General features: G+C 48.3%; 50 protein-coding genes (2 of these 50 running past the window's edge). 29 read left to right on the top strand and 21 right to left on the bottom strand.

All coding sequences use genetic code 11. The annotated features are described in order from the left end of the window. The 6 genes from ABWH99_RS07765 to ABWH99_RS07740 all read right to left on the bottom strand — a co-directional run. Positions 1–2267, bottom strand: partial view of an ATP-binding protein gene (locus tag ABWH99_RS07765; protein ID WP_375585719.1) — the 5' portion only. The gene continues 313 nt to the left of window position 1, outside the view; the window shows 2267 of its 2580 coding nt (coding positions 1–2267); it begins with the start codon at positions 2265–2267; the stop codon falls past the left edge of the window. A 145-nt stretch (positions 2268–2412) separates the two neighbouring features. After that, positions 2413–3072, bottom strand: a complete 660-nt coding sequence (locus ABWH99_RS07760; RefSeq protein ID WP_375585718.1) for a hypothetical protein — start codon at positions 3070–3072, stop codon at positions 2413–2415. 34 nt (positions 3073–3106) lie between these two features. Beyond that, positions 3107–4474, bottom strand: a complete 1368-nt coding sequence (locus tag ABWH99_RS07755) for a cystathionine beta-synthase (protein WP_375585717.1) — start codon at positions 4472–4474, stop codon at positions 3107–3109. Positions 4475–4562: 88 nt separating this feature from the next. Beyond that, entirely contained in the window at positions 4563–5486 is a 924-nt protein-coding gene (locus ABWH99_RS07750) for an aspartate carbamoyltransferase catalytic subunit (protein ID WP_375585716.1), read from the bottom strand. A gap of 5 nt (positions 5487–5491) precedes the next feature. Next, positions 5492–6040, bottom strand: coding sequence for a bifunctional pyr operon transcriptional regulator/uracil phosphoribosyltransferase PyrR (gene pyrR / locus ABWH99_RS07745; protein ID WP_375585715.1), 549 nt, complete (start codon positions 6038–6040; stop codon positions 5492–5494). 50 nt (positions 6041–6090) lie between these two features. Further along, positions 6091–7686: a transcriptional regulator gene (locus ABWH99_RS07740; RefSeq protein ID WP_375585714.1), complete on the bottom strand. Its 1596-nt coding sequence runs from the start codon at positions 7684–7686 to the stop codon at positions 6091–6093. A 258-nt stretch (positions 7687–7944) separates the two neighbouring features. On the opposite strand from ABWH99_RS07740, the gene ABWH99_RS07735 reads away from it, so the two are divergent. From ABWH99_RS07735 to ABWH99_RS07725, 3 genes are all read left to right on the top strand, one after another. Further along, positions 7945–9648, top strand: coding sequence for a helix-hairpin-helix domain-containing protein (locus ABWH99_RS07735; protein WP_375585713.1), 1704 nt, complete (start codon positions 7945–7947; stop codon positions 9646–9648). Next, positions 9645–9932 carry a hypothetical protein gene (locus tag ABWH99_RS07730; RefSeq protein WP_375585712.1) on the top strand — a complete coding sequence of 96 codons (288 nt, stop codon included), beginning with the start codon at positions 9645–9647 and terminating at the stop codon, positions 9930–9932. Before ABWH99_RS07735 ends, ABWH99_RS07730 begins: the two co-directional genes overlap by 4 nt. Before the next feature lie 183 nt (positions 9933–10115). Beyond that, positions 10116–11060, top strand: coding sequence for a sugar phosphate isomerase/epimerase family protein (locus tag ABWH99_RS07725; protein WP_375585711.1), 945 nt, complete (start codon positions 10116–10118; stop codon positions 11058–11060). 11 nt (positions 11061–11071) lie between these two features. Here the strand turns inward: ABWH99_RS07725 and ABWH99_RS07720 are convergent, their stop codons facing one another. Together ABWH99_RS07720 and ABWH99_RS07715 are read right to left on the bottom strand one after the other, a co-directional pair. Then, complete coding sequence (locus ABWH99_RS07720) at positions 11072–11677, bottom strand: DUF4202 domain-containing protein (protein WP_375585710.1); 606 nt, start codon at positions 11675–11677, stop codon at positions 11072–11074. 91 nt (positions 11678–11768) lie between these two features. Beyond that, the gene (locus ABWH99_RS07715) at positions 11769–11918 is read right to left on the bottom strand and encodes a hypothetical protein (protein WP_375585709.1); all 150 of its coding nucleotides are present in this window, start codon (positions 11916–11918) and stop codon (positions 11769–11771) included. A gap of 162 nt (positions 11919–12080) precedes the next feature. On the opposite strand from ABWH99_RS07715, the gene carB reads away from it, so the two are divergent. Together carB and ABWH99_RS07705 are read left to right on the top strand one after the other, a co-directional pair. Continuing rightward, positions 12081–14900: a carbamoyl-phosphate synthase large subunit gene (gene carB / locus ABWH99_RS07710; protein ID WP_375585708.1), complete on the top strand. Its 2820-nt coding sequence runs from the start codon at positions 12081–12083 to the stop codon at positions 14898–14900. Positions 14901–15097: 197 nt separating this feature from the next. Beyond that, on the top strand, positions 15098–15352 hold the full coding sequence (locus tag ABWH99_RS07705; RefSeq protein WP_375585707.1) for a DUF4834 domain-containing protein: 255 nt from the start codon (positions 15098–15100) through the stop codon (positions 15350–15352). Positions 15353–15525: 173 nt separating this feature from the next. Here ABWH99_RS07705 and ABWH99_RS07700 read toward each other — a convergent pair whose 3' ends face one another. Continuing rightward, positions 15526–16290 carry a hypothetical protein gene (locus ABWH99_RS07700; RefSeq protein ID WP_375585706.1) on the bottom strand — a complete coding sequence of 255 codons (765 nt, stop codon included), beginning with the start codon at positions 16288–16290 and terminating at the stop codon, positions 15526–15528. A 318-nt stretch (positions 16291–16608) separates the two neighbouring features. Here ABWH99_RS07700 and ABWH99_RS07695 point away from each other — a divergent pair, with 318 nt between their 5' ends. After that, positions 16609–17190 carry a porin family protein gene (locus ABWH99_RS07695; RefSeq protein ID WP_375585705.1) on the top strand — a complete coding sequence of 194 codons (582 nt, stop codon included), beginning with the start codon at positions 16609–16611 and terminating at the stop codon, positions 17188–17190. Between the two features lie 51 nt (positions 17191–17241). On the opposite strand, the gene ABWH99_RS07690 is transcribed toward ABWH99_RS07695, so the two are convergent. Next, a complete protein-coding gene (locus tag ABWH99_RS07690) occupies positions 17242–18873 on the bottom strand; it encodes a carbon starvation protein A (protein ID WP_375585704.1) in 1632 nt (543 codons plus the stop codon). A 165-nt stretch (positions 18874–19038) separates the two neighbouring features. Between ABWH99_RS07690 and ABWH99_RS07685 the strand changes: the two genes are divergently transcribed. From ABWH99_RS07685 to murQ, 7 genes are all read left to right on the top strand, one after another. Continuing rightward, positions 19039–20091 (top strand): mechanosensitive ion channel family protein, encoded by a 1053-nt coding sequence (locus tag ABWH99_RS07685; protein ID WP_375585703.1) that lies wholly within the window; start codon positions 19039–19041, stop codon positions 20089–20091. 103 nt (positions 20092–20194) lie between these two features. Then, positions 20195–21037, top strand: a complete 843-nt coding sequence (gene accD / locus ABWH99_RS07680) for an acetyl-CoA carboxylase, carboxyltransferase subunit beta (RefSeq protein ID WP_375585702.1) — start codon at positions 20195–20197, stop codon at positions 21035–21037. 126 nt (positions 21038–21163) lie between these two features. Further along, entirely contained in the window at positions 21164–22468 is a 1305-nt protein-coding gene (gene nqrF, locus ABWH99_RS07675; protein ID WP_375585701.1) for an NADH:ubiquinone reductase (Na(+)-transporting) subunit F, read from the top strand. A gap of 85 nt (positions 22469–22553) precedes the next feature. Beyond that, the gene (locus tag ABWH99_RS07670; RefSeq protein ID WP_375585700.1) at positions 22554–23711 is read left to right on the top strand and encodes a formimidoylglutamase; all 1158 of its coding nucleotides are present in this window, start codon (positions 22554–22556) and stop codon (positions 23709–23711) included. Between the two features lie 51 nt (positions 23712–23762). After that, complete coding sequence (locus tag ABWH99_RS07665; protein WP_375585699.1) at positions 23763–23990, top strand: cytochrome b5 domain-containing protein; 228 nt, start codon at positions 23763–23765, stop codon at positions 23988–23990. Further along, a complete protein-coding gene (locus ABWH99_RS07660) occupies positions 23991–24833 on the top strand; it encodes an N-acetylglucosamine kinase (protein ID WP_375585698.1) in 843 nt (280 codons plus the stop codon). Continuing rightward, a complete protein-coding gene (murQ, locus tag ABWH99_RS07655) occupies positions 24830–25645 on the top strand; it encodes an N-acetylmuramic acid 6-phosphate etherase (protein WP_375585697.1) in 816 nt (271 codons plus the stop codon). The genes ABWH99_RS07660 and murQ overlap by 4 nt, the downstream gene beginning before the upstream one ends. Before the next feature lie 34 nt (positions 25646–25679). Here murQ and ABWH99_RS07650 read toward each other — a convergent pair whose 3' ends face one another. Continuing rightward, positions 25680–26756, bottom strand: a complete 1077-nt coding sequence (locus ABWH99_RS07650; RefSeq protein ID WP_375585696.1) for a mannose-1-phosphate guanylyltransferase — start codon at positions 26754–26756, stop codon at positions 25680–25682. 2 nt (positions 26757–26758) lie between these two features. Then, positions 26759–27727 (bottom strand): SIS domain-containing protein, encoded by a 969-nt coding sequence (locus ABWH99_RS07645; RefSeq protein WP_375585695.1) that lies wholly within the window; start codon positions 27725–27727, stop codon positions 26759–26761. 98 nt (positions 27728–27825) lie between these two features. Between ABWH99_RS07645 and recQ the strand changes: the two genes are divergently transcribed. The 4 genes from recQ to ABWH99_RS07625 are packed head-to-tail and all read left to right on the top strand — an operon-like array spanning position 27826 to position 33201. Further along, positions 27826–30003 (top strand): DNA helicase RecQ, encoded by a 2178-nt coding sequence (gene recQ / locus ABWH99_RS07640; RefSeq protein ID WP_375585694.1) that lies wholly within the window; start codon positions 27826–27828, stop codon positions 30001–30003. An 11-nt stretch (positions 30004–30014) separates the two neighbouring features. Continuing rightward, complete coding sequence (gene purD, locus ABWH99_RS07635) at positions 30015–31310, top strand: phosphoribosylamine--glycine ligase (protein ID WP_375585693.1); 1296 nt, start codon at positions 30015–30017, stop codon at positions 31308–31310. Between the two features lie 51 nt (positions 31311–31361). Further along, positions 31362–32729, top strand: coding sequence for a stage 0 sporulation family protein (locus tag ABWH99_RS07630; RefSeq protein WP_375585692.1), 1368 nt, complete (start codon positions 31362–31364; stop codon positions 32727–32729). Beyond that, complete coding sequence (locus tag ABWH99_RS07625) at positions 32719–33201, top strand: gliding motility lipoprotein GldH (RefSeq protein WP_375585691.1); 483 nt, start codon at positions 32719–32721, stop codon at positions 33199–33201. The genes ABWH99_RS07630 and ABWH99_RS07625 overlap by 11 nt, the downstream gene beginning before the upstream one ends. 61 nt (positions 33202–33262) lie before the next feature. Here the strand turns inward: ABWH99_RS07625 and ABWH99_RS07620 are convergent, their stop codons facing one another. After that, positions 33263–37258: an AAA domain-containing protein gene (locus tag ABWH99_RS07620; RefSeq protein WP_375585690.1), complete on the bottom strand. Its 3996-nt coding sequence runs from the start codon at positions 37256–37258 to the stop codon at positions 33263–33265. Between the two features lie 4 nt (positions 37259–37262). Then, positions 37263–38075, bottom strand: coding sequence for an SDR family oxidoreductase (locus ABWH99_RS07615; RefSeq protein WP_375585689.1), 813 nt, complete (start codon positions 38073–38075; stop codon positions 37263–37265). 88 nt (positions 38076–38163) lie between these two features. Between ABWH99_RS07615 and rlmD the strand changes: the two genes are divergently transcribed. Both rlmD and ABWH99_RS07605 read left to right on the top strand, forming a co-directional pair. After that, positions 38164–39582 carry a 23S rRNA (uracil(1939)-C(5))-methyltransferase RlmD gene (gene rlmD / locus ABWH99_RS07610; RefSeq protein ID WP_375585688.1) on the top strand — a complete coding sequence of 473 codons (1419 nt, stop codon included), beginning with the start codon at positions 38164–38166 and terminating at the stop codon, positions 39580–39582. Beyond that, on the top strand, positions 39572–39949 hold the full coding sequence (locus tag ABWH99_RS07605; RefSeq protein ID WP_375586556.1) for a hypothetical protein: 378 nt from the start codon (positions 39572–39574) through the stop codon (positions 39947–39949). The genes rlmD and ABWH99_RS07605 overlap by 11 nt, the downstream gene beginning before the upstream one ends. Before the next feature lie 24 nt (positions 39950–39973). Here ABWH99_RS07605 and thiL read toward each other — a convergent pair whose 3' ends face one another. Then, a complete protein-coding gene (gene thiL, locus ABWH99_RS07600) occupies positions 39974–41005 on the bottom strand; it encodes a thiamine-phosphate kinase (RefSeq protein WP_375585687.1) in 1032 nt (343 codons plus the stop codon). Positions 41006–41328: 323 nt separating this feature from the next. Here thiL and ABWH99_RS07595 point away from each other — a divergent pair, with 323 nt between their 5' ends. From ABWH99_RS07595 to ABWH99_RS07555, 9 genes are all read left to right on the top strand, one after another. Then, on the top strand, positions 41329–41655 hold the full coding sequence (locus ABWH99_RS07595; RefSeq protein ID WP_375585686.1) for a HesB/IscA family protein: 327 nt from the start codon (positions 41329–41331) through the stop codon (positions 41653–41655). A gap of 140 nt (positions 41656–41795) precedes the next feature. Next, positions 41796–42479 carry a response regulator transcription factor gene (locus tag ABWH99_RS07590; RefSeq protein ID WP_375585685.1) on the top strand — a complete coding sequence of 228 codons (684 nt, stop codon included), beginning with the start codon at positions 41796–41798 and terminating at the stop codon, positions 42477–42479. Continuing rightward, a complete protein-coding gene (locus tag ABWH99_RS07585; RefSeq protein WP_375585684.1) occupies positions 42476–43744 on the top strand; it encodes a sensor histidine kinase in 1269 nt (422 codons plus the stop codon). Before ABWH99_RS07590 ends, ABWH99_RS07585 begins: the two co-directional genes overlap by 4 nt. A 30-nt stretch (positions 43745–43774) precedes the next feature. Next, positions 43775–44671: a carboxypeptidase-like regulatory domain-containing protein gene (locus ABWH99_RS07580; RefSeq protein WP_375585683.1), complete on the top strand. Its 897-nt coding sequence runs from the start codon at positions 43775–43777 to the stop codon at positions 44669–44671. After that, positions 44643–46118: an outer membrane beta-barrel family protein gene (locus tag ABWH99_RS07575; protein WP_375585682.1), complete on the top strand. Its 1476-nt coding sequence runs from the start codon at positions 44643–44645 to the stop codon at positions 46116–46118. The genes ABWH99_RS07580 and ABWH99_RS07575 overlap by 29 nt, the downstream gene beginning before the upstream one ends. Positions 46119–46406: 288 nt before the next feature. Next, complete coding sequence (locus tag ABWH99_RS07570; RefSeq protein WP_375585681.1) at positions 46407–49475, top strand: SusC/RagA family TonB-linked outer membrane protein; 3069 nt, start codon at positions 46407–46409, stop codon at positions 49473–49475. Positions 49476–49487: 12 nt separating this feature from the next. Beyond that, positions 49488–50867 (top strand): RagB/SusD family nutrient uptake outer membrane protein, encoded by a 1380-nt coding sequence (locus tag ABWH99_RS07565; RefSeq protein ID WP_375585680.1) that lies wholly within the window; start codon positions 49488–49490, stop codon positions 50865–50867. A 169-nt stretch (positions 50868–51036) separates the two neighbouring features. Next, positions 51037–52131: a glycine cleavage system aminomethyltransferase GcvT gene (gcvT, locus tag ABWH99_RS07560; RefSeq protein WP_375585679.1), complete on the top strand. Its 1095-nt coding sequence runs from the start codon at positions 51037–51039 to the stop codon at positions 52129–52131. Beyond that, positions 52128–52883, top strand: coding sequence for a 2-phosphosulfolactate phosphatase (locus ABWH99_RS07555; protein ID WP_375585678.1), 756 nt, complete (start codon positions 52128–52130; stop codon positions 52881–52883). Before gcvT ends, ABWH99_RS07555 begins: the two co-directional genes overlap by 4 nt. 12 nt (positions 52884–52895) lie before the next feature. Here the strand turns inward: ABWH99_RS07555 and ABWH99_RS07550 are convergent, their stop codons facing one another. The 6 genes from ABWH99_RS07550 to hisH form a co-directional block, all read right to left on the bottom strand. Continuing rightward, positions 52896–53408, bottom strand: coding sequence for a fasciclin domain-containing protein (locus ABWH99_RS07550; RefSeq protein ID WP_375585677.1), 513 nt, complete (start codon positions 53406–53408; stop codon positions 52896–52898). Positions 53409–53842: 434 nt separating this feature from the next. Then, positions 53843–54253: a gamma-glutamylcyclotransferase gene (locus ABWH99_RS07545; RefSeq protein ID WP_375585676.1), complete on the bottom strand. Its 411-nt coding sequence runs from the start codon at positions 54251–54253 to the stop codon at positions 53843–53845. A 5-nt stretch (positions 54254–54258) separates the two neighbouring features. Beyond that, the gene (gene hisIE / locus ABWH99_RS07540; protein WP_375586555.1) at positions 54259–54873 is read right to left on the bottom strand and encodes a bifunctional phosphoribosyl-AMP cyclohydrolase/phosphoribosyl-ATP diphosphatase HisIE; all 615 of its coding nucleotides are present in this window, start codon (positions 54871–54873) and stop codon (positions 54259–54261) included. A gap of 45 nt (positions 54874–54918) precedes the next feature. Continuing rightward, positions 54919–55674: an imidazole glycerol phosphate synthase subunit HisF gene (gene hisF, locus ABWH99_RS07535; protein ID WP_375585675.1), complete on the bottom strand. Its 756-nt coding sequence runs from the start codon at positions 55672–55674 to the stop codon at positions 54919–54921. Between the two features lies 1 nt (position 55675). Beyond that, on the bottom strand, positions 55676–56398 hold the full coding sequence (gene hisA, locus ABWH99_RS07530; RefSeq protein ID WP_375585674.1) for a 1-(5-phosphoribosyl)-5-[(5-phosphoribosylamino)methylideneamino]imidazole-4-carboxamide isomerase: 723 nt from the start codon (positions 56396–56398) through the stop codon (positions 55676–55678). Next, positions 56398–56982 carry an imidazole glycerol phosphate synthase subunit HisH gene (hisH, locus tag ABWH99_RS07525; protein WP_375585673.1) on the bottom strand — a complete coding sequence of 195 codons (585 nt, stop codon included), beginning with the start codon at positions 56980–56982 and terminating at the stop codon, positions 56398–56400. The genes hisA and hisH overlap by 1 nt, the downstream gene beginning before the upstream one ends. A gap of 209 nt (positions 56983–57191) precedes the next feature. Between hisH and ABWH99_RS07520 the strand changes: the two genes are divergently transcribed. Beyond that, positions 57192–57671, top strand: the 5' portion of a protein-coding gene (locus ABWH99_RS07520) for a hypothetical protein (RefSeq protein ID WP_375585672.1). 96 nt of this gene lie beyond the right edge of the window; 480 of the gene's 576 nt are visible here — the first part of the coding sequence; its start codon is at positions 57192–57194; its stop codon lies off the right edge, out of view.

Here is a 57671-nt window from a genome sequence, read left to right as displayed (position 1 = left end):
AACTTTTTGATATCCGAAAGGTCGTACCCGGTCCCTTCGTCGTTTCCTGCAATTGGCCGGGGGGCTGGCAAGCCCACTGCCGCTTGCTGAACCCGACCTTCCTGAACAGGCTCCGCCGGCCGCAGAGCGGTGACCTGCCGCAAACAGGCCGTGATTTTCTCAATTAGCTGGGACTCGTTAAAAGGTTTCAACAAAATACCTTCGAACCCCTCTTTTGCGAGGCTTTCCCTTTCCCTGGCAAACACATTCGCCGTCATGGCCAACACGGGCGTCGCCCGGTACTTCGCCATACTTCTGATCCGGGAAAGCACCTGAAAACCGTCCACTTCGGGCATTTGAATGTCTACAAGGGCCAGGTCAAAGTCCTCCTGAGCAAAGTTTTTTTCAAAATCCAACCCGCCGCTGTAAGCAATAACCTCCGCCCCGCGATTACGCAGCATCAAACCGGCAAATTTCAATCCCATCTCGTCGTCGTCCACTACCAGAATACGAAGTCCCTCCATCCGGTCTAATTGAATCCTTGGTATCTCGGTTTCTTCCTTTTTATCCAGCAAGGTGGTCGGTAACGAAACGACGAATTGGCTTCCTTCTCCAGGCTTACTGGCGACGTCGATTTTCCCTTCCTGCAAATCCACAAGTCTTTTCACGATTGCCAGACCCAGACCGGTCCCTCCGTACCTACGGGATACACTTCCATCCCCCTGATTGAATTCTTTGAACAGGTTTCGCTGCAACTGCGCAGACATGCCGGTGCCTGTATCGCAAACCTGTATCACCAGGCGGCTGCCATTTTCTTGAAAATACACGCGAAGCAGCACCTTTCCTGCATCGGTAAATTTAATGGCGTTGGACAGAAGATTGGTTAGCACCTGATTGATACGCAGTTCGTCTCCAAGAAAAAAGGTGCCTCTGGGGAGCAAGATGGAAAAATCCAAAGCAATTCCTTTTTCCAGCGCTTTCTGCCGGAAAAAGGAATGTTGGTTTTTAAAGAAGGGTACAGGATCAATGATTCCTTTTTCGATTTTGATCTTTCCTGCTTCAAGCTTGGAAAAATCCAGGATGTCATTCACTATACCGAGCAGCGTACCCGAGGCGAAGCGAATCATTTTTACAAACTCCTGCTGATCGGCGTCCAGCGGTGTCTTTGACAGGGCGTCGTTGTACCCCTGTATCACGTGGAGGGGATTGCGTATTTCATGGCTCATGCTGGCCAGAAAATCCTGCTTGGTCCGGGCCAGGTTATCCGATCTTCGTTTGGCTTCCGCCAGTTTTTCCTGATACGTCTCCGACTTCTCGATCTCCCGCACGATGCTGAAAATAAAGCCGGAGGAGCCGATGACGCCTACGACTATGAGTAAGCCTAACAGGAAAGAAAGCTTGTAGGTAAGCGCATAAGCCGATTCGTTTTCGGCCTTCGACTGGAGCAGGGCCTCGTCCTGAAGGGACGTTACGATACGCTGAATATTGATGATCAGTCCCCGATTTTTCTCGTTGAGCTCCTGCTCCAATTCCCGCAACCGAGATCGGAGAAATTGCTCTTCCGTGTTGATATCAAGTACCATTTGACGGACGGCGCAGATGATGGAATCCGAACCAGAGAGGGGTTGGGCGCTCTCCGGATTGACCCGGTTTAGATTCAGGCGAAGCATGGCCAATATTTTTTCCATGTCCTGCTTGCCTCCGGCAGCAAGTAATCCGCTTGAAACCTGTTCCTTGCTGGTTCTTCCGGGTTTGTCTTCGATCTCCTTGCTTTCCGAGGCGGTTCCGGAATTGATTCCTATCCGGATTTTACCCAAACTCTGTAGCCTGCTCAATTCTTCTTTGCGCTTAATTTTACGCTCGATATTGTTGAGGGCCTCCTTGCTGAAATTCCGGGTATACAAGCTTTTCTTGACGTCTTCCAGCCCTTTGTACACCACCATCAGTTCGTTAACACTGTAGTTGATCCGCTTAATCTGAGTCAGTTCGGCAGAATCGGCAGCCATGGCTTCCAATCCATGTATTTCTTCCTGGATCTGCTCGTAATAATTGACATGTTCAGACGTATCGCTTTCGGTCTGCGAAAAAACGCTCCTGGACTTATCCAATTGATAAATATCTGCCAGTAGCTTATTGAGGTTCCGCAGCTTTTCGTTGGGTTCGGCGAGGGATTCTACCGATGCCAACAGTTGCTTGACACTGTAGATGGTCAGCACACCCGCCCCTACGATCAGGCAAATGGCCAAAAAAAATCCCAGGATTACTTTTATTCTTGCATTGAATCTCATAAGAGTGGTTCATTTTACAGGTATCAGTGACTTTAGTCGTACTACCGCGCATAAATGTAACCATAAATTGGAGAATTATATACTTAACCAGCTGAAAGCGAACCTGCTTTTGCGACAGGAATGGGTCCTTCCAAGCGCTCAGGAATTAATCGGAAACCGAAACACCCTCCGTCGGCGGATCGACATCGGCTCGCTGGGTAATGGATTCGAATACGTGGTAGATAGCGTAGTAGGTGACAGGTACGGAGACGACCAATCCCAGGCCAAAAAGCAAAGCGCCCGCGATATTCAGTACCGCAAGCAACAATCCAAAAACAAAGAATTTTAACCATTGTTTATGGACAATCCGCCGGCTGTATTCCAGGGAATTCCAGAAATCCAAACCTGCGAAGATACTGATCAACACTCCAAACATGTAGGCGACCATCAGGTAAATTCCGGGCAGCACCAGGGCCAAAATACCCAGTACGGTCAAAAACTGACCCACTATCCAGACCAATATTACGGGAATATAATACCCAAATCCCTTAAAGAAATCCGGGTAGATTACCGGCTCGTTGATGCTTATTTTGTTGGCTACCAGGTAAAACCCGGCAAACAAGGGGCCCGCCAGAAACAAGGAAAAGACAAACAGAAAATCCTGGGCATACGCCATGAAAAAAAACTGAATCGCCAGGATAAGCAGGGTAAAGGAAATGGAATAGATTTTGACTTTCTTGAAGGTTTCCCAACTTTTTATGAATGCTTCTCTGATATCAAAGTCAAAGGTATCCGCGATGATTACCTCCAGGTGGTTTTTATCCATTTTTCTAAATAGTAGCGTTAGACCTATTTCTTTTTTATCGGGTGATTGCTTCGAGTATATCGTGCTTGGTAATGATGTGTACGCGATGAGCTTCATCCCGTACTAAAACCGCTTTTTCTTTTTCTACCATGGAAGATAGTACGTCTAAGGTACTGTCCAGAGCCACAAAATGCATGGAATCCTCCATCACGTTTTCCACGGTAGCGTCCTTGAGCCCGGGGTTCTCGATTATCTTTAGGAGCAACTTATTATCCGTGAGGCTACCTACCACCTGCCCTTCTTCCATGACCGGAATTTGGGAAACACTCTTCTCGTTCATCAGGGCAATGGCATCCTTTATTTTATCGGTCTTGTGCACCACCACCAGTTGGTACGTATCGCTTCTGCCAAGCACGATATCCCGGGCTGTACCATAGGTCTTGTCTTCCAAAAACCCGTGATTCCGCATCCAATCGTCGTTGTACACCTTTCCCAGGTAGCGGGTGCCATGGTCCGGTAGCAAAATTACCATGACATCTCCCTCCACCAGATTTTCCCGGGCGTATTCCAGGGCGCCGTGTACGGCGGAACCGCAGGACCAGCCCACGAATAATCCCTCTTCCCGGGAAAGCCGTCGGGTCATTACCGCCGCGTCCTTGTCGGTGACTTTTATAAACTGATCGATGACGGAAAAATCGACGTTTTTGGGCAAAATATCTTCCCCGATCCCTTCCGTCAGATAGGGATACACCTCGTTTTGGTCAAATTCTCCCGTCTCTTTGAATTTCTTGAATACGGAGCCATAGGTATCGATACCGATGGACAGGATCCTTTCGTTTTGTTCTTTCAAAAACCGGGATGTCCCGGACATGGAGCCACCGGTACCCACCCCGGCGGCAAAGTGTGTGATGCTCCCTTCGGTGTCCCTCCAGATTTCAGGCCCGGTAGTCTCGTAATGCGCCTTCCAATTGGAAAGGTTATCGTATTGGTTGGGATAAAACGAGTTAGGGATATCTTCATTTAGCTTTTTCGCTACGGAATAATACGAGCGCGGGTCGTCCGGGGCGACATTCGTAGGACAAACAATCACTTCTGCCCCTACTGCCTTCAGAATATCAATCTTTTCGCGGGATTGTTTGTCGGCCATGGTAAAGATGCATTTGTAACCCTTTGCGATCGCTGCCAATGCAAGCCCCATTCCGGTATTGCCACTGGTACCTTCAATGATGGTGCCTCCCGGCTTGAGAATCCCCTCTTTCTCGGCATCTTCCACCATTTTTACAGCCATACGGTCTTTCATGGAATTTCCGGGATTAAAATACTCGACCTTCACCAGTATTTCCCCCGCGATTCCCTTATTCAAGGTGTTTAGCCGAATGAGCGGGGTGTTTCCGATGGTTTCGATGATAGAGTTGTAAATCATGCCCCTGTGATTTTTTTTTATCAATTTACGAAAAATAGCGAAAGAACGAAGGCGCTGTGGGAATAGGTCCTTCCCTGCAAAACCCTTGTTATCGTTGCGCCGCCAATAAGTACAAAACAGCCATGCGGATGGCAACGCCGTTTTCCACTTGCTGCAGAATAATGGAGTGCTCAGAGTCCGCTACGTCAGAGTTTAGTTCTACTCCCCGATTAATGGGTCCGGGATGCATAATGACAATTTCCTTATCCAGTCGGTTGAGGAGTTTTTTACTAATCCCGTAGTACAGGGAATATTCCCTCAGGGAAGGAAAATACTTGATTTGCTGTCGCTCCAATTGAATCCGCAGCACGTTGGCTACATCGCACCACTGGAGGGCACGGAAAACATCCTGCTCCACCTGCACGCCTAGCTCCCGGATGTACCTGGGCAGCAGGGTGGCGGGCCCGCAGACCATTACCTCTGCCCCTAATTTTTGCAGGCAGAAGATATTTGAAAGGGCTACCCGCGAGTGCAGTATATCGCCGATGATGGCCACTTTCTTTCCGGCCACTTCTCCCAGTTTCTCCCGGATTGAAAAAGCATCCAGAAGCCCCTGGGTAGGGTGTTCGTGGGTGCCGTCGCCAGCATTTATGATATTGGCCTGGATGTGTCGCGAAAGAAAATGGGGGGCGCCAGGACTGGAATGGCGCATTACCACCATGTCCACTTTCATGGCCAGAATGTTGTTTACCGTGTCGATCAGGGTCTCCCCCTTTTTTACAGAACTACTGCCCGATGCGAAATTCACCACATCGGCAGAAAGCCTCTTCTCGGCCAACTCAAAAGACAATTTGGTCCGTGTGGAATTTTCAAAAAACACGTTGGCGATGGTAATGTCGCGCAGCGAGGGCACTTTCTTGATGGGTCGGTTAAGTACGGCTTTAAAGTTGTCTGCAGTTTCAAAAATCAATTCAATATCCCCGGGACTGAGGTTTTCTATGCCTAATAAATGTCTGGTGCTGAGCTGCTGCATGGGTACTAGTTATGTTCCTTTTCCGTGATCCAGATGGCGTCTTCGGGAAATCCTTGCGATTGCCATTCCACACTAACGTACTGACTTTCGAGTGTATTGACCTGCCGCCCAAAATAATCTGGCTGAATGGGGAAATCTCGGGTATACTTCCTGTCTATCAATACCATCAACTCTACCTTTTGAGGCCTACCAAAAGCGATCATCGCATCCATTGCTGCCCGGGCCGATCTCCCTTTGTAAAGCACGTCGTCAACTAAAATGACTTTCCTGTTTTCAATCAAAAAATCAATCTTTGTCTCGTTTGCTCGGAGCGGCAGATCCCTTCTCCTAAAATCATCCCGATGAAACGTTGCGTCCAGGTAGCCATAACGAAGACGGAGCTGGCGAATTTCCTGCATGCGTTGAATGATCCTGTCCAGCACCAAGGCACCCCTGGGCTGCAGACCCAGCAACACCGTGTTTTCAAAATCGTCGTGATTTTCTATCAATTGATGACAAAACCGGCTGATGGTGATGGAAATCTGCTTTTGGTCAAGAACGAGTCGCTTTTGCATGATTGAAATTTGAGGCAAATATAGAAATTATTTGCGGGAGGCGCTCCGGCCTATAAGAAATCATCCACTTTAATTTTGGTGAAAAAGTTTACGTCGCGGCTTTGTACGCGTCCGTCTTCGTCTTGGTACCGGATCCGTTGTTTACCACTTAGCAAGTAATAGTCGGCATACCACCATTGCAGCTGCAAGGTGTTTTCCTTTGTACTGGCGATCCGTTCATTTTCCCGGATTAGCTCGATTTCAAACGATTCGTTTTCCATGACCAGCTCCCCGTCATTGATCTGACTTAAGATCAGGCTGGTTTCATCCAGGTACATATAAAAAAGGGTTCGTCCGTTAAAACTCACTTCTCCATACTTGATCGGTTCCGCCTTGCTGTCGCTGTTTAAATTCACGGTGTTGTCCCAGATGATCTTGCCTTCGGCATCCAAAAGGATAAACTGGGCCGCCAGGTATTTGTATTGGTTACTTACCTGTGTATTGCGAAACCGGGGATCCATCCACAGTGGATTGAACAAGCCCCCGTACCCGCCCATCATGGGGTTAAGCCGGTAAAAATTACTGGCATACATACCGTCTCTGGGGATCGCTCTGGAGGAAGAGGAAATAAACAGGTCGTTGTACACCAGATAGTAGCCATCGGCCGCATTGATTTCCCGGGTTACGATCACGTTTCGAATCGGAATATTTTTGTCCCGATTGAGGCTTCTTTCCACCTTTTTAAGCTTTCGTTCCCTGGCTTTCTCGGGTAAATAGTTGTAAAAATTTTCGAAATCAGGTACGGTATAAAACGTGTTTTCGTATTCGCCGAATTCGTTGATTCGGGTGAAATAAAGCCCCTGGTAGGCCTCCTTTCGTCGCAGACCGTACGGACCGATAAGTGCTTGCTTGTAGTTGTGAGAGGAGGTCAGCAAGCCTTCCACGATCTCCATGGAAGGATCTCCCAGATCGTCAATTTTAACCTCCCGAAGCTTATTTCCGTTAGTGTCAAAGGTAAGCACCGATACGATCTTCTTCTTGTAAAAATCACGCCGGCTCATGACCACGTCGAAGATGTTCAGGTCCGGATCTTTTCTCATTTGCAAGATTCGCGCGTCTTTTTCAAACAGCCCTGGCACCGTAATTACCTCCTGGCTTACGATGTCAAAAATCTGTATTACGGGGCGGAAATCGTATTTGCCCAGAAATACTGCCTGCTTGTTAAACACCAGAAAATCCTGCAGTTCCATTTCTAAAATGCTGTTCAGCTCCAACTCACGAAGCTGCTGATTTTCCAGATTGATTTCAAAAATGGCCATCTCCGAATCGTATTGAGAGCCTTTATTAAAAAGCACGTATAAAAACTCTTTGTCCAGATCGAAGCCCACCAATTCGTAATAGCCATCCAGGCTGACCAGACGGGAAAATTCCGACCGTAGTTGAAAGTCAGACACCAGGTATTGAAATTTATCTTTTCTACCATAGGGTGTTTCCGACTTCATGCGGAAGGCGACCATCCCCCCTTCTCTGGGCAATACGAAAAAATCATCGTCCCCCCAGTCCGTTTCTACTTCCAACCGTTGGGTAAATTGAACCTGGGCCTCAACCCTGGTGAGCAAAAAAAACAGCAACCCGACAAAGGCTATATGTAAGGGTATTTTATTCATAATTGGTGATATTTTGCTGGGTAAACGCACCCTGATTTTTTTGGTAGCGGTGCGCTTGCGGTGCAATCCGGTTCTACTTGGTACATACACCCATTGCCTCAAATTTGTTCAATCGTCGGGAGCAATTTCCAATTCCGTTGTCACAGGTCGTTGGGGCAGTGCCGGTTTTTCATTTCTGGCTTAAGTTAAGACTATTGATTTTATTTTAAAACAAATATTACGGACATTTGCAGGGAAGCCATCTGAAACGAATACACCTTGGATAACAAAGAAATTGTCTCCATCCTGCAATTAACCGTACAGCTGATGGAGCTGCACGAGGAAAACCCCTTTAAAATCAGAGGGTACCAATCTGCCGTTTCCAGCATCGAACGGGAGGGAAAGCCCCTGGGCGACCTCAGCATTAGCGAACTACGAGAGTTTCCCGGGATTGGAAAAAGCCTGGCAGAAACCATATCCCATATTCGGGAATCCGGGTCCCACCCCCTACTCGATACCTTGCTGGAAAAAACTCCGGATGGCATCCGTGACTTGCTAAAGATAAAAGGATTGGGGCCCAAAAAAATCAAAACCCTATGGAAGGAGCTTGAAATCACGTCCACCCACGAGCTCATGGAAGCCTGTCAGTCGGGGCAGGTGGCCAAAATCAAAGGTTTTGGGGAAAAAACCCAGAATAGCATCGTGCAAAAACTGGAGTTTATCGCCGCAAACCGGGGAAAGTGGTTGTATGCGGACATCGATGAGGTAGGAAAAGCCATTCAAGCGTCCCTGGAAAAGGCCCTCGACCAGGAACTACTGGCACCGGTGGGTGCGTATGGCAGAATGTCCGAAATCGTGGAAAACCTGACTTTTCTTTTGGGAACAAGCGCCCCCGGGGAAAGCTTAAAGAAAATAGACACCATCAAGGAACTGCATCGCGAAGAGCGTTATTGCAGTCCCTTCCGCTGGCAGGGAGCATGGGAACCCCTGGGCCTGCAGGTGGTGATTTTGCTACGGGACAAAACAGACTTTATTCGGCAAAGACTCCTTAAAACTTCCAGCCACTCGCATTTGATGCATCCCCTATCAGGTGAGGGTACCCTAGGCGAACATTTCCATAAGGCAGCCTTCGTTTCTGAAGAAGAGGCTTACGCTTCGGCCGGGCTTCCGTACATTCCCGCAGCGCTCCGGGAAGGAAACGGTGAATTGGAATGGGCACAACAGCATTCTCTGGAGGAACTGCTTACCGTGGATGACTTAAAGGGACCGCTGCACAATCATTCCACCTACAGCGACGGAAAAAACAGCCTGCGGGAGTTGGCCGAATACTGTAAAAATGCGGGATACGAGTACCTGGGAATGGCCGATCACAGTCGTTCCGCCTTTTATGCAAATGGCCTGGACGAGGACCGCATTCGCCGGCAACACGAAGAAATCGATCGGCTAAATGAGGAACTGGCCCCCTTCCGCATATTTAAAGGCATCGAAAGCGATATTCTGATGGATGGAAGCCTGGATTACGAAGCGGAGGTGTTGGCTGGCTTTGACTACATCGTGGCATCCATTCACTCCGGCCTGAGTATGGACGTCAAAAAGGCAACGACACGCCTTATCCGCGCCATTCAAAACCCCTACACCACCATTCTGGGCCACCCGACCGGCCGCTTGTTGCTTCGCAGGGAAGGCTACCCGATTGATCACCGGGCGGTCATTGAGGCCTGTGCCGCGCATCAGGTGGTGATTGAAATCAATGCCAATCCCTGGCGCCTGGACCTGGATTGGCGCTGGGTCCGCTATGCCATGGAGCAGGGAGTAATCCTCAGCATCAACCCGGATGCCCATGCTAACGAAGGCATCTGGCACATGAAATACGGCGTGATCGCCGGAAGAAAAGGGGGACTTACCAAAGACATGACACTCAATACAAAATCCGCAGACGAGCTGTCCGACTACTTCGAAAACCGCAAAAAAAACAAGGCATGAAGGAGACATCAAATGCTGTGGAACAACTGCTTTCCCGGTCATTTCTTGCCGGTTTGGCGGGCATTTTGAGTTGCGTGACTCCCCTGGTGCTGTTTGCCATGCAGTGGCCCGGACAATCCTGGGGAAATTACCTCACCGGTCTGGGACTTGCTTTGCAACTGCTCGGACTGAGCCTGGCCGTACTGGCCTTGCGTAAAAAAAACCTTACGCCTACCCAAAAAGAAAAAGCAAAGAAAATGGTCCTGGTTTTAGGCGTTTCCTTGCTATTCTTCATGTTGGTTTGACCTGTAGTCCTTTACTCGGTGCAGCCCTGGCTTCCGATGCCTTTGTATCCTTCCAGGCTATTACAGGACCTTCCTTGGTGCTACCTGGCTGCAATTCGTTCGAATTTGTGACAAAACACTTGCGCTATTTCCCTCAAAAGCCTACCTTACTGTATTGTTTGTTTCCCAGGAAAATAACCTCCCATGCACAGAAGGACCTCCCTTAAAAAAATGCTTTTGGCCGCCGGTTCCGGCGCACTCCTGCCTGGCATGACGGCCAGCGCTTCTCAAAAAACACGGCCAGGAACGTCCGCTCCGGGTCCCCTTTACCTGTTCACCAAGGTCCTTCAGTGGCTCCCCCTGGAGGAAGTTCCCCAGACGGTTAAATCCATGGGCTTTGAAGGAATCGACCTTCCGGTGCGGAAGAATGGTTTTTTTGACAGGGATGAACTGCTGACCAAGTTGCCTCCGCTGGTCCGTGCAAGCGAACGCCTGGGCTTGAGCCGACCCGTTCTCACCACGGACATGAACGTGCATCAGCTAGATCAAATGGATGAATTTCTTAGAACACTGGCCGGAGAGGGCATCAACGATTACAGAATGGGGTACCTGTCCTTTAATTCTAAGGATATTGTAGGGGAACTCAAAACGCTGAATGGATCCATGCGAAAACTCGCCACGCTTCACGAAAAACACGGGGTCAACGGACACTACCAAAACCATGCAGGGCGGAGAATAGGGGGATCGATCTGGGAAATATACCACCTGCTGGAGGGCATCGATCCCGAACACATTGGAGTACAATTTGATCTGCGGCACGCGCAGGTGGAAGGCTACCAATCCTACGAAAACGTGTATCATTTGATAAAGGATAAAATCCGGAGTTTTGACCTGAAAGATTTCGTTTGGGGAAACCCCAACGAACAGGGAAACCGACCCCTGAATGTGCCCCTGGGAAAAGGCGAGGTGAATTTCAAGTTGCTTCTCGAACACGAAGGCTTTACCGGCCCCTTGCCCAAAATACTGCACGTTGAATACGATCTGGGAGGGGCCGAACACGGCAATTCCAACCCCAGCATGGAAGGAAAAAAAATTCTGGCCGCCATAGAGGAAGATGTACACACGTACCGAAAACAAATGGGAACTTGAATGGGGGATCCCTAGGTCTCCCCAAGTGCCGCTGCCAACAATCGTTTGACTGGCTCGGGGTGGGACATCGCCAGCGCTTTTTGTTGCCCCTTTTCCGACATCTTATTCCAGGTTTTCTGGAGGATACCTATCAGTTTATGCGTTTCGTCCAGATGCTTTTGAATAAAATCCTGGAAATAGTATTTCAGGAAAACCAGACAGACCACATCTTCGAGCGCCTGCACCTCAGGATCCGTTTTTAATCGCCGCTTGTTCAGCAAATCCTCCACCTTTCGGATTTCCAGCTCCGAATACCCGTTGTCTTTCATGATGTTTCCGGCCAGCTCTCCGTGAAACTGCTTGAGCCTTGTTCGCCAACGCAAATAGCCCTTTCGGTCCATCGGGTAGTCAGTCCTGGGGATGGTCCACCGCTGGATGTGCTGTGCCCGGGCCGCGAGCCTCAGGCATTCCTGCGCATCCGGATAGGTTTCGATTAACATTTCCGACATGCGGATACCGTAGATCAGTTCTTTGGGAATTGGCTTCCCGTTTACCAGCTCCTGATGGGGATCCTGTTCGTTCGCTGCGTCCATCTCACTGATGGTTTTTCTAAATCGGGCTTCACTGATTTCACTCATAGCTGGGTCTTCTTGGTAGGCGAAAGCTACAAAATTTACCCGGGATTCCCCAGGCCAAATTTGCTCCCTGCCGAACAGTAGCGGGCACCGCTCATTTCCCTGCCAGGCGTACCAGCCGACTACAGGCAAGGAGCAGCATGCCTTGTCTGCCCGTGATCCTCGAACGATTGAACCGGTATATAAGCCCCCGGTAGGCATGGCTTTTTGAGCTAATGATGGAGGACAGGTTCGGTCCCCTCATTTTTTTATGGGTAGGACAATATCCGAAAAGAACCGGGCGATCCGGTCCTCCGCTGCGCGAAACCCGTTGGGGTAAAAAAAGGCTTTTCCGTGTATCTTTAATAAATTTGTTTAATTTTGCACCAATTTAGCCAAAAGTAACGCCATCAAAAAACCATCAAGCATGCCAAAAGACAGTAGCATCAAACATGTTCTCATCATCGGAAGCGGCCCCATCATCATTGGTCAGGCCTGTGAATTTGATTATGCCGGATCCCAGGCAGCCCGATCGCTGCGGGAGGAAGGAATCAAAGTAACCTTAATCAATTCTAATCCGGCCACCATCATGACCGACCCGGTAACAGCGGACAACGTGTACTTGTTGCCATTGGAAAAAAAATCCATTGTACAGATCTTAAAAGAGCACCCAGACATTGATTGCGTACTGCCGACCATGGGTGGACAGACCGCGTTGAACCTGGCCATCGATTGTGACAAGGCCGGCATCTGGCAGAAGTTCGGTACCAAAATGATCGGTGTGGATATTGATGCCATCGAGACTGCGGAAAACAGAGAGAAATTCAAGGCATTGATGGAGAAATTGAACGTGGACGTTTGCATGGGCAGAACCGCCAGGTCCTTTTTGCAGGGCAAAGAAATAGCCCAGGAAATCGGCTTTCCACTCGTCATCCGGCCTTCCTATACCCTCGGTGGGACCGGTGGAGGCTTTGTGGACGGACCGGAAAACTTCGAAAAAGCACTTAGCGCCGGATTGCAGGCCTCTCCCACCCATGAGGTATTGATCGAACAAAGCATCCTGGGTTGGAAAGAGTACGAATTGGAAGTGTTGCGGGACAATATTGGCAACATGGTGGTCATCTGTTCCATTGAGAATTTCGACCCCATGGGCGTGCATACCGGTGATTCGATTACTGTGGCTCCTGCCATGACCCTGCCCGATACCGTGTACCAGGAAATGAGAAACAAGGCCATTCGCATGATGGAAGGTATCGGAAATTTTGCCGGAGGATGCAACGTGCAATTTGCCGTAAGCCCGGACAACCAGACCATTATCGGCGTAGAGATCAACCCCCGGGTATCCCGTTCTTCGGCACTGGCCTCCAAAGCCACCGGATACCCCATCGCGAAAGTAGCCGCCAAACTCTCTATCGGATACAATCTGGACGAGTTAAAAAATTCGATCACCGGAAACACCTCGGCATTTTTTGAACCGGCCATTGACTACGTTATCGTTAAAATCCCTCGGTGGAATTTTGACAAGTTCAAAGGCTCCGACCGAAAACTCGGCTTATCCATGAAAGCCGTTGGCGAGGTGATGGGTATCGGAAGAAATTTCCAGGAAGCACTTCAAAAAGCCTGTCAATCCCTGGAAATCAAGCGAAACGGTTTGGGAGCTGACGGAAAGGAAGTCAAAAATCAGGACGAAATTTTGTACAGTCTCGCTAATCCAAGCTGGAACAGGCTGTTTCATATCTACGATGCCTTCAAGCTGGGCATCTCATTCCGAACCATTCAGGACCTGACGAAAATTGACAAATGGTTTCTCAAACAAATCGAGGAATTGGTGCAGTTGGATAGTGTGCTGAGCAAAGAAACGCTGGAGACCATCAGTTTGGACCTGATGAAAAAGGCCAAACACAAAGGATATGCCGACCGGCAAATCGCCCACCTACTGGGCTGTCTGGAAAGCGAGGTTTTTCAGAAACGACGGGAAGAAATGGGCATCCGCCGGGTGTTCAAACTGGTCGATACCTGCGCTGCAGAATTTGAAGCACAAACCCCCTATTTTTATTCCAGCTTTGGCGAAGAAAACGAATCGCACGTTTCCGACAGAAAAAAAGTGGTGGTCCTCGGCTCCGGTCCTAACCGGGTGGGCCAGGGCATCGAATTCGATTACTCCTGCGTACACGGGGTACTGGCAGCAAAAGAATGCGGCTACGAGACCGTGATGATCAATTGCAACCCCGAAACGGTCTCGACGGACTTTGACATTGCCGACAAGCTGTATTTTGAACCGGTGTTTTGGGAGCACATTTACGAGATCATCCTTCACGAAAACCCCATCGGTGTCATCGTCCAGCTTGGAGGCCAAACGGCTCTCAAACTCGCAGAAAAACTCGATAAGTACAACATTCCGATTTTGGGTACCAGCTTCCGAGCCCTCGATCTGGCCGAGGACCGGGGCCGGTTTTCAAACTTATTGAAGGAAAACGGCGTCCCCTACCCTGAATTCGGCACCATTCACAGTACGGACGAAGCGCTGGACCTATGCAAAACCCTGGGTTTTCCCTTGTTGGTACGACCTTCCTATGTACTCGGTGGACAAGGCATGAAGATTGTCATCAACGAGAAGGAGTTGGAACAACACGTGGTAAACGTGCTCCGAGACATTCCAAACAACGAAATCCTGCTGGATCATTTTCTTGAAGGGGCCATCGAGGCCGAGGCAGATGCCATTTGCGATGGAGAAAATGTCTACATCATCGGCATCATGCAGCACATAGAGCCCGCAGGTATTCATTCCGGCGACTCCTACGCGGTATTGCCGCCCTACAACCTGGGGGACCTGGTGGTCCGGCAAATAGAAACCTTTACCGAAAAGATCGCATTGGCACTGGAAACAAAAGGATTAATCAACATTCAGTTTGCCATCAAAAACGATAAAGTATACGTGATCGAGGCCAATCCAAGAGCCTCCCGTACCGTGCCGTTTATCTGCAAGGCATACCAGGAGCCTTACGTAAACTACGCCACCAAGGTGATGTTAGGTGAAAACAAGGTGACCGATTTCGACTTCGCTCCGGTGAAAAAAGGGTATGCCATCAAAGAACCGGTGTTTTCCTTCCATAAATTCCCGAACGTTAACAAAGAACTGGGACCAGAAATGAAGTCCACCGGTGAGGCCATCTATTTCATTGATGACCTGATGGATGATTATTTCCTGAAAATCTATGCCGAAAGAAACCTGTATCTGAGCAGGTAACCATCGCATCCTCGATCTCCTCCCGGCTTCCGGAAACGGAAGCCGGTTTTTTTACCGGCATCTGTCCATCTAAGCGATTGGTTTTTCTATAATTTTTCTTTTAATATTGAATGGTCGAATGAATATTTCCGTTAGGAGAGTAGGGCGTGGATGTACCCAACCCCTTTTCAGACACCGATTAGTCAAATTTGATTGCCATGATATTAAAAATTATAATCTTCTTTATTGCACTGGGATGGATATTTTCGAGCCTGCTTCGGTATTTTCTGAACAGTAAACTGAAAAAATTTGCTGACCAGGTGCAGGCCGCACAGCGAGAAGAGGCCCGAAAAAAAAATAAACCCAGGGATGGCAACGTGAACGTCGACTTTGTTCCGAATAAAGGAAAAAAGGGGTCGTCAGGCAACCTGTCCGGCGGAGACTATATTGATTACGAAGAAGTGAAGGATTAACGCGGATAGCCGGGCGCTACGGTAGAATGAACGAATGTCGCTTACCTGCGGCATCAAGGGTTGAAATAAAGCCTATCTGCCCCATGGTCGGAATTATGAGGATTTTTAGAATTGTCAAAAATGCCAGCAAAGCTAGGTTGACCGGGAAACCTGGCCACTAAAAAGCCACTTGATTACCTTCCTCCGTTGACGCGCAGGTCGTTCCTGCAATTGTCATCCAGGGTAGGAATGGTCTGTGGCCTAAAAAGAAATACATTATTTGTTTCCACCGTCCAGTACATCAGGCAGGTTTCCTCCTCGCAATGAAACGCTTGTTCCTCGTCTTCATGAGGAATTACCATCTCTGTGCCAATGTTCACCAATCCCAAAAGATGTCCCAGTTCGTGCAAGGCGACGGTCGTTTCCAGTATGCCACGAGGCGGCCTACGAAAGCCGCCTGAATTTTCCATAATTCGCTTTCCAAACAGTACCATACTCGTATTGCGGTACGCTGCTCCGATGGTAAAAAACTCCGTTTCGTCTTGCTTAAAATTCCCATCGACTACCAGCAAAAAAATGGAAACCGTATTTCCCTCGTTGTAGGTCTGCCGGTATTGGTCTTCCAGGGCAGCAATCGCCTCCGCAGAGTAAAATTCTTCTCCCTCCGCAGGTATTTCCTTCAGATTCAGCACGATGCCCTCGGGCTTGAAGGTAAATTCCTCCAGGAAGTCAACCATCTCGTCCAACAAGACATCGGTAGGCCGAAAGCCTTCCATGTACGCGATCTCCAACTCCAGTTTTGTAAACCGATCGTCAGAAAGCAGAAAATTAGCCGATTTGCCTACATCCCATCTGGCTGCACCGATGCCAACAAAAGGGTCCTCCCGAACCGGTTCTTCACAGCCATAAATTAGCAGCCCCAAGGCCATCGCGTACACCGTATTCCAAACAATTCTCATTTCAAACCTTTCCTATCCTCTTTAGAATTTCCTTTGTTTATTGGATTCATTCACTGTTACACATCCTTTTCCTACAGCAACCAATCGTAACTCTCGTCCATTCTCCGCTACTATCCCAATACGGGTAAACTCAAAAAAAACACCTTGGCGTAACCGGCAATAAGGGGTCTCGCCTAAGCACGATGGAACGGTACTGGTTTCTCTCGTTGATTTGAGGAGTAAGGTACAGAAAAAAAAACCGAGAAATATAAAATAAAATCCCATAAAGATGGTTTTCAGTAAAAGGCAAACCATTCACCAGTCTAATTCGGAGAAAAAATGAAAAGTCTAGCAATCGTACTGTTCCTGACCGGCATGCTGCTTGGAGAAGTAAGCGGGCAGGTTTTAAGCGTAGGACCAAAATTTGGCATTTCTCAGGGAGAGGTTCACGTGACCGACGGTTTTCGAGGGGATGATTCCAAAATGGGCTACCACCTCGGAGCTTTTGCCCGGATCAACCTGCCCATCATCTTTTTACAACCAGAGGTCTTGTACACCAATACGGGCGGGTCTTTTTCAAACAATACCTTTAACTACGATGTATCCTTCGATAGATTGGATATACCGGTCATGATCGGCATGAAACTGGGAGGCCTCTTCCGGATTCAGGCGGGTCCGGTAGCAAGCTACGTGTTTAATAGTGACCTTGTAGCCAGAAACGGAAGCCGCTCCAGCATTATTCCCCCAAAAGAGGATTTTACGTTTGGCTATCAGGCGGGCCTGGGGATCGACATCGGAAACTTCCTGCTGGATCTGAAGTACGAAGGAGCCCTCACCAACACGATCAATACCTTTGCGCAAGTCCCTACCGATCAGCGACAAAATCAACTGATTTTATCCATGGGTTTCCGCCTGTTTTGATAGAAAAACAGCACCGTTGTGCTGCCTGAAATCGAGAAATAGCCAATCGTTTTAGGCCATTTCTTTCACCTCGATCTCTTTCGTTAAGCTTTTTTTAGCCAAAAAGATTAGCGCGAAGGAAAGCAGAAACAGGATCGCCGCGATAATCGATAGCACGTAGGCGTCTTTCTGGAAATTTTGCCAGGCAAAAAGGCCAAGGGAAGTTAGGGTCACCGTAAACATAAAAAACATGGGGATGGTGACAAAGGTGGGGTTGATTTTCTTTTTGATCAACCAGACGGAAATGGTCAGCAAAGCCAGTGCGGCGAGAAGCTGATTTGCCGAACCAAATATGGGCCAAAGGGTTGCGAATCCGCCACTTCCCAATAAAAGCACGGACAATACTACCACAACGCTGGTCGACACGTACCGATTCTGGGAGATTTTTTTACCCAGCGGCTGCTCCACGTCTTCAAAGTATTCTTGCAGGGTAAACCGGGCCAACCGCGTACAGGTATCCAGGGTGGTCAGGGCAAAGGCCGAAACCGTCAATGCCACAAATCCCACCGCGAAGGACTCAGGGACTCCCATGGAAGAAATAATGGTACCCAGCCCATCTGCAAACAGGGGAACCGGGCCTTCTTCGCCCAAACGGGACAAATAATCCGTCCGCGTCAACACTACTACGGCACCCACCGAAATAATGGCCAGGAAGGATTCAATCAACATGCCCCCAAAACCAACTACTTTTGCATCCGATTCCCTGTCCAACTGTTTGGAGGTGGTCCCGGAAGCAACCAGGGAATGAAAGCCACTGATAGCCCCGCAGGCAATGGTCACAAACAACACGGGAAACAAGTAGCCCAGGTTTTCATCCGTAAGGTGCACATCGGTGTCCATGGCAATCGTTGGGTTGGCCACAAAAACTCCTACAATCGCCGCCAGTATGAGGCCATATAAAAGAAAACTATTCAGGTAGTCTCTCGGCTGCAGCAGCATGGCTACCGGTGTGACCGACGCGATAAAGGCGTAGATCAACAAGACGTAAATCCATACCTGATAGTCCAATGCGAAGGGAATCTGCATGCCCAGGTACACAAAATAATACATGATGGCTACTCCTAAAACCGATGCGACCAAAAAGGCGGTCTTCCGCTGTCCGGTCAATTTGGTAACAAACCCAAACGCCACTGCCAATCCGATGAACAAAATTGAGGCCGAGGCTACGCCTGGACTGCTGACGAAGGTTTTGGCAATGATATCCGCGAAAACCGCAATGATGAGAATCAGGGTAGAAAAACTAAAAAGAATAAATAACCGCTTCCCTTTTTTACCGATCGTATTCTGTATGATCACCCCAATGGATTTACCGTCGTTTCTAAGCGATGCCACCATGCTGCCCAGATCGTGAACCGCCCCAAAAAAGATCCCGCCAATCAATATCCAGATAACCGCCGGCACCCAGCCAAAGGTGATGGCGATAATGGGCCCAACGATGGGTCCTGCACCGGCGATTGACGCAAAATGATGCCCCAATACCACGATTGGCTTGCTGGGTACGTAATCCACCCCATCGTTCAGGCGGTGGGAGGGTGTCAGGTTATTATTGTTAATCCTGAATTTTTTAAACACGTATTTTCCGTAGATAAAATAGGCTCCGGTCAATATCAAAGCAGAAAAAACAAAGAGATGGGTGAGTTGCATGGTCTGTGATACGGTTAACGTCTTAAAGATAATCAGAAAATTGATTTCGTCAGAAATAAACCCTAATTTAATCCATCAATCAGTTTTTCACTCCGCTAAGAAGCCTGGGGAACGAAATCGGCAGGCAAGCTTGCATTTCCCCCTCTTATCCCTTGCATACACACCATGAATAAAGAAACGTTCGTTTTTATTGGTATTGTTTTAGGAATTTTGGTAGTCAGTCATTTGTTTGTGATCCTGATTTTTCCCAGACTTGCCCGCTTGGCCTACAAGCCTGTCACGGATAGGGGCAGGCGCTCCATGCAGCAATTCTCCAACGCACTGAAATGGGGCTTGTTTTTCGTCTTGTTTCCCATTATCGAGCCGCTCATTTCCCCGCCCGACCTGATTGAACTGGGAAAGCACCCCCTTTTTGTGGTTCCTGCCATCGTCACCCTTGCCTGGATCATCATAGAGTTTTCCAACGTACTGCGGTATGCCTTTCTGGACAATTTCGCCTCCAACAAGGAAGACAACCTCCGAGAACGCCGCGTTCTCACCCAGGTGGCGTTTATTCGAAAGCTATTCATAATCGTGGTAGTGGTCATTGCACTTTCGGCCATCCTGATGAATTTTGAGTCCGCCCGCAAACTGGGAGCAGGTTTGCTAACATCGGCGGGGATCCTGGGCATCATCGTGGGGTTTGCGGCGCAGAAATCCATTGCCAATCTTTTAGCCGGGTTTCAAATCGCGTTTACCCAGCCCATACGCATCGACGATGTAGTAGTGGTAGAGGGAGAATGGGGGAAAATCGAAGAGATAAATCTTACCTACGTGGTGGTAAAGATCTGGGATCAACGACGCTTGGTATTACCGATCAATTATTTTTTGGAAACTCCTTTCCAAAACTGGACCCGGACAACGGCCGATATCTGGGGGACAGTTTTTCTGTACCTGGACCACACCATTCCGGTCGAAAACCTGAAAATTAAACTTAAGGAAATTCTGGAAGGAACAACGCTTTGGGACCGAAAGGTTCAGGTACTTCAGGTAACTGATTTCACAGAAAAGACGGTAGAAATCCGCTGTCTGATGAGCGCCCGGGATAGCCCTACTGCCTTTGATCTCAGGTGTTTGGTTCGGGAAAAAATGCTGGCATACCTGCAGGAAAATTATCCAAAAGCGCTTCCCAGAAGTCGGGTGTTGCTACAACGGGACGGTGAGGGATCAACCAGTTGATTTTTGTTTAATTTTGCAGAATACAGATTTTGGTTTTATTTAACGGATAATACGCATAAATTTGTAATCCCAAATGCATTTGGGCTAATTTAAACAAAACTTTATGGCTTGGTTTAAAAGGAAAGATGCGGGAATAAAGACCTCTACCGAGGAAAAAAAGGACACTCCCGATGGGTTGTGGTACAAAACCCCAAAAGGGAATATTATCCACACCCGTGAATTAAAAAACAACTCCTACGTTTGCCCGGATGATGATTACCACGTAAAAATCGGCTCCAAAGAATACTTTGAAATCCTGTTCGATGACAATCAATTTAAAGAACTGGACCGGGACATGACTTCTGGCGACCCGCTTTCGTTTACGGACAGCAAACCGTATACCTCCCGAATCAAAGACAGCATTGCCAAGACCAACCTGAAAGATGCCGCCCGCACAGGCGTGGGGAAGCTCAATGGACTGGACATTATCATTACCTGCATGGATTTTAATTTCATTGGCGGGTCCATGGGCTCGGTCGTCGGGGAAAAAATCTCCCGGGCCATCGATTACGCCCTCAAACACAAAATCCCTTTTTTAATGATTTCGAAATCCGGTGGCGCCCGAATGATGGAAGCCGGTTTTAGCTTGATGCAAATGGCAAAAACCTCTGCCAAACTGGCCTTGCTGGACGATGCAGGAATCCCCTACATTTCGCTGATGACCGATCCTACCACCGGGGGAGTGACGGCCTCCTATGCCATGCTGGGTGATTTCAATATCGCCGAGCCGGGTGCTTTGATAGGATTTGCCGGCCCACGGGTCATTCGGGAAACCATCGGAAAGGATCTCCCCAGAGGCTTTCAGAGTTCGGAGTTTGTTTTGGAACATGGTTTTCTGGATTTTATCATCGATAGACGTCAGTTGAAAAACAGGATTTATACTTTGCTAAACTTACTGCGCAATTAAGGAGTTAACTCAGGTGAAAGAAGGGATGAAATTATCCCGATATTGCACTGGTTTTGTTGAAATATAAATATATTTGTACCATTCGAAAGCCAGTTAAACGTACTGATAAAGATAAAAATTGATTAAATGAGTTCAGTAATCATTACCTCGATTGTAGCATTTACCGTTATCATTTTGCTACTGGTGTTTGTCCTTCTTTTTGCCCAATCCAAGTTGGTGGCTTCGGGTGATGTAAAAATCATCATTAACGGAGATGAAAAAAACCCCTTGATTGCTTCTGCCGGGTCCACCCTGCTGTCCACGCTGGGAAACAAAAAGATTTTTCTTCCTTCGGCTTGCGGTGGTGGAGGTACCTGTGCCATGTGCAAATGTACCATTGAAGATGGCGGAGGAGAAGTGCTTCCCACGGAAGAAGGTCACCTCAGCAGAGCCGAGAAGCAAAGCAATGTCCGGCTTTCCTGCCAGGTGAAGGTGAAAAACGACATGCGTATCCGTATCCCGGAGGAAATTTTTGGCATCAAGAAGTGGGAATGCGAAGTCATTTCGAACTACAACGTTTCCACATTTATCAAAGAGTTTAAAGTCAAACTACCCGAAGGTGAGACGCTTGACTTTGAGCCGGGAGGATACATTCAGATCGACGTGCCGCCAATTACCGTCAACTTTAGCGAGATGGACATCACGCCGCACCCCGAACTGGGACACCCTCAGGATGTGTACCAGAGCGATTGGGATAAGTTTGGTCTGTGGGATCTGGTGATGAAAAATGACGAGGAAATCTTCCGGGCGTACTCCATGGCCAACCATCCTGCCGAAGGAAACATCGTGATGCTGACCATCCGAATCGCTACACCTCCCTGGGATCGTGCGAACAATAAGTGGATGGACGTGAATCCAGGCATTTGCTCCTCTTACGTGTTTTCGCGTAAGCCGGGCGATAAGGTAACCATTTCGGGGCCTTATGGTGAATTCCACATCAATCCGACGCAACGGGAAATGATCTACATCGGCGGAGGCGCGGGTATGGCCCCCTTGCGATCTCACCTGTTTCACCTGTTCCACACAGAAAAAACCAATCGGAAAGTTACGTATTGGTACGGTGGCCGGTCCAAAAAAGAACTCTTTTATACCCCCCATTTCAGGGACATAGAAAAGGATTTTCCAAATTTCAACTTCTACATCGGTCTGTCCGAACCGCTACCAGAAGACAACTGGAAGGTCAAAGAATCGCTGGATGACAAGGAGGGAGACGGTTTTGTTGGTTTCATCCACCAGGTACTCTACGACAATTACCTGAAAACCATTGACGAACCTGACGAAATTGAATACTATCTTTGCGGTCCTCCGCTGATGAATTCGGCGGTTTTAAAAATGCTCGATGATATGGGCGTACCGAAAGAAAACATTCGATTTGATGATTTTGGAGGCTAAGCCTCCGGGAGTCCCGTTAAGTTAACGGGACTTTTTTTTTGCGTGTATTTTCGATACATTTGTCAATAAATCTGACCACTCATCCATGGATCTTCAGGGATTTTTCGAGCCCGTACCGGCCGACATTTTGCAAACCGAGTTCGGGCATAATGCGTTTTTCTACCACATACATTGCCATGGCGAAACTTTTCCCGACCTTCAGGGAATACACATTGCCCTCATAGGTGTGGAGGAGTACCGTGGCGCAGAAGATCCGGCGTTGATCAATTCCCAGGGAAGCACACACAATATCCGGAAAAAGCTCTACCCCTTGAAAAAAGGGCAAAACAACTACAGCATTGCCGACCTGGGAAACCTGAAAACCGGCACAACCCGGGAGGAAACCATCGCACTGCTCAGCCGCATCGGTGAATTCCTGTTGCAGGCACAGATTTTGCCGATCTTCCTGGGAGGTAGTCATGACCTGGATCTGGGACAGTACAAGGGCTATCAACACATGAAAAAACTGGTGAGCCTGCTTACTGTAGATGCCAAAATGGATATGGAAGACACCGGAAAACTCCAGGACCGGCATTCGCAGGGCATCGTTCTTCATGAACCCAATTACATGTTCAATTATTGTCACCTGGCCTATCAAAGCTTTTTGACCGATCCCGAACTGGTAACGACCCTCGAAAAACTGTATTTCGATCACGTGCGCCTCGGACAACTAAGAGATAGCTTTAAGGAAATTGAACCGTTGATCCGAAATGCGGACCTGATGAGTTTTGATCTGTGCGCCATCCAGTCTTCGGACGTGCCCGGAGCAATAGATGGACAGCCTTTCGGGCTAAGTGGCGAAGAAGCTTGCCAGATTTGCTGGTTTGCCGGAATGAACGAAAAATTAAGCTCTATAGGCATTTACGGGTACCACCCTCTTTTGGATGATGCCCGACTCAAAACCGCCTCGGTAATCGCAACCATGATTTGGTACTTTATTGAGGGCTTTTATCAGCGAAAGGATAGTTTATCTTTTCGTAGCAGCGACTACATCAAATACACCGTTTCGCTGGATTCCAAGCCTTCCATTTTGCATTTCTACAAAAGCAAACTGAGTGGCAAATGGTGGATGGAGATTCCAAAAAACAAAAACGAAAAATTTCATCGAGATACCATTATCCCCTGCAGCTACCAGGACTACCAAACTGCTCAAAAAGGGGAAATTCCCGAGCGATGGGTGAATTCCCAATTGAAACTCTATTAAGAAATGGTACAAATATAAGAATCCGGGGTATATTTGCAGGAAAGAAACCACATGCTGACCATTTCAAAAAACGAACTTGCCCTGCGAAACGGACAGGATAGGCCGGATATTTGGATCGCTTTCGAGGGGAAAATCTACGATCTCAGCAACTCCAGGCTTTGGAAAAACGGGCACCACTACGAGCACTGGGCCGGACAGGACCTGACCGAAGAGTTAAAAAAGGCCCCGCATACCGCGAAGGTATTTGACAAATTTAAACCAATAGGCTACTTAAAATAAATGATCCTCATCGCAGACAGTGGTTCCAGTAAAACCGATTGGCGTGGCATCCAACAGGACGGTAGCGTCTCCCAATTTCGGACAGTAGGGTTTAATCCGTATTATCAATCCAAGCAGGACATGATAGCGGGGCTAAACGTACCTCCACTACTGGCAGTAAAACAAGTCGTCAAAGAGGTACATTTCTATGGAGCGGGCTGTACCTCTGAAAGCAATCAGGAATCGGTAAGGCAGGCCATCAACACGTTGTACCCCGAAGCGAGGGTATTTGTGGACCACGACTTGCTTGCCTCAGCCAGGGCCACTTGCGGGCACGATGCGGGAATAGCCTGCATTCTGGGCACCGGATCCAATAGCGGAGATTACGACGGTGAAAGGATCATCCAAAGCCGGCCCTCTCCAGGATACCTACTTGGAGACGAAGGAGGAGGATCGTACATTGGCAAGCATTTCTTACAAGATTTTATTTACGACGATATGCCAGCCGGCATCCGGGAAGCGGTCATGGACGCCTACAATTTATCCATTTTTGACATTCAGGATAACGTGTACAAAAAACCATTCCCAAATCGCTACATGGCAGGTTTTTGCACGTTTATCACCCAGCACAAATCCGACCCATACTGCTACCAATTGATTTACAGGGGCTTTAAAGACTTTTTTCACCGGCACGTCATGCGTTACGAAAACTACCAGAAAAAGCCGGTAAATTTCGTAGGATCCATCGCCTTTTACAACCACGACGTACTCAGGAAGGTTGGCGAAGACCTTCACATTCAGATAAAAACGATTATCGAAACGCCGATTGCAGGATTGACACTATACCATCAGAAAAAAATATGAGTACCACCGAGAGTCCCTCTTATTACAATCACCTGGAAAACATGTCTGTCAGCGAACTGCTGACCAACATGAACAAGGAAGATCAAACGGTTCCCTTGGCAATTTTGAAATCCCTGCCCCAATTGGAAGCGCTGATCGAGGCCATTGTGCCGCGAATGGAAAAAGGAGGTCGGCTATTTTATATCGGAGCCGGTACCAGTGGCAGGTTAGGTATATTGGATGCCTCGGAATGCCCTCCCACCTACGGTGTGCCGGACGACCTGGTCATCGGGATCATAGCGGGGGGAGACACGGCCATCAGAAAAGCTGTGGAGAATGCAGAAGATGACCCCGGTCAGGCCTGGAAAGACATTCAACAGCACGGGGTCCATCCCCAGGATACGGTCATAGGGATCGCTGCCTCTGGCACCACTCCCTACGTCATCGGTGGGGTAAAAGAAGCAAAAAAATCCGGACTCCTTACCGGATGCATTACCTGCAACGAGGGAAGTCCTTTGGCAGCGGCCGTCGCCCTGCCAGTGGAAGTGGTAGTCGGTCCGGAATTCGTCACAGGAAGTACACGCATGAAATCAGGAACGGCCCAAAAACTGGCGCTTAACATGATCTCTACCAGCCTCATGATCAAACTGGGCAAGGTAAAGGGAAACAAAATGGTAGACATGCAGCTATCCAATAAAAAGCTGGTCCAACGGGGTACGCGTATGATCATGGAAGCTACCGGACTCAATGAGGAAAAAGCAGGCGAAATGCTTTTACAGCACGGGTCGGTGAGAAATGCAGTCGCTGCTTTCGAAGAAAAGAAAAACGATTAACCCCAACCAGGAGAAGGAAGCCTTCGATGTCTCCTCAAATGTATCTTTCGTCTATCTTTTTCGCATCCGTGACAAACTCCCGGAATTTACTTTCATCGCCTAATTTGCAGATGAGCAACACATTTTCGCTATCACTAATGAGGTAATCCCTGAGGCCCTGAACGACCACTAGCTTGTTTTCAGGCAGCTTTATGAAGCAATTTTCGGTTTCGTAGAGCAAGGCCTTGCCCATAACGGTGTTTTTTACGTCATCCTTGTGACTTACCTCGTATAGGTTTTGCCAGGACCCCAGATCGGACCAGCCGAAGTCTCCCAGCACGGTGTATACCTTGTCAGATTTTTCCAAAATGCCATGATCGATCGAAAGGTTCCGTATCAGGCTGTAGGCCTTTTTCAAAAACTCCTGCTCTTTCTCCGTGCAAAAATAGGCCTCCCCCTCTTCAAATACCTCAGCCATTTCCGGAAGGTGTTTTTCAAAGGAGGCAATGATGCTTTCATTTTTCCAAACGAAGGTGCCCGAATTCCAGACAAAATCACCGCTTTCGAGAAAAGCGGTAGCCAGGGCACTATCTGGTTTTTCTGTAAAGGTTTTTACCTTCTTGATGGGGTTACCCTTGTCCGGAAAAAACTGAATGTATCCATAGCTGGTATCGGGACGGTTTGGCCGAATCCCAAGCGTAACCAAATTTCCAGGTTGTTGCGCGGCCTCCATTCCCAGCTCAATGGCATCAAAAAATGCCTTCTCATTGAAAATCAGCTGATCGGAAGGGCTGACCACTACCCGGGCATTGGGGTTCAGTTTGTGGATTTTGTAGCTCGCCAATGCAATCGAGGCCGCGGTGTTTCGTCGCAGTGGCTCCACCAGCAAGCGATCCGCCGGAATCTCGGGCAATTGCTCCCTTACCAACTGAAGGTATTTTCGGTTGGTCACAACGATAAACTGATGGGGTTCATAATTGGGTCTAAACCGATCATAGGTCATCTGCAGCAACGATCTACCGGTGCCCAGTAAATCCAGAAACTGCTTGGGCTTATTGTTTCGGCTATACGGCCAAAATTTAATACCGATCCCCCCCGCCAAAATAACGACGTATCTATCCTCTACTTTCATAATTAAACTATCCCTTCCTTCATCAAATCGTGTATGTGAATGAACCCAATTACGTCTTCTCCTGCGGTCACTACCAATTGGGTGATGTTATGTGACCGCATTAACCCAAGAGCCGTTACGGCATAGGCCTCTGCTTCGATGGTTTTGGGGCCAGGTGTCATGATGGCACCCGCCTGTATTTGACGAAGGTCCGGATCTTTTTGCAGCATCCTACGTAGATCACCATCCGTAATGATACCCAGCAAGCGCTTGTTTGTGCCGACTACGGCTGTGGCGCCAAGGCGTTTGCTACTAATTTCAACGATCACGTCTTTTAATGAAGCTTCCTCCGTTACCAGCGGTAGCAAGGATTTATCCATTACATCTGCCACTTTCAAATACAACTGCTTGCCCAATGTCCCTCCGGGATGGAATCGCGCAAAGGACTCCGCAGAAAAACCTCTTGCTGTGAGCAAACAAATGGCCAGCGCATCCCCCATGGCCATTTGCGCGGTCGTACTGGTGGTCGGGGCCAGATTATTTGGGCAGGCCTCCTCAGTAATCCCTGCGTACAAGACATGGTCGGCCTGCGTGGCCAGGTAGCTCTCCGTATTCCCTACCAGCGCTATGAGTTTATTTCCCAGTTGTTTAAGTAAGGGTACTAAAACTTTTATTTCCGGCGTATTGCCGCTTTTAGATACGCATATTACGAAATCTTCTTTTTTTATCATACCTAAATCCCCATGAATTGCATCGGCAGCATGTAAAAATAACGAAGGAGTTCCTGTGGAATTCAATGTCGCCACAATTTTATTCGAAACGATGGCACTTTTCCCGATACCGGTGACCACTATCCTTCCCGAAGTTTGCAGCAAATCGGCCACGCAAGCTTCAAATTCATCACCTATATGAGGGACTAATTTTAATAGCGCATGCGCCTCGTTTTGAAGGACATTTATTGCCGTATTTTTAATATTTTTTAGTAATTTCAATTTTACAGTTGTTAATTGTTAATTTTGTACAAAGGTAAAAAAGATTTACCTTAAACTTTAATGATTGGCAAGGAGCAACTCATTAAACTATTCGTGCAGTGGATAACGCAGTAAAAGATAATCTTAAAAAAATTTTTGGTTTCAATCAGTTCCGTGGAAACCAACAACTCATTGTAGATAACATACTTAGGGGCAACAACACGTTTGTGATTATGCCCACCGGTGCCGGAAAATCCCTTTGCTATCAATTACCCGCAGTGTCCAAGGAAGGTACAGCGATTGTCATTTCTCCGTTGATCGCTTTGATGAAAAACCAGGTGGACCAACTCAATAGTTTTGGAATTAATGCCCACTTTCTGAATTCAACGCTGAGCAAATCGGAATCCAACCGTGTGAAAAGTGAGGTTTCCGCGGGCCTGACCAAGCTGCTGTATGTGGCGCCTGAATCCCTCACCAAAGAGGAAAACATTCAATTCCTAAAGGGTGCCACCATCAGCTTTGTGGCCATCGATGAAGCGCACTGTATATCCGAGTGGGGACACGATTTTCGTCCAGAATACAGAAAGATAAAGTCCATCATTTCACAGATTGGTGATAACCTACCGGTGATTGCCCTTACCGCCACCGCAACACCCAAGGTGCAGCAAGATATCCAGCGAAACCTTCAGATGGAGGAAGCCGATCTTTTCAAGTCTTCGTTTAACCGAACCAACCTGTACTATGAGGTACGACCAAAGGTCAAAAACGATACCAAGAAAGAGATCATCAAATACATCAAGTCGCAAAAAGGAAAATCAGGTATTATCTACTGCCTCAGCCGAAAAAAGGTAGCCGAGATCGCTGAATTGCTTCAGGTAAATGGAATCAAGGCGGCGCCCTACCATGCCGGACTGGATGGACACGTTCGAATCAAAAATCAGGATGATTTTTTGAACGAAGAGGTGGATGTCATCGTAGCGACCATTGCCTTTGGGATGGGCATCGACAAGCCGGACGTGAGGTACGTGATTCACTACGACGTCCCCAAATCCCTGGAAGGGTACTACCAGGAAACCGGCCGGGCCGGAAGGGACGGGCTGGAAGGCCATTGCCTCATGTTTTACCGCTACGAAGACATTCTCAAACTTGAAAAATTTAACAAAGACAAGCCTGTAAACGAGCGGGAAAACTCGAAAGTCCTGCTTCAGGAAATGGCCGCTTATGCGGAAAGCTCGGTATGCAGAAGGCGCTTTCTGCTCCATTATTTCGGGGAAACCCTGGATAAGGATTGTGGGTTTTGCGACAATTGTAAAAAAACAAAGGAAACCTTCGATGGAAAGGAAGACCTGCTGACCGTCATAAAAGCCGTGAAGGAAACCAATCAGCGGTTCAGTATGGATCATATCGTCAGCCTGGTACGCGGTGAAAAAAACGAGTACATCGAAAGCTACGATCACGACAAACTATCTACCTTTGGCTTGGGCAAAGAAAAGGATTCTACCCATTGGAAAACCGTCCTTCGCCAGGCCATGATCTTTGGTCTACTGGAAAAGGACATCGAGAACTACGGTATTATCTTATTGTCTGACAAAAGTGAGTCCTTTCTAGCCGAACCCTACCCCATCAAACTCAGTAAGAACCATAATTTCGAGGAAATGGCTGAAAACGTATCTGCGGAAGAGCTGAACAGTATGGGTAAAGCTTACGATGAGAAGCTTTTCGAATTACTGAAGGCGGAGAGAAAAAAGGTAGCAAAAGCCAAAAACCTCCCTCCTTACGTGATTTTTCAGGACCCTTCTCTGGAAGAGATGGCCACTGTCTATCCTACCAGTCGGGAGGAACTTGCCCAAATCAATGGGGTGGGCATGGGAAAAGTTACCAAATTTGGAGCCAGTTTCCTACGACTGATCGAAAACTACGTGGAGGAAAATGAAATCATCACTGCCTCGGATGTGGTGGTAAAGACCTCTGGCACCCGCTCCAAGGTAAAAATCACGATCATTCAACAAATTGACAGAAAAATCGATTTGGACGAGATTGCCAATAACCTGAACATCAGCATGGGGGAATTGCTACACGAGATCGAGCAAATCATTTACAGTGGTACCAAACTAAATATAAACTATTACATTCAAAATATCATGGACGACGAACGGGAAGAAATCCTCCATGACTATTTTATGACAGCGGATTCTGATAAAATCCGGGAAGCCATGACAGAGCTGGCAGACGAAGACTTTTCGGAAGAGGAAGTGAGGGTTTACCGAATTAAATTTATCTCGGATCACGCCAATTAATGCAGACATACATGAACATTTTGCTTTTAGGAAGCGGTGGCAGGGAACACGCCTTTGCCTGGAAAATAAATCAAAGTACACATTGCAACAAACTATGGATCGCACCGGGCAACGCCGGCACCGCCGATCTGGGGGAAAACGTAAGCCTGGCTGTAAATGACTTCCAAGGCATACGCGACTTTTGCCTGAAAAATACAGTTGATTTGCTGGTAGTGGGGCCTGAAGAGCCTTTGGTAAAGGGGTTGCGGGATTTTCTGGCGCTCGACCCCAAAACCGCTGCCATCCCCGTGGCAGGTCCCGGTAAAGCCGGGGCCCAACTGGAAGGAAGCAAGGACTTTTCCAAGGAATTCATGGAAAAAAATGGCATCCCTACCGCAAGCTACGCCACCTTTACCAAGGAGACCCTGACTGAGGGAATGGCCTATTTAAAAACCCAGCAACTTCCCATCGTGCTGAAGGCAGATGGACTGGCAGCAGGCAAAGGGGTTCTGATCTGTGCGAGTCTGGAAGAAGCGACAAGCAGTCTGCAGGAAATGCTGGTGGAGCAAAAATTTGGCGAAGCCTCCTCCAAAGTAGTGGTAGAGACGTTTCTGAAAGGAATCGAACTTTCCGTTTTTGTCGCGACGGATGGAGAAACGTACAAAATCCTTCCCGAGGCAAAAGATTACAAGCGCATTGGAGATAACGATACCGGCCCCAATACGGGAGGAATGGGGGCTATTAGCCCGGTTCCCTTTGCCGATGCAGCGTTTATGGAAAAGGTAGACCAAAAAATCGTGCAGCCAACCATTCGCGGGTTACAGGAAGCCGGAATCGACTACCGGGGTTTTTTGTTCATCGGACTTATGAACATGGAAGGCGAGCCCTATGTGATCGAATACAACGTGCGAATGGGTGATCCGGAAACCCAGGCCGTCCTTCCGCGAATTCAAAGCGATTTTCTGGAACTTCTTGATGCCATAGCCAATAAAAAACTGGCCGAATACGAGCTAAAGACAGCCTCCACAGCGACAGCCACAGTGGTAATGGTCGCCGGAGGCTATCCCGGAGCCTACGAGAAAGGAAAAATCATTTCCGGACTTGAAAAAAATACCCTGAAAAAAGCCCTTACCTTTCATGCCGGCACGCAAACCACAAACTCAGGTGCGGTAGCTACCAACGGTGGAAGGGTATTGGGAATCACAGGAATGGGGGACACGACGGAAGAAGCCATACAAAATGCTTATGAACGCGTGGACCAAATACGTTGGGAAAAAGTCAATTTTCGAAAGGATATCGGACAAGATATTCTCCAATTCGGAAATTGACCAAATTCCCCGTTTTCACGAGGAGGAGACTCCCTATAAATAGATAAAATTATGTCAGGATGCACCAATTGCAGTACCGATACGCAAGGCGTTGGAGGCTGTCAGAACAACGGCAGCTGCGGTACGGGGGATTGCAATAAAATGAATACGTTTGACTGGCTTTCCCACATGGGAATCCCGGAGGTGGATACCTTCGATGTTGTCGAAATAAAGTTTAAAGGCGGTAGAAAAGACTACTTCAGAAACAGCCAACTCTTGCCACTTACCACCGGTGACCCGGTGGTCGTGGACGTACCGAATGGCCACCACATTGGCTACGTTTCCCTTCAAGGAGAACTGGTACGGCTGCAAATGCAGAAAAGGAAAGTCAAGAACGACGATTCTCTTACGAGCATCTACCGCATTGCCAGCCAAAAGGACCTGGAAAAATGGCAGGATGCCAAAAACAGGGAACTTCCTACCTTGTACCGGAGCAAACAGATTATTGATGAGCTAAAGCTGGGGATGAAACTTTCCGATGTAGAATTCCAGGCAGACAATTCGAAAGCCACCTTCTACTATTCTGCGGATGACCGGGTAGATTTCCGGGAATTGATTAAAATCCTGGCGTCTGAATTTAAGATCCGAGTCGAAATGAGGCAAATCAGTCTACGGCAGGAAGCGGGAAGACTGGGAGGTATCGGGGTCTGCGGACGGGAACTCTGCTGTTCCACCTGGATATTTGATTTTAAAAGTGTCACCACTTCTGCCGCACGCTACCAAAACCTTTCGCTGAACCCAAGCAAGCTGTCCGGGCAATGCGGCCGGCTGAAATGCTGTTTGAATTTCGAACTGGACAGCTACCTGAGTGCGCTGAAGGACATTCCCAAAATTGAAAAACCGCTGCTAACCGAGGCGGGGCCCGCCAAACTCCAAAAGACGGATATATTCCGTAGGTTGATGTGGTTTAGCTATAACGACGATAACAATTGGCACTCGATCGACTGCGACCGGGTACAGGTAATCTTGGAACAAAACGAAAAAGGTATCACTCCATTCAACCTCAAACAAGACAAAGCCTTTGAAGGTGAATACGACCTGAACAAAACCAACGAGGACCTGGAACTGCTGGATAAGAAATTTGCGCAAACCAAGCGGAAGAAAAAGCGGAAACCAAAGAACCGGAAACCACCGGCACCGGAGACCGCCGCTTCCGGAGATACGCCAGCTTCCAAACCAAGAAGACCGAATAGAAACCCCAGGCGGGGAAACAAAAATCGTAATGGGCAGGAGAATAACCCGCAATCATCGGGAAAAGGGCCTCAAGGAGATGCCAGGGCGGCGGGGAATACCTCACGCAATCGAAAAAGAAAGCCCAATCCCAACCGAAACCGGGGGGGACAAAACAAACCCAACCAGGGTCCTTCAGATGGTGCGTAAACAAACGATCCGTTTGCTGCTGTTGCTACCAGTCATTCTGGTTACCTGGGCATGCAACCAGCAAAGGATATACGAGTCCTTTCAGGATCTTCCCACACAAAGCTGGGTGGTCACGGATACCCTGAGCTTCTACGTGGATTCACTGGAAGCGGATGCACCGCTGGTCCAGTCGATAGGAATACGGTACAACGACCGGTACGAATACCATAACCTGTACGTCCGGTACCTGCTCAAAGATGCCCTGGCAAACACGCTGATGGATTCCCTGGTAAATATTGCGCTGTTTGATTCCAAGACCGGTAGGCCACTGGGAAAGGGATTTGGCAACCGACTCACGATCTACGATACCCTCCCTGCCAACCGACTACCGATCGGCGGAAGCATTCATTTGATTCAGTACATGCGAAAGGATTCGTTGGATGGAATTGAATCGGTCGGGATCAAAATCACAGAGGGTACCGCCAGCCCCTAATAAGCCTTTGGTATCCGGGAAGAAAAAGCGCAGCCGTGGAGTTCCCAACACCAAGGGCCGTTTATGGGTTGCTTTCCTCACCGGAAAATTTTCCCTGGCTCAGTTTGGTTTGTAGCAAATCTTCCCGGTCCAGCCAATACTGGCGACTGAATAGAAACACCATGTTCCAGTTTCGGGCGGTAAGCATTTGGGGGTGGTATACGAAGGCTTCTTTTGCGGAGGTGGCGGAAAAAAAGCGTTGGTCATCGGTAAGGATTGCAGCAACGGCCTTGTCTCCCTCTTTTACCTCCAGGTCCATCACCCGTACGTAGGGGTTTTCACCCACCTCGTGGTTGCCATAGGTGCCTATCAGGTGATTTTTTAACGACCAGCTGCTATTGTATCCGGGAGTGGTAAAGGTGATTTCAGGTACTTCTCCGTTCTGAACCGCTCCCGCATAGGCTATGTAATCCCGCAACATACGAATCCCGGGATTTTGCAGGTGCCGTTCCTTGAAATCCTTCACTATCAGGCTCGTAACCAAAATATTTTCTTTTCTGGCTCGGGTAATGGCAACGTTCAACCGGTTTTCTCCGCCCTTCCGGGCCAATTGGCCAAAATTAGCAGTAAATTTTCCTTCCGGGTTTCTGGCATAACCCACAGAAAATACCACCCGGTCAAACTCGTCTCCCTGCACGTTCTCTATATTTTTAACTTTAATCCCGGCATCGGTACCCAACAATTCGTCCTCCTCCAAAAGCCCTAGAATCAACAGCATTTGGAAATAATTGAACGTGATGACACCAAAAGTCTCCACGGGATACTTGGCCCGCAACTTGTGCAATAAGAGCAGCACCTGCCCGGCCTCTTCCCGGTTGGTCTGGTTCTCCCAGACTCCATCCACAGAAACAAGTTGGATTCCCGTCTCTCCACTGTTCAAAACGTGCCTGTCCGGTAGCATGTACAGGTTGTTTTCGTAAAAGTGGGTATTGGAAAAATGGATCAAAGGCAAGGTAGCGCTTCTGTAATGGGTCCGTAGCTGGAAAGTGGGAAAATATCGCGAGGCCATTTCCAGCAGGGCGTCAATTTCCAATTCCGCCACCTCTTCTTCGCTTTGTATTCGGGTCTGATACAGGTCGTATGGCTGAAGCTGGTGCCGGTCTCCCGCCACTACTACCTGCTTGCCCCGCAGCATCATGGGGAGGCCGCGTTCGAAATAGCATTGGCTGGCTTCGTCGAAAATAACCAAATCAAATTTCTGGTCCAACGGGAAGAGCGCCGAGGCGGTCTCGGGCGATGCCAGCCAACAAGGCATCAACCGAAATATCTCGTTACGGTAGTAAGCAATCAATTTTTTAACGGACCAAATCTGTCGCTTTTTTCCGACCTGATGTGCCAGTTCCCGGTAGGTAATGAGGTTGTTCAGGCGGTTGTATTCCAGGTGCTGGCAAACCCCTTCCCGCAACCGCAGTTCGACGATAAACCGTGCTGTTTTTAACTTTTCTTCCACCGAGTAGGCAAAATCGGCAATGGCGGTTTTTATCTGAGGCCCGTTTATTTCCTTCAATACCGGAAATTTTGCCTCCAAATGGCCAACCCAACTTACTTTGAGACTGGAAAGAAACAGGCGCTTCAATGTTTCGAAGTCTTCCTCTGGAAATTCGTCCATCAATTTCTCGGCAACTTTTTTCTCTTCTTCCTCCATCTGGTTTCTAAGTTGATCAAACCGGATCAACTCGTCCACGTCCTTGGCGAGTGTCGCACGAATCTGGTCCAACTTTTCCTCATCTGCCGAACTCAGCAAGTGTTTGATTTGAATCTCGCTGAGGTAGGTACGCCAGTTATCAAAATGAGCCTCCACCCATTCATTGATTACCGTCACTCCTTCCAGAAGGCTTTGAAAATGAGCGTAGGAAAACTGCGGCTTGAAAAAATAAGAGGCCAATACCCCCAGCTCATTCATAATAAAACGGGCATTTAGCGCCTTTACCAATACTGTTGCCGTTTGGTTAAAACTGTGAATGGTAAAAGGCTTCTCGGGAAGATCGATCCATGATTTTTGCCCCAGCAGCGTGTACTGGTGGTTGAGATTCATGCGGTTTTCGAGTTTTTGAATAAGCAAGCCGATATCCTCCCGGTCCTTCTTTAACCCGTTTTTTTCCAGCAAGGCCAGAACCGGACTGTATTTTTTGCCGTCCAGCCGCACGGCTACCCTGCCGTACCAGGATTCAAACTGTTTAGATGCCTGCACTGCCCTCTCGAGTATTCCTTCTACCTCCTCATCGCCGATGCCCCATTCTACCCCTTCGTCCGATAACAACTTACGCACCATATCCACCTTGTTTTCCAACCAAAGTTTATCAAGCGCGCCCGCATCGACCCCCATAAAAGTCTTGAACTTTTCGTAAATCTCCGGACTATTGATGCTGTGCATCAGGGCCTCTATCTTGTCTTTTTGTTGGAAGGACTGATAGATCAGCCCGTATTCGAAGGTGTCGGCCACCATGGAGTCCAGATCCTTTTTTGCGGTGATTTTCACCGAAGAAAGCTCCTGAAACGTGTCGGATACTCCTCGCAACGCCTCTGGACCCATGGCCGAAAAATCTACCCGATGTAGCCAAAAAGAGGAAGAAACCTGAAACTTCCTGTAATAATATTGGTACTGTTCGAAGTTGGCCAAAAATAAGTCGAGGTTATCTACTTTAAATGCCCGGTAAAACTGTGTCAAATCAATGCCTTCGTTCCCGTAATCGGAAGTAAGATACAGTTCCTTCACCGGCGCTCCACAGTCATTGGTATCAAAAAGTGCTTGCTTGTATTCATCAAAAAATTCCGAATACTTTTCAATATTTCGGCACATCAGCCCGAAGGTTCGCTCCAATTGGATCGCATCGAGCGAGCGATTGAGGGACTGGTAGTTTTCAATAGAGCTGATCTGATGCGAGATCTTCTTGTAGAGTTCTTTCCGATCTCCCCGATAGTCGTGAACCAGTGCGGTAAAATTGGCCATGCCTTGAGAAGCCAGACGTTGGTACACCACGTCCAAAGCGGCCCGTTTCTGCGATACCACCAGTACCTTTTTCCCGCGGGAGGCAAAATCCGCTACCAAATTGCAGATCAGTTGGGATTTTCCCGTTCCGGGCGGACCCTGAACCACGCAGGATTTCCCCGATTTTACGTGCTTGATCACTTCCTCCTGACTTGCGTCCATGGGAAAAGTAGTATACAGATTGTTTTCCTGGCTTTGGTGCTGCGATTCTTCCGGGTGGTCAAACTGCTCGGAAAACAAGGCTTCCAGGTCCTTTTGATCGACCTGGTGAATCAATTGCTCGTAGTCGTCCATCAGGAAAGAACTCCTTTGCGAAAACTGTCCCAACACGGCATAAGGCTGCAGCCGCAAAATTCCGGTATCCAGGGCTTGCTCAAAATAGTCCCTGTTTCGATCGGGGAAAAATTCCAGTTTATCCTGGTAGATTTCCCGGTTGAAATTCAACTCAATCTGATTCTTCAAATAGTGGTACAGGTCGGTACGGAAACCCATGGGATCCTTGCTGAATTCCTCCATGGAAAGTTCCAACCATTCTTTATCAAAGGGTTTTCCCAGTGCCTGGCTGTAGGCCAGTAAAAACGAGGGGTTGAGAAAGGGAAGCTCCCCTACGTTCTTTTTCAGGTACCAGGTTTTTTCTTCCAACACCAGGCCAACCGGGAAAAAAAGGAGCGGACAGCGGATCAATTGCCCGTTAAGTAATTTTCCTTCTACAAACGGCCAACCGACGAAGAGACTTTTTTCCCCTGTTTCTTCGCTGGTAAAGCGGACCTGGTGTTGCAGGCGCTTCAAACGCACAGAAAGCTGATTGATGTTTTTGTCCCGGGAATCCAACACCTGAATCAATGGAATATTTCGTTTCCTTCCCAGCAATTCGGTGATGTAGAAAAAGGAAGGATGATTGTTCAAAAAGTGAAAATCCTTCAGATCGATCATTTGATGCTGAATGATTTTCGGAAGAAAAATCGACCGGTTGTTGGACGAAAGATCCACCAATCGGTTAAGGTATACCTTAAAAATATCCTTGAGCATGCTGTTAGTTGAAAGGTGAATCCTTTTCCTTCGCCATGTGATTGTACACCACCTGATCCATGATCCCCGGAATCCACTTGTTCAAAAATGAAGCCAATTTCCCCTCTCTGGTTAGCACCAGATCCCGTTTTCTTTTCTGCAAGGCCTTGAGCATGGCCTGGGCTACTTCCTCTGCAGTCATCATTTGTTCCTCATCCCGGGGAGATTCCTTCTGAGGCGTTCCATCAGCGGTCAGCGCTTTGTTGCGAATATTGGATGCGGTGAATCCCGGACAAACCACCAATACGTGTACCCCCAATTTCATCACCTCTGTGCGAAGCGCTTCCAAAAAGCCATTCATGGCGTACTTACTGGCCGTATATGCGGTCCGGGCAGGCGTTCCCCGAAACCCATTGATGGAAGAAACGCCAACGATGGCACCCTTATTTTTAATGATTTCTTCCAGGCAGGATTTGGTAGCGTACACGGTTCCCCAGAAATTGATGTCCATTACCTGATGAAATACCGATAGATTGAGATCCCTGAAAAGTGCCCGCATGCTGATACCGGCATTATTGATCAACACATCTACCCCGCCGAATTTTTGGCAAACCTCTTTTACCATCTGTTCGTTTTGCTCGGGGTCTGCCGCGTCGCATACGACTCCCCCACAACTAATCCCCTCTCGCTGTAGCATGAGGAGTGTCTCGTCCAGTTTGATTTGACTGCGCCCGGTAATCCACACACGGGCGCCCGCCCGACCAAAAGTTCGGGCACAGGCGGCTCCAATGCCCGATGTGGCACCGGTAATGACAACCACTTTATTTTTTATCTCCATGTATTCGGTCTATCGAGTTATTCAAAAAGATGCATGCACTGGGTACAAATTAAATCCCTTTAACCGAAAATGACTAATTTTGCGACCTATGTCAAGGAAAATGAAAAATAAGGTCCTTCAAAACCTTAAAATAGAACGAATTGCTACCGAGGGAAAATGCGTGGGACACCACGAGGGAAAAGTGGTATTTGTCAGCAATGTGGCTCCCGGGGACGTGGTAGATGCCCGGGTCACCCGTGGCAAAAGCAGCTTTATGGAGGCGGAGGCCATCGAAATACGTGAATATTCACCGGATCGGGTAACTCCCTTTTGCGCACATTATGGCACCTGTGGCGGATGTAAATGGCAACACATCTCGTACGAACTGCAGATGAGTTACAAACGGCAACAGGTAGTCGACCAATTCCAACGCATCGCCAAGGTACCTCTACCCGAAATCATGCCCATCATTGGCGCCAGGGACACCCGTTATTACCGCAATAAGCTCGATTTTACCTTTTCCAATAACCGCTGGTTAACGCGGGAAGAAATCGATTCGGGAGTCGATTTCGAGCGAAACGCTCTGGGGTTTCACGTACCCCGTCGTTTTGACAAAATTGTTGACATCCAGCACTGCTACCTACAGGGATCGTTGTCCAACGACATTCGGAATGCATTAAGGGACTTTGCACTCGCCGAGCAGCTGAGCTTTTACGACATCATCCACCAAACCGGACTGTTAAGAAACCTCATCATTCGCAGCACGCTGGACGAGCAGGTTATGGTGATCGTGCAGTTTGGAGAAGATGATCCTGAGGGGATTGAGAAAACCATGCAGTTTTTAAAGGAACGATTTCCGGGCATTACCTCGTTGTTGTACATTGTCAACCTGAAAAAAAATGAAACCTTCCAGGACCTTGACGTACACCTGTACGCGGGAAAAGACCACATCGTGGAAACCATGGAAGGCTTACGGTTTAAAATCGGTCCCAAGTCTTTCTACCAAACCAATTCCCGGCAGGCCCAGCGCCTGTACGAGGTAGCCCGTGAATTTGCCGGCCTGACCGGAGCGGAGACCGTGTACGACCTGTACACCGGCACGGGCACCATTGCTAATTTTGTTGCAAAACAGGCAAAACAGGTAATTGGCATCGAGTACGTAGCCCCTGCTATCGCAGACGCAAAAGAAAATGCACGACAGAACGGACTTTCCAATACCCTTTTCTACGCGGGAGATATGAAAGAGGTATTGAACGAATCCTTTGTTGCGGAACACCAACGCCCGGATGTGGTGATTACCGACCCTCCCCGAGCGGGCATGCACGAAGACGTTACCCGCACGCTGCTTGCGCTGGAAGCAGCCAAAATCGTCTATGTCAGTTGTAATCCGGCGACACAGGCCCGAGACATTGCACTGCTTGCCGAAAAATACGAAGTGAGGCGTATTCAGCCTGTGGACATGTTTCCGCAAACCTACCACGTTGAAAATGTAGTATTACTTGAATTAAAAGAACATGATGATCAGTAACGATAACGATCCGGAACTTAACGGAAAATACCTCGGAACCATCAGCAGTGATTTCATAAAAATTTGTGAAAACCTAAAGGAGGCTTCTTACCAGGTAAGGAAAAGGGGGTTTTCTGAGTACCCCATTTTCCCCATCAGTAAAAATGAACAGCCCATTGGACAACTTTTCCTTAGCAAAAAGGAGAAACCCATCGATTGGAACTATTACATTACTTATCTGGACGAATTTGTGCAGCGAAAGCTCATTACCGAAGATGCCCTGGACCAGTTTAAAAATTCCTACAAAGACCCGGATGAATTTTGCTGCCTTTTCGTGGTCGACGAAACGTTTACCAATTTTCTCTACATTCCTTATCCCAACGATTGAGTACCCCGGTTCACTGGCCTGAAACTAAAAATGCTTCCAGCCCTGTGCTTTGAGGGGTACGGCCGTCTGACTTTTGGTAATCAGTAGTTTTCCCTGGTCTGCAGCAGTCACATGTCCGATAAAATGAATGTCAGGGTGTTTTTCCAAGGAAGGGAAATCCTTCTGATCAATGGTAAACAAGAGTTCGTAGTCTTCCCCACCATTGAGCACACTCGTGATCGGATCCATGTTGAATTCGAAGGCCGTATCGTAGGTTTGCTTATCGATAGGTAGTTTGTCCTCATAGATCGCCACCCCAACATCGGATGCCTGACAAATGTGGAAGAGTTCGGATGCCAGCCCGTCGGAAACGTCGATCATACTCGTAGGCACAACGTGCAGGTCACGCAGTTCGTGGACAATGTCCATGCGGGCATCGGGACGCAGTTGCCTCCCTGTCACGTACGAATAGGCATCCAACCGGGGTTGCATCTTGGGGTCCGCCAGATAAACCTGTTTTTCACGTTCCAACACTTGAAGTCCCATAAAAGCCCCACCCAGATCACCGGTGACACAGATAATATCGTTGATCTTTGCGCCGGATCGGTAGCATATTTCCCCCTTCTTTGCTTCTCCTATTGCCGTCACGCTAATGACCAACCCGGTTCTGGAGGCCGTTGTGTCGCCACCGACAACGTCTACCTTATAGTGCGCAGCCGCAAGATTGATTCCCTCGTAAATCGCCGCTACTGCCTCCACCGAAAACCTGTTGGAAAGCGCGAGACTCACCGTCACCTGCGTCGGAATGGCATTCATGGCGGCCACATCGCTTACATTTACCGCGACAGCCTTGAACCCCAGATGGGTAAGGGGCGTGTAGGACAGGTCAAAATGGACGCCTTCCAACAGCATATCCGTAGTCACCACGCGAACCAATTCGGTTGGCCCCAGGACGGCTGCATCGTCTCCAATCCCTTTCAATGTGCCCGGGTGGTACAAGGTAACCGTTTCCCGAATGGTATCAATTAACCCAAATTCACCAATGCTCCCGATTTCTGTTCTTTTTTCTTTTTCCATACCCTTTGTTTCCTATACCGGCGGCGGCATTACATGTGGCACCGGCACTTACAAAATGTAAAAATACGATTAAATTCCCGGCTACCCCAAGCCGGAAGGTCCTTATTGCCTCGAAGGAATAATTACCCGCTTGCGCTTCCGGATATTCCGTATGGTGCCAGGTAGCACGTAGTGTCGGGTAAAAAGGCATGCCTTACGTAGAGGGATGTTACCGAATTCATCGTAATTTTATTATCTTTGTTTGTCTACACAATGGAATTTATTTTTGTTCCGCATCGTTTAAGCGTAGAGTGTAAGAAGGGTAATTTAAACGTCGAAAACATATGATCATTGTTTCTGAAAAAGCCAGGGATCGTATCCTGGAGTTAAAACAAGAAGAAAAGAGAAAAGAGGAGGAAAACATCAGGGTGTCCGTCAAGGGCGGCGGCTGTTCGGGGCTCATGTACGATTTGGGCTTTGATTCCAACACCTCAGACTCCGACCATGTATTCGAGGATAAAGGGGTAAAAATAATCGTCGACCGCAAAAGTCTGCTTTATCTGGCAGGCACCGTTCTCGAGTTTAGCGATGGATTAAACGGCAAAGGATTTCAATTTGTCAATCCCAATGCCTCCAGAACCTGTGGTTGTGGAGAAAGTTTTTCCATTTAGACCGGGATAATTCCATCCCAAAAATCCCAAACCAGGCAGGATACGAACCGGGTTTGGGATTTTTTTTTTGGTCGCAACCCTCCGAAAGCGCTTACCTATCGCTTCAAAATTACTTCAAAAACAAAGGCGTCATTTGACCGATGAAAATACTGCTGATTGAAGACCAACTGGAATTATTGGACAGTATCAGGGAATTCCTGGCATCGGAAGGGATTGCCTGTGAATGCTGTGACAATTGCTTTGATGCCCAGGACAAACTACTGGTGAACAATTACGATTGCATCGTACTAGACATCATGTTGCCGGATGGCAGCGGCCTGGAACTGATCGATTTCGTCAAAAAAACACAGGAAAATAGCAATATTTTAATCATCTCCGCCAAAAATTCGCTCAAAGATAAACTAGACGGCCTGGAGCTCGGTGCCGACGACTACCTGACCAAGCCGTTTCATTTGGCCGAATTGCACGCCCGCCTAAAAGCGCTATACCGACGAAATCAGTTGGGAGGCAACGATCAGTTGGTGTTCCGGGACATACAGGTCCATACCGAAAAGATGGAAGTTCGGGTTCGGCAGCGGCCACTTGACCTGACAAAAAAGGAATTTGATTTGTTGCTGTTTTTTCTAACCAATAAAGACCGGGTTTTAAGCAGGCAGGCCATCGTGAACCACCTTTGGGGAGATTTCACCGACGACCTCGCAAATTTTGATTTTGTGTACCAACATATCAAAAACCTCCGGAAGAAAATTTGCCAGGCAGGGGGAGTCGATTACATCGAAACGGTGTACGGGATCGGCTACAAATTCAATACAGCAAAGGAATGAAGTTAATCAATCAATTTACCATTTGGTACCTGGGCATATCGGTCATCGTCCTACTGATCGGAGGGGTCCTTATTTTCTACAAACTGGAATCCGAAATTGATTTTGAACAGGGCAAGGAGCTGGAACGACAACTTGACAACTACGCCCGGAGGATGGAATTCATGGATAACCCCGCGCGGTTGAAAAAGGATCGGCTGGAAATCCGGGAGTTACCACTGGAGGCCGAGCTGATACCCTTTCAGGTAAACGACACACTTGCCTGGCACGAGCCCCTGGAGCAAGTGGAGCGTCAGGTAAAAGCCGGACGGTCCTACCTTATAAACGGCCGGCATTTTTACATGTCCACCTACAACATCATGATTGAATCGGATGACATCACCGAAACGGTGGTACAAACCATGATTACCATTTTTTTGCTGCTGTTGGTTTTTATCGTAGTTACCAGCCGATTGGTGTCCAAAAAAATTCTCCGCCCCTTTCACCAAAGCCTGCATAAGATCAACGATTTCACGTTCAAGGAAAACGCTCCGCTGGAATTTGAGCCCTCGCGAATAGAAGAATTTGAAAAACTGCATGAATTTCTCCGAAAGATGTCTCTCCGATTGCTGAGCGATTATAAAATCGTGAAAGAATTCTCGGAAAATCTATCTCACGAGATTCAAACGCCCATCGCCATTACCTCGGGCAAACTGGAGCTTCTCCTCAACAGTTCCATAAGTAACCAACAAGCAAAATGGATCGCAGCAGCCTACCAGTCCACCCAAAAAATGAGTAAAACGGTCCAATCCCTGGCCACCCTGGCGAAACTGGAAAACCAGGAGTTTGAGGGTACCCAGCGCCTGGACTTATCCCGGTTGGTCCAGAAATCCCTTGCCGGATACGAAGAACTAATCACCATCAAGAACATAGCGCTTCACCAAACCATTATTCCGGCGATTCAAATCGAGATGCACCCGACCATGGCCGAGATGCTGGTAGATAACCTGTTGAGCAACGCCATCAAGCACAACCAGAGTCCCGGTTACATCCACATCGAAGTTACCGAAAACCGGCTAGCCATCCGGAATCCCGGCCATCAACCAAAAAATGACGTGTCCGAATTTCTGGAACGCTTTAAAAAGGGAAACCCCTCAGGCGACTCCATTGGGCTGGGATTATCCATTGTACAACAAATCTGCCGGATTCATGGTTTAACACTTGACTATCAGTTTTGCGAGGGCGAACACCGTATTTGCATTGAACTTCAAAATTGTATCAGAATGTAACTGTATTCTTGCAATGTTATACGAATGTTTATGAAACCATACCAACTATATTTAACTGCCTTTTTTGTTTTTTTCCTGTTTGCTCAGGGGAACACCCTCGGGCAATCCAGAGATTTTTCGCTACAAGGAACCTTGGTAGATAATGCCAACCAGGAACCACTTTCCTACGTGCAGGTGGCGCTATACGAACCGGGGGCAGACCAGCCCATCACCTTTTCGGATACCAACGAGGCAGGGAAATTTTCTCTACGTGCGCCGGGCGGGGCCTACGTGTTACGGTTTTTTCTGCTGGGCTTCGATGAGCAGGAGATAGAAGTTAATCTTCGACAAAATAAGGTACTTGAGACCATCGCTCTTACTTCCGAAAATCAAGACCTGGAAGAAGTAATTGTACAATCCTCAAAGTTTCCAATCCGGTCCGACGCAGAGGGTCTGACCATCAATCCGAGTCAAAATCTCTCCAACCTCGGGGGTACTCTTTTGGACATTCTCCGAAATACCCCTTCCGTGAGTGTTTCGGAAGACGGGGCGATCACCCTGCGAGGTAGCTCCGGAACGAATGTGTTGATAAATGGAAGAAATTCCTCTCTCACACAGAATCTGGATCAAATACCTGCCAGTGCAATTGAGCAAATCAAAATCATCAACAACCCCAACGCGCGGTACGATGCGGAAGCAGAAGCCGGTGTGATTGATATCGTGTTGAAAAAAGGAGAAAATCTGGGCACGCACGGAAGCGGTGAGTTAACCTACGGCACCAGAGGCCGGATGAATGCCGGGGCAACGATAAATCACCGGACCCTTCGGTACAATGCCTTTGCGGGATACAACTTCCGAAGGTGGCGTTCCATCGGTGAGCGGCGCACCGAACGGGAAATCTTCGAAGACGAAAGAAATTTTGGATCAGGAAACCAATTCTACCAATGAAAACCTGGGGCATAACCTTAATTTTGGTGGAGATTATTATTTTGGCAACAACATCATCAGCTACGAGGGATTCTTCCAGACCAGTGATGATAGCCAGGTAAATACGCTCTATGCAGACTTACGGGAAGTAGGAACCAATGACCTTGTGCTGGAGTATGTTCGGCGAAATCAGGAAACCGAAGCCGATGACGGTATTGATAATGCCCTGATTTACGAACGAACGTTTGACAACCCGGACAAAAGCTTTAAGCTAATCGCCAGTAATTCCTACCGTAATCAATACAAAATTCAGAACATCGATATATTTCGAAACAGTTCCGAGCCCCTGGACGAAAACCTAAACGGTCAGGAACGGGCATTTACGGACGAAAAGCGCTACGTTTCCATCGTACAGATGGACTTTACTACCCCGCTGGCCTCCGGGGCAAAGATCGAGACAGGACTCAAGTCCACCTTTCGGAAATTCGACAACGACTACGTGTACAGCCGGTTTGAAGAAACCACGCAAGATTTCGTAGATGATCCGGCGGTCAGTAACCGCTTTGTGTACAAGGATCAAATTCACGCCGGATATTTCATTTACTCCGGCTCTTCCAGCCGCTTTGACTATACGCTGGGGTTACGGGGGGAGTATACTTTTGTGGACACCTACCTGGCCAATACGGGGGAAACGAATCAACAGAACTATGTCAATTTGTTTCCCAGCCTGCAGACCCTGTACAAGCTGGACGAAGAAAATTCCATCAAGCTATCCTATAGCCGGAGAATTGATCGCCCCACCGCCTGGCGACTGAACCCCTTTCCAGACATTACCGATTCCCTGAGTGTGCGGAGGGGCAATCCAAACTTGCAGCCAGAAATGATTCATTCCCTGGAGTTTGGGCACATGGCAAATTTTGAAAACTCCAGTTTGACCACGAATCTGTTTTACCGCCATGTGGACGGGCAACTGGACTTCGTAACCCTCGTAGAAGATGGCATTTCGTATTCCCAACCCGCCAACTTAAATACTGCCCAGTCATATGGAGTAGAATTTATTGGAATCACGGACGTACTCCCCTGGTGGAACATCAACGGTAGCGTCACGGCCTTTCGAATACAGGTCGATGGTTCAAACGTTGGGGAAGAGTTCGTCAATCAGGGCTTTGCCTGGAACTCCAAATTGATGAATAGCTTCGAGCTGCCCAGGGATTTTAGCCTGCAATTCGTCGCCAATTACGAATCCGCTGAAATTGAAGCGCAGGGCAGGGACCTGGCCCAATACTACCTGGATATCAATCTTCAGAAAAGCTTCTGGGAAAACAAAGGAGCACTTTCCATGAGCCTTCGAGACGTATTTGACACCCGCCGATTTGCGGGAAACAGCCTGACCAATACTTTCCGGCAAAGCTTTTATGCCAAACGGGAAACACGGATTCTCATGGTTAGTGGCAGGTACCGATTTTAATTGAAATAGGTTAATAGATGATTGAAAAACCAGGCTCGCACGTTGAGCCTGGCTTTTTTTTGCCTATCTGCCTCTGTGAACGGAGGGTCAAACCGAAAGATATTTCCGCTCCTGAAAAAGGAAATATCTTTCAAAAGTTATTTTTTTTCATTTTTTTATTATAGATTTGCCTCTCATTTTAGCGGGAGGCGCTTGCCGGTAAATCGATATAACAGCTATCTAACCCATGTTCCCGGCAACACACCCAAAATCAGCCTTTTATACGTAAACAACCTAATCTATTCGGGTATGAAAAGAAGTATACTCATTTTGGTGACACTGATAGTGGCGTTTCCGCTAATCGGGTGGGCACAGAACAAAACCGTTACCGGTACCGTCGTTTCAGGCGAGGATAACCTAACCCTACCGGGTGTAAATGTCCAGGTTCAGGGAACGGCCCGCGGCACAGTGACTGACATCGAAGGCAGCTATTCGATCACCGTAGGTAGCGATGAAACCCTGGTTTTTTCCTACATCGGATTTGTCAATCAAGCCGTGCAGGTGGGCAACCAAAGCATCATCGATATCACCCTAATGCCGGATGAAAAAACCCTTGGGGAAGTAGTCGTGGTGGGATACGGTAGTATTACCCGTGGCGATCTGACAGGTAATGTAGCCTCGCTCAAGGGTACTGAAATTGCCAACGTGCCGGTTCCCACCTTTCAGGAAGCCATACAGGGACGAATGTCGGGAGTATTCGTAGAATCCTCCAGCGGCAAAGTAGGCGAAGGGGTCAAAATCCGGGTGCGGGGAACCACTTCCATTTCCGGAGGCAACGAACCCCTGTACGTCATCGATGGCATTCCCGTGACCTCAGCAGGGACGATCGGAAAAAGCAACCCCATGGCCGATATCAATTTCAATGACATTGAGTCCTTTGAGGTATTGAAAGACGCGTCGGCGGCTGCCATTTATGGTGCACGGGCATCCAACGGGGTGGTGCTGATCACCACCAAAAGTGGTTCGGCAGGCAAAACCAAGTTCAACGTGGGCATTCAACGGGGAGTAAGCAGCCCCACGCGAAGAAATGAGTTTCTGAATTCCGCACAGTACATTGAGCTTATGCGCGAATCCGGATACAACAACGATCTGGCAAATGGTCTGGACCCCCTAAATAACCCCAGTGACTACGAAGACTCGGATCTGGAGTTTGTTGAGAGCCGATTGGACCGCTATTCCGGACACACCGACTGGCGAGACGGTACCATCGATACCGATTGGCAGGAACAGGCGTTCAATCCCGATGCGGGCATCACGAATGTGAACTTTTCTGCAAACGGAGGCAACGAGTCCACGCGCTTTTATTTCTCTTCTGCCTATGACAAGCAGGATGGCATCTTGATCCGAAACAAATTTGAGCGCATTTCGGGAAGACTAAACCTGGACCACAAGGTCTCCGAGCGCTTCTCAATCGGAGCCAATTTTAGTTTTTCCAGAACAGAAACTACCACATTACCCGAAGATAACCAGTTCAACAACCCGATTCAGTTGGTGGCACTGGCTCCTATTACACCGATCCGGGACGAAAACGGGATGCTGTACGATCGCCCCACGACCACGTATTACAATAACCTGATCGACTCTGAAAATGCCAATTGGCTTACATCTACCTACCGGAATATCAATACCATTTTTGGTGAATATGCCTTTAGTGATAAACTGCGGTTCCGATCCGAATTTGCTGTCGATATCATCAACCAAAACGATGATCGGTTTTTCGGATCCCGTACCATCACGGGACAGGGTACAAACGGTGAGGGTAGCTCCCGATGGGCAAGGATTCTAAATTACAATACCAATAATTATTTCACCTATACGGATACCTTTGCTGAAAGACACCAATTCGAGGCCGTCGGGGGTATGTCCTTCCAAAAAACAGAGGATGATTATACCCGCGTGGATGGACAGGAATTTCCGTTGGACGATTTGAAAACGCTGGAATCGGCTGCAGAGATCGTGGAGGGAACCTCTGAATTTACGCATCACTCCTTTCTTTCCTACTTTTCCAGGATCAACTACAAGTTGGACAGCAAATACCTGATGACCTTGAGTGCGCGCTACGATGCCTCTTCTCGCTTTGGACGAAATAACAAGTGGGGTTTGTATCCGGCTGCATCTCTGGGCTGGGTTGTGACGGAAGAAAGCTTTTTAACCGGGAAAGAAGGGATCAGTTTACTTAAGTTACGGGCCTCCTATGGTCTGACGGGAAATGCAGATATAGGAGACTTTGATCACTTAGGTTTGTTCGGTCCGGTTTCCTATGGGTTGCGGCCGGGTTTGGAGCCCACGCAAATCCCAAACCCTAATCTCACCTGGGAAACCACGGCCCAATTCAATGTAGGAATCGAATTCGGCCTGTTCAACGATCGGCTGACTGGAGAATTGGATTACTACGACAAACAGACCAATGATCTGCTGCTGCTGGTTCCTGTTCCCGGAACTACCGGATTCGAAACCCAACGGCAAAATATCGGAAGAATGCAAAATTATGGCTTTGAACTGGTATTGAACTCGGCCAACTATGCGGACCAAAATTTCCGCTGGAATACTTCCCTTAATTTCGCCCGGAACATCAATCGGGTTCGGGAGCTCGCGGAAGGGCAGACTTCTATTCCTCCTTCCTCTTCACGTTTTTTGAACGGTATTTTTATTGGTGAGTCCATTGGGGTGTTTTATGGCCCTCGCTATGCAGGAGTAGACCCGGCAAACGGCGATGCGCTCTATTACAGCAATGAAGAGTTAAGTGAAACCACTAATGATTACAACGAAGCGGCAAGGATGGTCGTAGGAGATCCTAATCCGGATTTTATTGCGGGAATAACCAATGATATTACGTATAAAAACCTGCAACTATCCTTTCTCTTCCAGGGAGTATTTGGTAACGAGATCTACGAAGGAGGGGCCGGCTTTTATGCAGCTAACGGGGATTGGTTTGACAACAGCACGGCCGCCCAGTTCGATCGTTGGCAAAACCCGGGAGACATCACGGATATCCCTCAGGCCAGACTTGGCAATTGCAACGGTTGTAGCGCCTCCAGTCGCTTCATCTCGGACGGTAGCTACGTACGGCTGAAAACGCTATCCCTAGGTTATAACCTCCCTTCTTCACTGGTGGACCGGATGAACATCAATAGCGCAAGAATTTATCTGATGGCCCAAAACCTGTTGACCTTTACCAACTACATGGGATGGGATCCCGAAGTGAATGCGGATTATCTGGGAGACACAGCAGCCAATTCCAACGTTTTCCAGGGGAACGATTTTTACACCGCACCGCAAGCGAGAACCTTCTCTGTCGGTATCAATGTAGGATTTTAATTACGAAAACCAATGAAATACAACACCATACATATTACCTTGTTTTCCGGCTTATTTATGCTGGCAGGCGCATGTACCGATCAACTGGATCTGCAACCCGCCCAAAGCGTGGATCAGGAAGTTGCCTTAAGTAACGACGCCAATATCAAAACGGCGCTGATCGGCGCCTATGCAAACCTCCGGAATGAGGACTTATGGGGAGGAAGATCCATCCTGTACGCCGAAATGCTTGGCGCAAACAACGAGATTCGTTGGGAGGGTACGTTCAACCAACCAAGAGAGATCTACAACAAGCAGATTTTTACCAACAATAGTTTCGTCACCGATACCTGGCTTCGGGGGTACGACGCCATTAACATTTGTAACAATGTTCTTGACGTGATCGATAGGGTCAATGAAGAAGATCAAAACCGCGTGAGGGGAGAAGCTCTATTTATAAGAGGAGCAGTCTATTTTGAATTGGTGAAACTCTACGGGCTTCCCTATGCTGCAGGAAATACCGAAACCAACCTGGCTGTACCGATCTTGCTAAATCCAACTCGCGAGGTGACGGGGGAGGATCAGGTTCCGAGAAACACCGTGGAAGACGTGTACCAACAGGTACTAGCTGATTTGGAAACCGCCGAAGGCCTGCTCCCGGAAAACAATGAATTCTTTGCCCGAAATTACGTAGTCGCCGCCTTGCTTTCCCGGGTCTATTTGCAAATGGAACGTTTCGCCGACGCCAGGGATGCGGCCAACCGGGCCATAAACCTGGCAACCGCCAACGGCAAAGGACTGGTCAACGACTACATGGCGGCGTTCAACAACGAAGCGGATACGCAAGAAGACCTTTTCACCATACAGGTCAATGCGCAGGATCCGGACAACAGCATGCATTCATTTTACTCCACTCCTGAATTTGGTGGCAGAGATGGGGATGTAACCATTCTCAGCAACCATACCAATCAATACGAATCCGGAGATGAACGCCTGCAACAATTCTCGGTACGTGCAGGAGAACTACGTACGGACAAATGGCGGGAGCAATTTCGAAATGTAAAAGTAATCCGGCTGGCTGAAATGTACCTTACCCGCGCGGAGGCAAACTTTCGGGAAGGAACGTCCATTGGTGCCACGCCGCTGGAAGACATCAACCGGATTCGCCTGCGTGTCAATCTACCGGCGAAATCCAATCTGAACCTTGAAGAAATTCTACAGGAACGAAAACTTGAACTTGCTCATGAGGGCCATTTTTTACATGATACCAAACGAACCAGGGGAGTGATTCAAGACAATAACACCCCGACTTTGCAATACAGCTATGATGATCCCAGACTGGTGTTTCCAATCCCCCAGCGGGAAATGGATGCCAATTCTGCCCTGGTTCAAAACCCCGGATACGGCAGCTAAGTCCGGGCTGACAGGTGCAACGGCACGGGCCTAACCGCCAAGGACCAAATGGCTCCGGTAGGGATTTCCACAAAAAGACCAGTTCGTGACGGACTGGTCTTTTTTTCGTACGCCACTTCTGAAAATTTCATCACAATGCTTACCTTTGGCCTTTCCAAGACACTACTCCATGCAGGATCCAATAAAAAAAATCGTGTTAAACGACATTCACGAAGCACTGGGCGCGAGGATGATCCCCTTTGCTGGCTTTTACATGCCGGTGAGGTACCATTCTGACATTGCCGAGCACAAAGCCGTCCGGGAAAACGTGGGGGTCTTTGACGTTTCACACATGGGAGAATTCCTAATTTCGGGACCGCATGCGCTGGAACTGATCCAAAAAGTAAGCTCCAACGATGCCTCCAGGCTATCGGTAGGGCAAGCGCAGTACTCTTGTCTACCCAATGAAACCGGCGGAATCGTAGATGACCTACTGATCTACCGACTGGAGGATTCCCGCTACCTTTTGGTGGTGAATGCCTCCAACATCGAAAAAGACTGGCAGTGGATACAATCGCACAACACCATGGGGGCGGATATGGAGAATCAATCCGACGCTTTGTGTCTTTTCGCGGTTCAGGGACCCAATGCGACGAAGGTTTTACAACCACTCACCAAAATACCTCTGGCGGAAATGCCTTTTTACCATTTCCACACCGGGGAGTTTGCCGGAGCGACAGAGGTGATCGTGTCTGCAACCGGCTATACGGGTGCAGGCGGATTTGAGTTGTACGTGAAAAACGAGGATGCACCGGCCGTGTGGAACGCCATTTTTGAATCTGGAAAACCCTATGGCATTCAACCCATTGGGCTGGGAGCCAGGGATACGCTGCGCTTGGAAATGGGATATTGCCTCTACGGCAACGATATCACCGAGGAAACCTCTCCCATTGAGGCCGGCCTGGGCTGGATTACAAAATTTACCAAGGAATTTATCAACCACGAGGCCCTGATGGAGCAAAAACGTTCCGGAGTAAAAAGAAAATTGGTCGGATTCATTCTCGAGGAAAAGGGAATTCCACGGGCCAATTACCCCATTGTAAACACAGAAGGCATCTCCATAGGCGCGGTGACTTCCGGAAGCCTTTCCCCAAGCATGGGTATCGGCATCGGACTTGGATACGTGGACCTGGCCTACGCCAAGCCCGGAACCCGTATCGGTATCGAAGTTCGGAAAAAATCTCTTGAAGCGACGGTTAAAAAACTACCCTTACTGACAACATGAGAACCATTGAAACCTGTATCAGTCCCGAACTGGTTCACCTCCACGAATTAACGGGAAAGACGGTGGTGGTCGTAGATATCTTCAGGGCAAGTTCTACCATGGTTACCGCCCTTGCAAATGGGGTAAAATGCATCAAACCGATTAGCGATCTGGAAGAATGTCGGGCCTATAAAGGCGAACATTGGCTGATTGCCGGCGAAAGAAACGGGCAACAAGCCGAGGGCTTTGACTTGGGTAACAGCCCTCTTACGTTTTTGAGCGGTGCGTTTGCCGGTAAAAAATTGGCAATGACGACAACCAATGGCACACGCGCCATTTCGCTGGCAAAAGCCAACGCCTCTGAAATCCTCATCGGATCGTTCCTTAACCTGCAAGCCACGGTAGATTACCTGCTAGCCAGTGATCGAGATATAGTCGTTCTCTGCGCGGGCTGGAAAGGAAAATTCAATATTGAGGACTCGCTCTACGCTGGGGCCCTTTCGCTGACCCTGGGATGGAAGCACGAATGCGATGCTACACTCGCGATGGAAGCCGTGTTCCAACATGCCCGTGACAACCTCTCCCTATTTTTAGAAAAAGCTTCTCATGCCAAACGCCTTCAAAACCATCACCTGGAAAAAGACATTGATTTTTGCCTGGAGCTAAACCGGTACAATGGTGTCGTCCATTTGGAAAATGGCGTGCTGAAAATCAAACCTGCCTCTGTTAACGAAAAAAGGCTATCTCCCGAGGGAAACAGCCTTCGAACATAAACACAGGTACACTTACATTTCCGGAAGGATAACCGTGTCAATCACATGCACCATTCCGTTTGTAGCCTCGATGTCAGCTGCGGTCACGGTCGCCTTGTTGATCATGGCTTTACCACCTGCCAATTTCACCGTAACTTTTTGGCCCTGTACCGTTTCCACTTCCATCCCATCTTTCAGATCAGAAGATTTGATGGATCCGGGTACCACGTGATACGTGAGGATTTTGACCAATTGGTCTTTATTTTCCGGCTTCAACAAACTTTCTACCGTGCCGGCAGGCAATTTAGCAAACGCCTCGTTGGTCGGCGCAAAAACGGTAAACGGCCCATCGCCCTTCAAAACGTCCACCAGACCACCGGCTTTCACAGCAGCGACAAGCGTGGATAAAAAATCGGTTCCGACCGCCAGGTCTACAATGTCTTTATCCGCTTTTACCGCGGTTGCGGTTTTTTTTTCGTCGTCATTGGCGAAAGACCCGAAGACTACCATAGTAGCCATTAGGAAAATACTTAATACTTTTTTCATGGTATGTTGATTTAGTTGATATGCGTAACTAACCTAAATCAAATCAAATTGTTTGAAATAAAATACCTGAAAAATCTACTATTTCATTTGATAAACACAAAAAATTCGTTGATAATCGAATACTAGACGTATACTCCAACACAGGTGCCTATTCCTTCGCAGCAGGAATGGTAGCTTACTATCACCTCCAGTAGCAACCTTCTGTATCAACCAATGGAAACCAGATCGACATTGCCCTTTCAAAGCACCTACGCAACCGTAAATTACTAACCTGCAACCATTTTCCGCAGCGAAACCACGCAGGAATAGAAAAAAGAGTATCGCCACGAAAAAATCCTGCGCTGTTTAAGTACCCGAATACTCATTTCCGGGAGAGCCGGATTCAAATTTAAACATGGTCCACCTCCGGCCACCAAAAAATTCCTCCACCAATCCTACCGTCGTTTGAATGCCAGGTAGTCACCGCCGGGGATTGGAACAAAGTGATCGGTATAGCCGGAATGAAGGTATGCCCAAGCTGTTGTCCGAGAGCCATCTGCCAGAACTACCCGAATCTGTTTCCGCTCGAATCTGACGCCGGTCTTCAACCACTCGCCCACTCCTTCGTAATCATCCATCAATGCCAACATCCGTTCCTCTGTACTCAGGGCGTATACGTCTCCGTGGACGAAATGCTCGGGATCGGGGGAAAGCACGGCCACCGGGTAGGGCCCTCTATCGAACAATCTCCCCTGAATCGTGCCCGTCCCGAGGTATTGGCACCGTTCTTCCAGGATCTTTGCCATGGGGTGGGAAAATCCTTTACGTAGCGTCCCGTAAACGAACAGGTTGCCAACAGCGGCCATGCGGATTACTTTTGGTGGCGTTTGATCAGTACCTCCATCACCTCGTCCAGTTCATAGCCTTTGGCTTCCAGCAACACCAGGTAGTGAAATAAAAGGTCAGCGGCTTCGCCGAGAAACAAATCCTTGTTATTGTCCTTTGCTTCAATAACGATTTCTACTGCTTCTTCCCCGACTTTTTGAGCTACTTTATTGATTCCCGAGGCGAATAACGAGGCCGTATACGATTTGTCCGACGGATTGTGTTTACGGTCTTTTATTACGTCCCGAAGCTCATCGATAAAGTAGGACTTGGAGCGGTTTTGATGTGCAAAACAAGTATCGTTTCCCGTATGACATACCGGCCCCTGAGGGTTCGCTTGGATCAATAGGGTGTCCTGGTCACAATCCAATTCGATTCCCCGGATGAGCAGGAAGTTTCCGGAAGTCTCTCCCTTGGTCCAAAGCCGCTGTTTGGTGCGGCTGAAAAAGGTTACTTTTCCTGTTTTTCGGGAAATCTCAAGGGCTTCCTGATTCATGTATCCCATCATCAGCACCTCTTTGGTATGCTCGTCTTGTACAATGGCAGGCACCAGACCATTTCCTTTGTCAAAATCTACCGTTAACTTGTCCATTTGCTTTATTTTAGTTTCGCTGGCTCTCTGACCGAAAGCCGGGGCTGAATGACATTATCTCCGTACCGCAATCCCTTCCTTTTCAAGATACTGCTTTAACGCGGGAATGGGAATTTCCTTAAAATGAAAAATACTGGCCGCCAGGGCTGCATCGGCCTTTCCGGCGGTAAACACCTCTTTGAAGTGCTGCATCTTCCCTGCCCCACCGGAGGCAATGATAGGAATGGTAAGCAATGCGGATAGGTCCGCTGTTATTTCGTTGGCAAACCCGTTTTTCACGCCATCGTGGTCCATGGAAGTCAACAAGATTTCCCCTGCTCCCCGGTCGGCTACTTCCCTGGCCCATTCCCGGGTCTGCAACAAGGTGGGTTTTCTGCCGCCATGGGTATGGACAAAGTCGATTCCGTCGATATTTCTTGTATCAATTGCCACCACGATACACTGGCTTCCAAATTCCCTGGCCATTTCGTCCAGCGCCCGCGGATTTTTTACGGCTGCGGAATTGATGCTTATCTTGTCGGCACCGGCATTGAGCAAGGCTTTTACATCATCGACGTTCGAGATACCTCCGCCAACGGTGAAAGGAATATTGACGGTTTTCGCTACCCGGGTTACAAGGTCGACCAACGTCTTTCGCTTTTCTACCGTGGCCGTGATGTCCAGGTATACCAATTCATCTGCCCCCTCCTGCGCGTATAAACGACCAAGCTCCACCGGGTCACCTGCATCCCTCAATTCAACAAAATTGACCCCCTTCACGGTTCTTCCATCTTTAACGTCCAGGCAGGGGATGATTCGTTTCGTTAGCATATTAATTTCGGATAAATGACCTGAGTTCCGCTAAACTTATTCTCCCTTCATAAAAAGCCTTTCCAACAATGACGCCGTAAACCCCAGCCGCTTCCAGGTCCTCAAGGTCCCGTACCGATGCCACACCACCACTGGCAATCAAACGGATACCAGGAATTTCCTGCAGAATTTCTTTGTACAAGGCCAGAGAAGGCCCTTCGAGCAGCCCGTCCCTTGCCACATCCGTACAAATGACGTAACGTACCCCTTTTTCGAAATAATCGCGAATAAACTGGATCAGGTCCATGGATGTGGTCTCTTGCCACCCGGAGATGGCTATCTTTCGGTCTCTGGCATCGGCGCCAAGGATCAGCCGCTCCCCACCAAACGCCTGAAGCCAACCGGTAAATACCTCCGGATTCTTCACGGCAATGCTGCCTCCGGTCACCTGTCTTGCCCCCAATCGAAATGCGAGTTCCAAATCCTCGTCCGACTGTATGCCTCCTCCAAAGTCTACCGCAAGGGAAGTGGCCTGACAAATGCCCCCGAGAACCTCTTTATTCACAATTCTTTTGGTCTTGGCTCCGTCCAGATCCACCACATGTAGTCGCCGTATTCCGGCCGCCTCAAATTTCTTGGCAACTTCCACAGGATCCGAAGCGTATTCCTTTTTTTGGGAATAATCGCCCTGGGTCAGGCGTACACATTTCCCGTCGATGATATCAATTGCTGGAATGATTTCCATTATAAATTCAGAAAGTTCGTTAATATGGTCTCCCCCACCCGGCTGCTTTTCTCAGGATGGGCCTGCATGGCATAGTAATTATCCCGGTGTAGCAAGGCAGAAAAATCGTGCATGTAATGGGAAGTAGCGATGGTATAGCGTGGATCCACCTCCGCGTAGTAGCTGTGCACGTAGTACACGTAGTCAGCATCTGTCAAACCTTTCAACAATGGAGACGATAGATGCTGTAAGTTGTTCCAGCCCATGTGCGGGACTTTTTCTATCGAAGGAAACTTCTTTACCTGTATAGGAAACACACCCAGGCAGGCCGTATCGTATTCCTCCGAATGCTCACAAAGCAGCTGCAAGCCCAGGCAGATCCCAAAAAAGGGTTGTTCCAGCGACTGGATCAATTGATCCAGCTTTCGTTCCCGCAGGTACTTCATGGCCGTACTGGCTTCCCCCTGTCCGGGAAACACTACTTTGTCTGATTTTTTGATGGTTTCCCAATCGTCCGTAAGGGTGGCATTGGCTCCCAGGCGCTCCATGGCATACAGCACCGATTGCACATTTCCGGCGTTGTATTTGATCACTGCTACGTCCATTTTTATTCTCTACCGGATTAGGTATGCATTTTTTTAAGAATCCGCTAATTTAACCCTTTTACCGATAGGCGGAAAATTTACCGGTGATTTTTGGCAACAACCGGGACTTTGGGTTTTTTCACAGATTTTCTCCCGAAAAAAATCGCTGCCTGCCCTGAACAATTTCAAAATAATCCGGCAAATTAGTTATTGAAACCATTCCACATTCCGTGAAAAACCTGCTGGCCCTACGTATTTCCCAAATCGCCCACCCCATTGTTTTGCTGGTAGGATTTCTGGGGTACTCCTTTTTTTCTGTTCTCGAACCCATAAAGGCCGGATGGACACTGGCAGGCACCGTATTTCTCGGTATCCTGCCCCTGATTCTTTGGAACGAGTACCATAGGCGTAGCGGTCGGTATACAAATTTCGACGTTTCCCTGCGGACACAGCGGTATTCCCTATACCCCTGGATGCTCTTTCTCGGGATCGTGGTTTTTGGGTTTTTATGGCTGAGCAATCAGCCCGGACCGGTACTCACCGGAGGGCTGGTACTGATACAACTGCTGATGATCTCCTTCCTGCTAAATTTTCGCATCAAAGTCTCCCTGCATCTGGCAATAGCCGCTTATATTTCCATCGCGCTCTACCCCATTAATTTTCCAATGGGCATCGGGCTCTTTGTGCTGCTTCCACTTATCGCCTGGTCC

The sequence above is a fragment of the Cyclobacterium xiamenense genome (genome assembly GCF_042140265.1).
GTDB lineage: Bacteria > Bacteroidota > Bacteroidia > Cytophagales > Cyclobacteriaceae > Cyclobacterium > Cyclobacterium xiamenense_A.
This window is presented reverse-complemented; position numbering and strand designations above follow the sequence as displayed.

Excerpts from the sequence above, each read along its gene's own strand:
- ABWH99_RS07700 (WP_375585706.1), bottom strand. The coding sequence starts at position 16,290 with ATGAGAATTGTTTGGAATACGGTGTACGCGATGGCCTTGGGGCTGCTA.
- ABWH99_RS07545 (WP_375585676.1), bottom strand. The coding sequence starts at position 54,253 with ATGGCCGCTGTTGGCAACCTGTTCGTTTACGGGACGCTACGTAAAGGA.
- ABWH99_RS07595 (WP_375585686.1), top strand. The coding sequence starts at position 41,329 with ATGATCATTGTTTCTGAAAAAGCCAGGGATCGTATCCTGGAGTTAAAA.
- ABWH99_RS07755 (WP_375585717.1), bottom strand. The coding sequence starts at position 4,474 with ATGATTTACAACTCTATCATCGAAACCATCGGAAACACCCCGCTCATT.
- purD (WP_375585693.1), top strand. The coding sequence starts at position 30,015 with ATGAACATTTTGCTTTTAGGAAGCGGTGGCAGGGAACACGCCTTTGCC.
- ABWH99_RS07690 (WP_375585704.1), bottom strand. The coding sequence starts at position 18,873 with ATGCAACTCACCCATCTCTTTGTTTTTTCTGCTTTGATATTGACCGGA.
- accD (WP_375585702.1), top strand. The coding sequence starts at position 20,195 with ATGGCTTGGTTTAAAAGGAAAGATGCGGGAATAAAGACCTCTACCGAG.
- ABWH99_RS07740 (WP_375585714.1), bottom strand. The coding sequence starts at position 7,686 with ATGAATAAAATACCCTTACATATAGCCTTTGTCGGGTTGCTGTTTTTT.
- ABWH99_RS07685 (WP_375585703.1), top strand. The coding sequence starts at position 19,039 with ATGAATAAAGAAACGTTCGTTTTTATTGGTATTGTTTTAGGAATTTTG.
- ABWH99_RS07720 (WP_375585710.1), bottom strand. The coding sequence starts at position 11,677 with ATGAGTGAAATCAGTGAAGCCCGATTTAGAAAAACCATCAGTGAGATG.
- ABWH99_RS07650 (WP_375585696.1), bottom strand. The coding sequence starts at position 26,756 with ATGAAAGTAGAGGATAGATACGTCGTTATTTTGGCGGGGGGGATCGGT.
- ABWH99_RS07625 (WP_375585691.1), top strand. The coding sequence starts at position 32,719 with ATGGTGCGTAAACAAACGATCCGTTTGCTGCTGTTGCTACCAGTCATT.
- ABWH99_RS07615 (WP_375585689.1), bottom strand. The coding sequence starts at position 38,075 with ATGGAGATAAAAAATAAAGTGGTTGTCATTACCGGTGCCACATCGGGC.
- ABWH99_RS07695 (WP_375585705.1), top strand. The coding sequence starts at position 16,609 with ATGAAAAGTCTAGCAATCGTACTGTTCCTGACCGGCATGCTGCTTGGA.
- ABWH99_RS07585 (WP_375585684.1), top strand. The coding sequence starts at position 42,476 with ATGAAGTTAATCAATCAATTTACCATTTGGTACCTGGGCATATCGGTC.
- ABWH99_RS07750 (WP_375585716.1), bottom strand. The coding sequence starts at position 5,486 with ATGCAGCAGCTCAGCACCAGACATTTATTAGGCATAGAAAACCTCAGT.
- hisH (WP_375585673.1), bottom strand. The coding sequence starts at position 56,982 with ATGGACGTAGCAGTGATCAAATACAACGCCGGAAATGTGCAATCGGTG.
- ABWH99_RS07580 (WP_375585683.1), top strand. The coding sequence starts at position 43,775 with ATGAAACCATACCAACTATATTTAACTGCCTTTTTTGTTTTTTTCCTG.
- thiL (WP_375585687.1), bottom strand. The coding sequence starts at position 41,005 with ATGGAAAAAGAAAAAAGAACAGAAATCGGGAGCATTGGTGAATTTGGG.
- ABWH99_RS07620 (WP_375585690.1), bottom strand. The coding sequence starts at position 37,258 with ATGCTCAAGGATATTTTTAAGGTATACCTTAACCGATTGGTGGATCTT.
- ABWH99_RS07605 (WP_375586556.1), top strand. The coding sequence starts at position 39,572 with ATGATCAGTAACGATAACGATCCGGAACTTAACGGAAAATACCTCGGA.
- ABWH99_RS07550 (WP_375585677.1), bottom strand. The coding sequence starts at position 53,408 with ATGAAAAAAGTATTAAGTATTTTCCTAATGGCTACTATGGTAGTCTTC.
- ABWH99_RS07760 (WP_375585718.1), bottom strand. The coding sequence starts at position 3,072 with ATGGATAAAAACCACCTGGAGGTAATCATCGCGGATACCTTTGACTTT.
- ABWH99_RS07555 (WP_375585678.1), top strand. The coding sequence starts at position 52,128 with ATGAGAACCATTGAAACCTGTATCAGTCCCGAACTGGTTCACCTCCAC.
- ABWH99_RS07630 (WP_375585692.1), top strand. The coding sequence starts at position 31,362 with ATGTCAGGATGCACCAATTGCAGTACCGATACGCAAGGCGTTGGAGGC.
- murQ (WP_375585697.1), top strand. The coding sequence starts at position 24,830 with ATGAGTACCACCGAGAGTCCCTCTTATTACAATCACCTGGAAAACATG.
- ABWH99_RS07660 (WP_375585698.1), top strand. The coding sequence starts at position 23,991 with ATGATCCTCATCGCAGACAGTGGTTCCAGTAAAACCGATTGGCGTGGC.
- ABWH99_RS07730 (WP_375585712.1), top strand. The coding sequence starts at position 9,645 with ATGAAGGAGACATCAAATGCTGTGGAACAACTGCTTTCCCGGTCATTT.
- ABWH99_RS07590 (WP_375585685.1), top strand. The coding sequence starts at position 41,796 with ATGAAAATACTGCTGATTGAAGACCAACTGGAATTATTGGACAGTATC.
- ABWH99_RS07565 (WP_375585680.1), top strand. The coding sequence starts at position 49,488 with ATGAAATACAACACCATACATATTACCTTGTTTTCCGGCTTATTTATG.
- gcvT (WP_375585679.1), top strand. The coding sequence starts at position 51,037 with ATGCAGGATCCAATAAAAAAAATCGTGTTAAACGACATTCACGAAGCA.
- carB (WP_375585708.1), top strand. The coding sequence starts at position 12,081 with ATGCCAAAAGACAGTAGCATCAAACATGTTCTCATCATCGGAAGCGGC.
- ABWH99_RS07670 (WP_375585700.1), top strand. The coding sequence starts at position 22,554 with ATGGATCTTCAGGGATTTTTCGAGCCCGTACCGGCCGACATTTTGCAA.
- ABWH99_RS07725 (WP_375585711.1), top strand. The coding sequence starts at position 10,116 with ATGCACAGAAGGACCTCCCTTAAAAAAATGCTTTTGGCCGCCGGTTCC.
- ABWH99_RS07705 (WP_375585707.1), top strand. The coding sequence starts at position 15,098 with ATGATATTAAAAATTATAATCTTCTTTATTGCACTGGGATGGATATTT.
- hisF (WP_375585675.1), bottom strand. The coding sequence starts at position 55,674 with ATGCTAACGAAACGAATCATCCCCTGCCTGGACGTTAAAGATGGAAGA.
- hisA (WP_375585674.1), bottom strand. The coding sequence starts at position 56,398 with ATGGAAATCATTCCAGCAATTGATATCATCGACGGGAAATGTGTACGC.
- nqrF (WP_375585701.1), top strand. The coding sequence starts at position 21,164 with ATGAGTTCAGTAATCATTACCTCGATTGTAGCATTTACCGTTATCATT.
- rlmD (WP_375585688.1), top strand. The coding sequence starts at position 38,164 with ATGTCAAGGAAAATGAAAAATAAGGTCCTTCAAAACCTTAAAATAGAA.
- ABWH99_RS07665 (WP_375585699.1), top strand. The coding sequence starts at position 23,763 with ATGCTGACCATTTCAAAAAACGAACTTGCCCTGCGAAACGGACAGGAT.
- ABWH99_RS07715 (WP_375585709.1), bottom strand. The coding sequence starts at position 11,918 with ATGAGGGGACCGAACCTGTCCTCCATCATTAGCTCAAAAAGCCATGCC.
- pyrR (WP_375585715.1), bottom strand. The coding sequence starts at position 6,040 with ATGCAAAAGCGACTCGTTCTTGACCAAAAGCAGATTTCCATCACCATC.
- ABWH99_RS07570 (WP_375585681.1), top strand. The coding sequence starts at position 46,407 with ATGAAAAGAAGTATACTCATTTTGGTGACACTGATAGTGGCGTTTCCG.